This window comes from Chishuiella sp. (assembly GCF_032109125.1).
GTDB lineage: Bacteria > Bacteroidota > Bacteroidia > Flavobacteriales > Weeksellaceae > Empedobacter.
The window spans coordinates 230,686-288,356 of the sequence record NZ_DAMCLZ010000002.1; the positions used below are offsets into that span (position 1 = coordinate 230,686).

The following is a 57,671-nucleotide window of genomic DNA, read 5'->3' on the forward strand; positions in this document are numbered from 1 at the left end:
TTTATAAAAGTATTAAATTCTAATGATAAAATATTTTTCCATTTTAAAGAATCAAGAGAATTATTAAAAGTTGGTGATAAAGTGGAGTTTAAGAAAGCTATTAGCGAAAAAGGTTTTAGAGCAACACAAATAGTTAAAAAATAATTTAATTAAATATATACAAATGCAAGAAGGAATTGTAAAATTCTTTAATGAATCAAAAGGTTTTGGTTTCATTTCTGATGCTAACGGTGGGGAAGATGTTTTCGTACACGTTTCAGGATTAATTGATAATATCCAAGAAAATGATAAAGTTACTTTTGATTTAGAAAAAGGTAAAAAAGGTCTTATGGCCGTTAACGTAAAAAGAATATAGTTTTATTCATAGTTTTTATTAAAAGAAAGAGGTCGGTAATCGATCTCTTTTTTTGTTTATTAAATCTCATGAATATATTTTGTATATTTGGATAAAGAGATAAAAAATTTAAGAAATGAATTTATCAGATGATTCTAGAATTTGGATTTTTCAAGCAAATCGTAAATTTTCAGTAGAAGAAAAAGAAAATATAACGAATAAATTAAATAATTTTATAGGAGATTGGAATGCTCATGGAGCTGAACTTTTAGCTGGATTTGATTTACCATATGATCAGTTTATAGTTGTTGCAGTTGATGAAAATCAAGCAGCTGCTAGTGGATGTTCAATAGATAAATTAACTAAATTAGTAAGAGAAATTGACGCTGACTATTCTTTAGATTTATTAAATAGAATGTTAGTTTCTTATGAAACCAATGAGAAGATATTAATTGAAAAATTACCTACTTTTAAACAAAAGGTAAAAGAAGGAGCTATAAAAAATGTAAATGTTTTTAATAATGGAATTTCTAGTTTAAAAGATTTTAAACAAAACTGGTTAGTACCACTTGAAGATAGTTGGGCTAAAACATTATTAAATTAAAATAAAAATAATCTTGTCGAGTATGTTTTTTAACTCGGCGTTATTTTTGTTAATATATATTTTTAAATTAATTATTTTTATAAAATAAACTACTATGAAAAACAAAGGTTGTCTTTTTGGAGGTATAATACTTCTAATTTTAGCGGGAATAGTTTTTTGGGGAATTGGAATATCTAATTCAATTAAAACAACGGATCAAGCTGTGCAAAAACAATGGTCAAATGTAGAAAATACATATCAAAAAAGATCAGATTTAGTTCCTAATTTAGTAAATACTGTAAAAGGAGCTGCTAATATGGAAAAAGAAACATTAACAGCTGTTATTGATGCTCGAGCTAAAGCAACTTCAAATCAAATTAAAATTGACGATGCATCTCAATTAACAGATGAAAATATTGCAAAATTCCAAGCTGCACAAGATCAATTAGGATCTACATTAAGTAGATTATTAGTTTCAGTAGAAAAATATCCAGATATTAAATTCAATCAAAATTTTACTTCTTTACAAGCTGAATTGTCAAGTATTGAACAAGAAGTTTTGTTTGAAAGAAAAAAATATAATGATGAAGCTGAAAAATACAATTCTATGATTGTTACTTTTCCTAATAGTTTAATTGCTGGTTTTACGGGAGCCGCTAAAAAAGGTTATTTTAAAGCTGCTGCAGGAACTGAAAATGCTCCGAAAGTAGAATTTTAATAAGAATAAAATCATCAGTATGGGAAAAAAGAAAAATAAGTTTCTTTCTTCAAAAGATGAAAATAGAATAATCGAAGCAATTCAAAAAGCTGAGAAAAATACAAGTGGAGAGATTCGAATTCATATTGAATTCGAATCTTCATCTGATCATTTTCAGAAAGCTTTAGAAGTGTTTGAAACCTTAGAAATGCATAAAACAAAAGATCGAAATGGTGTTTTGTTTCATGTATCTCCTTCAGATCATTTTTTTACAATTATTGGAGATGAAGGAATTCATAATGTAACTCCAGATGATTTTTGGGACGAAATAAAAGAAGAAGTTATTTTATATTTCCGAAAAGAAGATTATGTAAAAGGACTTTGCCAAGGAGTAAAAAAAACAGGTAAAGCTTTAAAAAAATACTTTCCTTACCAAGAGGATGATGTAAACGAATTACCAGATGAAATTAGCTACAGCTAGATATTTTATAATAACTTTTTTATTTTCCATTTTTATTGCATTTGGCCAAACACCAGAGCAATTAGTGAATATGAAAAATCCTCCTAAAAGATTAGTGCAGGATTATGCTCAGATTTTTGATGCAAAACAGTTAAATGATTTAGAAAATAAATTAGTTGCTTACGATGATTCTACATCGACTCAGATATTGGTTCTAACAGTAAAATCATTAGATGGTTATCCGCTAGAATCTTTTGCAAATGAAATAGGAGAAAATTGGGGAGTAGGAACTAAAGGAAAAGATAATGGAGTTGTTATTGTTTTAAGTCTTGAAGATAGAAAAATTACAATAAGAACTGGCTATAGTGCCCAAATATATTTACCACCTACGATTAATAAATCTATTATAGACAATGTAATAATTCCTTATTTTAGAGAAGGTGATTATGCTGGAGGAATTAATGCTGGGGTAGATACTATTTTTAAGGCATTTGCTGGTAAATATAAAAATGATAAAAAAGATGGACCTGAAGCAGATATAGGAACTATAATTTTTGTCATTTTATTTTTAATCTTTTTATTTTTCATCATTGGTAAAGGTAGAGGAAACAATGGAGGGAATAATAGAGGTAGAAGAAGAGGATTTTTAGATGATGTTATCATAATGAATTCAGGCAGTTCTATCTTTGGAAGCGGAAGCGGTTTCGGAGGAAGTTCTTCTGGCGGAGGTTTTGGTGGCTTCGGCGGCGGAAGTTTTGGCGGAGGAGGAGCTTCAGGAAGTTGGTAAAATAATTAAAATACAGTAAAGCGAATGATTATCATTCGCTTTTTTTTGAATAAAAAACATTATTTGTATTTTAGTTTTTTAATAATTTTATGGATAACTTAAATCATATATATACCAATCAGAGGAGTAATACAAACGATACAAGTGATTCTAGATCTGAATTTCAAAGAGATTACGATAGAATAATTTTTTCATCTGCATTTCGTAGATTACAAAATAAAACTCAAGTTTTCCCTCTGCCTGGAAGTGTTTTTGTACACAATAGATTAACTCATTCATTGGAAGTTTCATCTGTTGGTCGATCAATGGGAAATTTAATAGGAAAGTTTATCACTTCAAATTATAATTTATCAGAAAAATCCTATGATTTTTATAATTATAGTATTCACGACGTAATTTCTGCAGCTTGTTTATGTCATGATATCGGAAATCCTGCTTTTGGTCATTCAGGTGAAGATGCAATAGCATCTTATTTTGATCGTAATGAAGCTGAGCTAAAACATTTTTTTACTGAAGCAGAATGGTCAGATTTAATTAATTTTGAAGGTAATGCAAATGCAATTCGAATCCTTACACAGCAACAGAATGGAAAATCCGAAGGAGGATTGCGTTTAACTTATTCTACGCTAGCAGCAATTGCAAAATATCCTTGTGAATCAATTGCAAAAGATAAATCACAGCTTCATCGTAAAAAATTTGGTTTTTTTCAAGCTCAAAAAGATGCATTTAAAACTATAGCTGAAAAAACTAATATGATTTTAGAACAAGATTCTCCAATCATCTATAAACGTCATCCTTTTGTATGGCTAGTAGAAGCAGCAGATGATATTTGTTATTCGATAATTGATGTTGAGGATTCACAACGTTTAGGAATTATAGATCATGATAAATGTAGAAAATTATTTTTGAATTTAGTAGAATCTTTGAGCCCTGAACAGATAGAAAAAACAAAATTGAATTTAAAATCTATTTCTGATAAAAATGATAGAATTGCTTATTTAAGAGCAAAATCAATTAATCTTTTAACTCAAAAATCTGTTGAAGTTTATCAAGAAAATTTTGAAAAAATTGTCAAAGGAGAATTTAATACAGCTTTATTAGATATTATAAAAGATGAGACAGTAAACGAAACGAAAAAAGTTTTAACTGAAATTCAACGTTTTTCTCGAGAAAATATATATAATCATCGTTCTGTTTTAGAAATAGAAAATGCAGGTTATAATGTAATGTCAGAATTGCTTTCACAATTTATTCCTCCTATATTAAAAGATGAGGGCGAAAGAAAAACATTTGAAAGAAAAGCATTACGATTAGTCCCAATACAATTTTTGTACGAGAAGGGAACAAAGTATCAAAAAGTAATGGGTATTTTGGATTATGTTTCTGGAATGACAGATAACTATGCTACAGAATTATATCGTCGTATTAAAGGGATTGAAATAGGAATGACCATATAATTATATAAAAACCACAAAAAAAAATAATAATTTAAAATGAAATTTAAAAAGATTAAAATTCTTTCATTAGCAATAATGTTATTTTCGACAATAACATATGCTCAAAAAACAAATCAATTTATAGATTTAAAAGTAACATCAACAAATAATAATATATATGAATTATTATCTAAAAAAGCTAAATTAGAAGTTTTATCTGATGAAAGTACTTGGGCTGAAGGTCCAATTGTTCTACCTAATGAGGAGGTAATCTGGAGTGATGTTGTTGGCAATAGGGTTTTTAAATGGACAGAAAAAGATGGTGCTAAGGAATGGTTGTCTCCTTCGCAATTTCATAATGGTCATACAATAGATAGCGAAGGTAGAATAATATCAGCTTCACATGGAAAAAGAGCTATAGAACGATTAGAAAAAGATGGTACTTGGACAGTTCTAGTCGATCTATATGGTGATAAGAAATTAAATAGTCCAAATGATTTAGTTGTTGATAAAGATGGTGAAATTTGGTTTACCGATCCTCTTTTTGGAATTGTAAAAGAAAATGAAGGTTATGGAGGTAACCCAGTTCAAGGAGGGGAACATGTCTTTAGATACAATCCTACAACAAAAAAAATAACAAAATTAAATACTTCAGAAGTTGTTACATCAAATGGGATTGCCCTTAGTAAAGATGAGAAACATTTATATGTAGCAGATTCACAAATAGAACATACTTCGCAACCATATAATACAAGAAATTTAGTTGTTTATGATATAGATAAAAATAAAGATGTTATAAATGGTCGAATTTTAGCTCAGTTTGAAGATGGAATTCCAGATGGAATAACTGTTGATGAAAAAGGTAATGTCTGGGTAGCAGCAGGTAATACTATTTATATTGTTTCTTCTGAAGGTAAAAGAATAGGTCATCTTTCTTTTCTAGATAAAGTAGCAAATCTAACATTTGGAAAATACAAGAATAAAGATGTTTTATATATTACAGGATCTAAACATCTTTTTAGATTGGATGTATTGGTTGGAGGAAGTTGATAAGTTATCATCATACATATTATTTGTTAATCCAATATTTTATGCGATAGGGATTGAAGCGACATCCTTTTATAAAAACAGAACTTATGTATACATAAGTTCTGTTTTTATAAAAGATATAGCGAAAAGCCTGCTCGATCGCCCAAAAAAGTTTTATTTCATAAATCCTTCGTACCATTTCCACAAAATAATTCCTGTACATACAGAAACATTTAGTGAATGTTTCGTACCAGATTGAGGGATTTCTATACATGTATCACATTGATCGATGATAGATTGTTGAACACCATCCACTTCATTTCCCATCACAATGGCATATTTTTGAGAATTGTCTACTTGAAATTCATTCAATAAAACAGAACCTTCTGTTTGTTCTATTGTTACAACTTGATAACCATCAGCTTTTAATTGAGCGACCAATTCATTAGAATCTTTTACATATTCCCAATCCACAGAATTTTCTGCACCAATAGCAGTTTTGTGAATTTCTTTGTGAGGAGGAGTTGCAGTAATTCCACACAAATAAATTTTGTCTATTAAAAAAGCATCAGAAGTACGGAAAACAGCACCAACATTGTGCATACTTCTTACGTTGTCTAAAACAACTACAATCGGATGTTTTTCAATTGCTTTATATTCATCAGCCGATACACGACCTAATTCGTCTAATTTTAGTTTTCTCATCACTTCGTTTTTAATTAACTTAGCTGTTTCAAAAGTTTAATAATTTGACAAAAGTAGTAAAGAATAAGGAAACTCCATTGATGAAGCAATATAATCAGATCAAGGCGAAATATCCTGATGCGATGTTATTGTTCCGTGTAGGAGATTTTTACGAAACATTTGGAGAAGATGCAGTGCGATGTTCTCGCATTTTAGATATTGTATTGACGAAGCGTGCAACGGGAGCAGAAAATAATGAATTAGCAGGTTTTCCACATCATTCACTAAATACGTATTTACCAAAATTAGTAAAAGCAGGCTTGCGTGTTGCAATTTGCGATCAGTTAGAAGATCCAAAAACAGTAAAAGGTATAGTGAAACGTGGTGTAACAGAATTGGTGACACCGGGAGTTGCATTGCAAGATGAGGTTTTATCTTCTAAATCGAATAATTTTTTGATGGCTGTTCATGAAGGAAGTAAATCTTTTGGAATTGCATTATTAGATGTTTCTACAGGAGAATTTTTAGTTTCTGAAGGACAAGAAGATCAAGTTGCTAAGATTATACAATCTTTTCGACCAAGTGAAGTTATTTATCAGAAAAGAGTAAAATATAATTTTTCTGACGTTAAGAGTAAATTTTTATTAGATGATTGGGCTTTTCAGTATGATTTTGCTGTAGATAAATTAACTAATTTATTTAAAACAAAAAATCTGAAAGGTTTTGGAATTGAAGATTTAAAGGAAGGAATAATTTCTGCAGGAGCTATTTTAGCTTATTTAGATGATACACATCATTTCGAGATACAACATATAACATCCATACAAAGGTTAAACCAAGATAGTTTTGTTTGGATGGATCCTTTCACAATTCGAAATCTAGAGTTAGTTTATTCGCCACATCCAAAGGGAATAACATTATTGAATATTTTAGATGATACCAAAACCCCAATGGGAGCTCGTTTGCTGAACCGTTGGATGGTAATGGTTCTGAAAGATTTGAAATCTATACAACGTAGACAAACAATAGTAGATTATTTTTATAAGAATGCTGATGTTCGTTTTGAATTAAGAGAAAAATTAGCTCAGTTAACAGATTTAGAACGTTTGGCAGGAAAAGTTTCTACAGGAAAAATAACTCCCCGTCAATTTTTGCAATTAGGTCAAAGTTTGACAATTTCTGAAGAAATAAAAACAATAGCAGAACAATCAAATCTTTCTGAATTAAAAGATTTATTTACCAAAATAGAAGCTATTTCTCATTTAGCAGATAAAATTTTTGCAACACTTTCGGACGAACCACCACATCAAATAGTAAAAGGAAATGTTATTCGTGAAGGTGTTTCTGAAGAATTGGATAAATTAAGAACTATACAGTTTTCTGGAAAAGATTATTTGGAACAAATGTGCCAAAGAGAAACAGAACGAACTGGGATATCTTCCTTGAAAATCGCTTTTAATAATGTTTTTGGTTATTACATAGAAGTAAGAAATACACACAAAGACAAAGTTCCGACAGAATGGATTCGTAAACAAACATTAGTAAATGCAGAACGATATATTACTGAAGAGTTAAAAGAATATGAAACGCAAATTCTAGGTGCAGAAGAAAAAATTCTTGCGATAGAAAATCAGTTATTTATTGATTTATTGCAGCAAATAATTACTAAATTATTAACAATTCAACAAACTGCAAAAGCAATAGCATTTATTGATGTGTTATCAACTTTTGGAGAAATAGCTGAGAAAAATTCTTACACGAAACCAATTTTAAACGATGGTTTTGATATTCATATTACTGATGGTCGACATGCCGTAATAGAACAACAATTACCAATTGGAGAACAATATGTTTCTAATAATGTTGAATTGAATCAAAAAGATCAACAAATTATTATGATTACTGGGCCTAATATGTCTGGTAAATCTGCATTATTAAGACAAACTGCTTTAATAACTTTAATGGCACAAATGGGAAGTTTTGTACCAGCAAAGAAAGCTGAATTAGGAATTATAGATAAAGTTTTTACTCGCGTAGGAGCTTCTGATAATATATCATCTGGTGAATCTACATTCATGGTTGAGATGAATGAAACGGCTAGTATTTTGAATAATATTTCGGAACGAAGTTTGATTTTATTAGATGAAATTGGTCGTGGTACATCGACTTATGATGGAATTTCAATTGCTTGGGCAATTGCTGAATTTTTACATCAAAGTAATCAGAAACCTAAAACATTGTTTGCAACACATTATCATGAATTAAATGAAATGTCGAAATCAATGGAACGAATTAAAAATTTTAATGTAAGTATCAAAGAAACAAAAGATACCATTCTATTTTTAAGAAAATTAGTTACTGGAGGAAGTGAGCATAGTTTTGGTATACATGTTGCTAAGATGGCTGGTATGCCTGTAAAGGTTGTTAATCGTGCGAATGATGTATTAAAAGTTTTAGAAGAATCTAAAAAAGAAGATGGAATAGCAAATAAGACGGAAAAAATAACGCAAGACAATATGCAATTGAGCTTTTTTCAGTTAGATGATCCTATCTTAGAATCGATTCGAGAAGAAATAATGAATACAGATATTAATACTTTAACTCCTGTAGAAGCATTAATGAAATTGAATGAAATTAAGAAAAAACTTGGTAAATAAAACTAGACTAAAAAATGAAAAAAATATTATTAACATTAGCAGGTGTATTAACACTAGCTTCATGTGCTACTAATCCAGTTACAGGAAGAAAATCATTATCATTAGTATCAAATACTGAATTAATGCCAACAGCTTTTTCACAGTATGATAAAGTGCTGAAAGAAGGAAAAATAATTACAGGAACTGCTGATGCAAAAATGATACAAACTGTTGGTACACGTTTGGAATATGCAGCAAAAGAATATTATAAAGAAAAAGGAATATTATCTCAATTAGATGGTTATAAATGGCAATTTACATTATTACAGTCTAATGAAGTTAATGCTTGGTGTATGCCAGGAGGAAAAGTTGCTGTTTATTCAGGAATTTTACCTGTAACAAAAGATGCAACAGGTTTAGCAGTTGTTTTAGGTCACGAAATTGGTCATGCATTAGCAGGTCATAGTGCTGAACAAGCATCTCAGCAAATGGTAGCACAATATGGAGGTCAAATCATAGGTAGTTCAATAGCTAATGCAAATTATGCTTCTATTTTTAATCAATTGTATCCAGCAGGTGCACAAATGGGGTTATTAAGTTATTCTCGTAAAATGGAATTAGATGCTGACAAAACGGGATTATATTTAATGGCTATGGCAGGATATGATCCATCTGCAGCAATTCCTTTTTGGGAGAGAATGGCAGCTAAAAGCGGAAATTCTAGTGCATCAGATTTTATGAGTACTCACCCTTCAGATGCAACTCGTATAGCAAGAATACGCGAAGCTTTACCAACAGCTCTTGCTTATTATAATGCAAGTCCATATAAAGGAAAATAAAATATTTAATAAAATCATTTAAATAGTAGCGAGTTAATTTGATAAATTAATTCGCTTTTTTTATATTGTATATTCAAAATCACAAAATAAAAAAGAAATGAGTAGTAACTTTAGAATAAATTCGTTTTCAGAATATAGAAAAGATTATAAAAGAAGTGTAAATGAACCTGAAGAATTTTGGAATGAAATCGCTGATAATTTCATTTGGAAGAAAAAATGGGATAAAACATTAGAGTATAATTTTGAAAACGCTGATTTTAAATGGTTTCAGGGTGCTAAATTAAATATTACAGAAAATTTACTTGATAGACACTTAGAAAAAAAAGGAAATAAAAGAGCAATTATATGGGAACCTAATAATCCGTTAGAAGAAACGCGTATTATTACATATCGTCAATTACATTCAAAAGTTTGTCGATTTGCTAATGTTTTAAAAAGAAATGGAATAGAAAAAGGTGATCGTGTATGTTTATATATGCCGATGATTCCAGAATTAACAGTTGCTATGCTAGCTTGTGCTAGGATAGGAGCAGTACATTCAATTGTATTTGCAGGTTTTTCATCTTCAGCTTTAGCTTCACGTATCAACGATGCACAATGTAAACTATTAGTTACTGCTAATGAAGTTTTTCGTGGTACAAAATCCATTAATCTTAAAGCAATTTGTGATGAAGCTCTTAAAGATTGTTCTTCTGTACAAACATGTATCGTTTATAGAAGAGCAATAGAACCAACTTCTATGGTTGGAGGGCGAGATAAATTTTGGATTGATGAAATGTATAAAGTCGATGATAATTGCCCAGCAGAAGAAATGGATGCAGAGGATCCTTTATTTATTCTTTATACTTCTGGATCTACAGGTAAACCCAAAGGAATGGTACATACTTGTGGTGGATATATGGTACAAACAGCCTATTCTTTTACCAATATTTTTCAAATGAAATCTCATGATATCTATTGGTGTACAGCAGATATTGGTTGGATTACAGGACATAGTTATATTGTTTATGGACCATTGGCTTGTGGTGTAACAACAGTAATGTTTGAAGGTATTCCTAGTTACCCAGATTTTGGAAGATTTTGGGAAATTGTAGAAAAATTACGTGTTACACATTTTTATACAGCCCCAACTGCTATTCGTTCTCTTGCTCGTGAGTCATTAGACTATGTAGAAAAATACGATTTATCTAGTTTAAAAGTTCTAGGATCGGTTGGTGAACCAATCAACGAGGAAGCATGGCACTGGTTAAATGATTATGTAGGAAAAGGAACTTGTCCTATTGTAGATACATGGTGGCAAACAGAAACAGGATCTATTCTTATTTCTCCTTTGGCAGGAATAACACCACTTCGTCCAACCTTTGCAACATTACCTTTACCAGGAGTTCAGGCGGTATTAATGGATGAAAATGGAAAAGAAGTAGAAGCAATCAATGAAAGATCTGAGGGGCGTTTAGCTGTTAAGTTTCCTTGGCCATCTATGGCACGAACAATCTACGGAGATCACAAGAGATTCATTGAAACATATTTCTCTACATTCCCAGGTTATTATTTTACTGGAGATGGAGGGTATAGAGATGCCATGGATAACTTCAGAATTACAGGGCGTGTAGATGATGTTGTTATTGTTTCTGGTCATAATTTGGGAACAGCACCAATAGAAAATGCAATTAATGAACACGAAGCTGTTGCAGAAAGTGCGGTTGTTGGTTATCCACACGATATTAAAGGAAATGCACTGTATGCATATGTTATTTTACAAGATGGATTTACTAAATCTCCTGAATTAGAAAAAGAGATTAAGAATACAGTTTCAAAATTGATTGGAGCAATTGCTAAACCTGAAAAAATACAATTTGTTACAGGTTTACCTAAGACAAGAAGTGGAAAAATTATGCGTCGTATCCTAAGAAAAATAGCAAGTAATGAAACTGATTTTGGAGATACATCAACATTATTAGATCCAGAAATTGTAGAAACTATTATGAAAGAAAAAGTATAAAACAACTTTTTTAATACAATAAAAAGATAATTCGTACTGAATTTTGGTTTAAATAGCCATTATTCAGTACGAATTTTTTATTTTTGTATACTTTTTTAAAGATATGATAAAAATTTCACCAGTTTTAGAATCGTATTTAGATCATCACACAGAACAAGAACCAGAGATATTGGGGCGTTTACGTGTTGAAACATTTCAGTCTACAACACAACCTCACATGATTTCCGGAGAATATCAAGGAAGATTATTAAGTATTTTGTCTAAGATTCTAGCACCAAAAACTATTTTAGAATTAGGAACTTTTACAGGATATGCTACATTGTGTTTAGCTGAAGGTCTTTCAGAAGATGGAAAAATAATTACGATTGATAAAAATGATGAATTAGAATATTTATGTCGTAAATATTTTGATGAATCAGAATTTTCATCAAAAATAGATTTTAGAGTTAATGATGCTAAAATAGAACTAGAAACAATTCAAGATAACACAATCGATTTAGCATTTATAGATGCTGATAAAGAAAGCTATCCCTATTATTTCGAAAAAGTATTGCAACTTTTAAGACCTGGTGGAGCTATGCTTGTAGATAATGTTTTGTGGTATGGAAAAGTAATGTTAGAGGAAGAAGATAAAAAAGATCCTTCAACACAAATACTGAAAGATTTTAATGAAATGATAACCCAAGATAATCGAGTAGAATCTATCATTCTTCCTATTAGAGATGGAATTACTTTAATCCGAAAAAAATGAGCATGAAATACGCAATTTGTCAAGTTAGTGTAGCCCCTTTGCGTTCCGAAGCAAGAGATTCTTCGGAAATGGTAAGTCAGATTCTATTCGGAGAAAAATTAATGATTACCGAAGAATTAGAAAAATGGACAAAAGTTCAGCTTGCTTTCGATAATTACGAAGGTTGGGTAGATCCTAAACAAATTGTTGAGGTTTCAGAAGAAGAATATAATCGTAATATTGCAGAAAAATTTGCAATCAATCCATACAATCATGCATTGGAAAATAATTTACCAATGACATTAACAATTGGAGCAGAAGTACGTTCATTATACGAAAGTAAAATAAAAATAGGACCAAAATGCTTTGAGTATTTTGGTGTATATACATCAGGTAAAAAATCAAAAGATCAATTGGTAGAAATAGCCAAAGCTTATCTTAACGTACCTTATTTATGGGGAGGTAAATCTTCATTTGGTATCGATTGTTCAGGCCTTACACAACAAGTATATAAAATAGGAGGTTATACAATACCCAGAGATGCTTACCAACAAGCAGAAATGGGAGAAGTACTTAGTTTTGTAGAAGAAGCAGAACCAGGAGATTTAGCTTTTTTTGACAATGCCGAAGGTAGAATAATTCACGTTGGAATTATGTGTGGAAATGGTAAAATTTTACACGCACATGGTAAAGTTCGCATAGATCCTATTGACTCAAATGGAATATTTAATACCGATTCTCAAAAATACTCTCATAAATTAAGATGCATTCGTAAATTAATTTAATACAATATTTTTTATTTGGGCAAACCCTTCGGGGCAGGCTTTCTTGTTCCCAATCTTTTTTGATTGGTAATAGCATTTCCACTTGCATCGAATTAGTAAAGGATTTCCACTTCAATCCTTTTTGCAAGAAGCATTTTTAATTAGTAGCTAATTTTATTTAAAAGTAATTGAAATAATGAAATATTGAGGAATTTTGAATTCTTTACCAAGTTTTTCAGGTTGAATAGTAGATTGAGCAACTTCACAATATGAACCAGTTCCATCCTCATGAATCGTTGGAGTTATTATAGCTAAAACAGCATTTTTTTTACCAATTTCTAAATCTAATTGTTTTTTATTTCCAAAAAAATCTTTAAGTGCATATGTATCAGAATTATTAGTTAAATTAAAATAAGATTTTTTACTTCCAAATTTTTTGCCTCTAATAAAAATTTTTAATTTATTTTCATTTAATTTAAAAAAGAATTTCAATGATTCTTCATTAGAGTTAATTTTAAATATATCAGCTTCATTTCCATCAAATAGAATAGATGAATTTTTAAGATTTCCATCTATATATTCTTCAATACTTATTTGATAAAACTTATTTTTAAGGTTTATTCCTTCAAAGTTTAATTGTTCAATGTAAATGTTTTCAAAATCAATTAAATCTTGAATGTCATTGTTTGTACTGCCGTAATTATTAGTCATTTTAATTGTGTTTTGTGAGAATACAACATTTGACATGATTATGGTAAGAGTAAAAAGTATATATTTTAATTTCATATTTGTTTTAGTGTTAGTTTTGTATTTATTAAATAAGATGTATATGTGATTGTTTTATATTTTATAATTTATAACCACTAATTCCTGTTGCACAACCAAAGAAATAAGTATCTAATTTTACATTTAAATTATTTTTTCTAAATATTTCGATGATTTTGTCACAGGTTTCAAAATTTTTGGTGTAAATCCATAACATCTTATAGTCATTAGGATTTCCAAGAAATAGTTTACCTAATATAGGAATTATTTTACTAAGATAGAATTGATAACAAATAAAAAGTAATTTATTTTTTGGTTTAGAAACTTCTACAAAACTGAATTTTCCGTTTGGTTTAAGTATTCTATTTATTTCTTTTGCTAGAATTTCTAATTGTTCGTTATTAAAGGTTTTTAGACCATAGGCACATGAAATTATATCGAAATGATTAGATTCTAATTGATTTTGAAGTATATTTTCACATAATAAATTTAGTTTTTTATCGAATATTTTATCTGCTTTTAATTTTGATTGATTAACCATTTCAGTTGAAAAATCTAATGCATAGAAATTGGAATTAGGGAATTTTCTTTTAAATATTTCCAATTTTCACCTAATCCAGATAATAAATCAATTATGTTTAATTTTTTATTAGATCGTCCTAGTTTGCTTAAAAATTGTTTTCTCCAACAAATAGAAAAACCAAAAGAAGTTATATAGTTCATATTTTCGTAAGAACTAGACATTTTATCGAATAAGTTTTTTACGAATTCTGGTTCATAAATATTTTTCATTATTTTTCTATCGTTTTATTAATTAAATCAATTAATAAAGGGAATTTATAAAAACCATCTCTATCAATAAAATGTTTTCCTTCTTTAAGTAAAATAAATTTAGCATCAATTTTTTCTGCCAAGTATTCTGAACAGCTATATGGAATAATATCATCGTCGATAGCAGATATTACGAACCTATTTTTTACATTATTATTTACTTTTGAATAATCTATAGTTTTCTCCATGAAGCCAGATAGTTTCTGAATAGGAGTTTTTTCTACAAATCCAGAGACAAGAAATAATGAATTTACATTTTCATAATTTTTTTCTTCTAGGAAGTTTAATAAAGTAACACATCCTAAACTATGACCAATAAAAATTGAATTTGAATGAATAGTATCTATTTTCTTTTTAAGAAATTCTATCCATTCTTCAAAAATTGGTGCTTGAGAATTAGGCATATCAAAAATATGAACTTTAATATTTTCTGATTCAAGATTTTCTTTTATATCAGGAAACCAATTTGCATTAGAGTTTGCTGTATATCCATGTATGATGTATATATTAATTGTACTCATATTGTGTGAAAATTATAATAGTATTCTATCTTATTTTAAAACTTCAGGATTTGCAATATTTGTGGGAGTATTATTGATGTAATTAATGACGTTTTCAAACGCTTTTTCAAAATATAATTCATATCCATCTTTTTCGACATAACCAATATGGGGAGTACAGATTACATTATCCATTTTTAATAAATCGTAGTTGGTATCATAAATAGGTTCATTTTCGTAGACATCAACACCAACAGAAATATTTTTTCCAGTTTTTAAAGTGTTTATTAAAGCATTTTTTTCTAAAAGTTCAGCTCTAGAAGTATTTATAAACACTGCGTTTTCTCTCATATTCATTAAGTCATTTTCTTTTACTATTCCAATAGTAGTTTCATTAAGTCGGATATGAAGTGTTATAATATCAGCATTCTTGAAAAAATAATCTTTAGTTTCAGCTTTGTAAAAACCATCTTCTACTGCAGCATTTCTTGAATTTTCGCTACCCCAAACTAATACATCTGCTCCAAAAACTTTAGCATATTGAGCAATTTTTTTTCCTATTTTTCCATAGCTCCAAATACCAATTGTTTTTCCATAAATTGAATCTCCTATATTTATTTGCCATTTTCCTTTTTTCATTCCTTCTATTGCTTGTGGAATTTTTCGAGTTGCGTTCATTATTAAAGCCCAAGTAAGTTCTGCTGGAGCAACAGGTGAACCTATTCCTTCTGCTACAGCGACATTATACTTTGTACAGGCTTTTAAATCGAGATGATTTGATATTTTACCAGTTTGACTAATTAATTTTAGATGAGGTAATAAATTTAATAATTCATCATTAATAATTGTTCTTTCTCGTGTAAGTATTTCTGTATCCTTTATTAATGAAGCAAGTATTTCAGGATTTTTTTCTGTAGTATGTAAAATGGTTACATCTAAATTTTCTAACGTTTTGAAGCATTTTAGTTGATTGATTACATGTTGGTAATCATCTAATATCGTAATTTTCATGTGTATTATTTTTTAGGATAGAGTAAATTTAGTTTTAATAGAATTATTTATTAATAGATATTGTTGAAACTATTTTGCAATGATCACATTTATAATCATAAAAATTATTTGATTTTTTTTCTAATGACCATTTTTTATTACAACTCGGGCAATCACTAGATGTTTTGTTATAATTATATAGATAATAATATGTAGGAATAGATGTTATTTTCTCAATCTTTTTACAAATTCCTAACCCTTGTTTTGATAACTGAGAGTCTATTTTCTGCATTTGATTTATAGACCAACGTTCTCCAACTTCACAATTCATCTGTAAATTATCACAAGATTTATAATTTGTTTCCCAACTTAAAATTGGAATATAACCATAATCTTCGTAAATAGGAATGTGGTATAATGGAATTGATTTATAACAATTTCCACATCTTAAAGGAGATTCTATGGTCAAATAATCTGTATATAGAATATAAAAATCTCTTTTTTTACATGTACAAGGAGTGCTATAATTTTTATAAGATTTACCAGCAATTTTAAATTTTAATGAAGAATTACATAAATTTTGAATTTTTTCAATTTGATTATTTATATAAACATTATTGTAGATGATATCTAAAGATTTTTTTTCAAGAGTATATGGTAAACAGTAAATTTTATTATTCTCTATATATTGTGATTCAATATTGCCCTGTGTTTGTCCATTTCCTCGATAAAAAGACATAAGTAAACCAAATTCATCAATAATTTCATTTACATTTATTATAGATTTTACTTCAATAGATATTTCATGGATATACATAATGTTAGTTTAAAAAGTAATGTGAAGTTAATATAATTCCATATATCCAAAAATTATATAGAATTGTATATACAAATGCATAAAAAACACTCAATATTAAATTATTATGAGTTTTAGTAGAATTTTTAAAAACTAATCTTAGAGCTCGAAAGAAAATCCAGTATAACATAGCTGTAAATATTAAAATCATTATCCATAATACAGCTCCTAAAAAAGTTATTAAAAAAATTAATACTACAGAAATAATAAACCATAAAATAAGTCCTAAAATAAGTCCACCAATACCTTCTCCTACATCAGGTATATGATTGGATGATAGATCTATTCCAGAAATATCAGGTATGTTATTCTTGTTTATTTTATCTGTTATTTTACCTAGATTATCTTTTAATTTTGTACCATTGTAGAGATTGATACTTAAGAATAAAAAAAAGGATATTGAAAGTAATGAAGTAGAAAGTAATGAATTTTCAAATAATGTTCTTTGTTTACCAATTCCTAATAACCAAATTCCTAAAATTGTTAAAATAGTAACTATAATAGAAATAATAAAGATATTTTTTGTAGTTAAGTACTTTTTAGACGGACTATTTTTAATCACCTTATGTTAAATATTTTTAATAAATAAATATAAATTTTTATAAATTTAAGTGTTTTATTTTTTCAATATCTTCAAAATTTGTATCAAAAACTATTTTTTTAGATATGTTAATAGGACTGTCTATTGCATATATAGTATTGTTTTCGAATGAGTAAAAATGTAGAACACGAAACTCTTTTTTATAAATTGTAATTGGAAAATTCTTAATATTTACTATTACTATTTTTTGATTTCTATTTTTTGTCCAAATAGGGAATGCAACTTTATCATTTGTTTTATTCCAAATTATAGGTCCAGCTGCCCAATTATCTAGTTTTACTTTTTTTTAATGAATTAATAAATGACATTCTCCTCCAATAGGAGCACCCATTGCAATTTCATTAAGATTATAAAATTCAATTTTATATTCTTGGTTAGGAGAGAACATTTCTTTGTCTGTATTCGAAAATTCCCATTGATTAGGATAATTGTTATTCATATATTTTTGCTCCTTTTAGAATATCGGCAAATGTGCTCCAATTTGCATCGTCAGCATTTATATTTAATTTCATATTGTCATAATAACCTTGTATATCTTCTGAATAAGAGGATATAGCATCTAGAAAATTATCAATAGTTTTATTTTCCCATTCATTAGGGTTGTCTAAAAAATCTTGTCTTAATAATTCAATAAATTTTATAAATGATTGTCTATTTGTAACATCAAAATTGTTTATTTCTTTTTTATTATTCATTTTTATTTAGTTTTATTCCAATTCGTTCCAATTCCAGAACATATAATGTCCTTCTCGTTCTTCAACTTTAAATCTCTTTTTGCATTTACAACATTCTACTAAATAATAATCAACCCATTTTTTATTAATATAACACGTTGTTATGAAAATAATATTTTCTTTTTCGACTTCTTTTTTAGGATTAAATCCATCATATTTTATTTCTTTTTTTAAAAGAGAATTTGATAAATGAAATTTTTCTATATATAAAAAACATGAACAATTTTCTTTATTTTTATGAAATTCTATTATTTTAATTGCAAAGTCGACAAATCGTTGGTTTGGCGCAAAAAAACCACCCATTTCTAATTTATTTGTTTTTTCTATTATGGTAGAAAGATGAGGAATGAAGTATTTTATAAACTCTTTGTTATGACTGTATTTTATGATTTCACATGCAGATTGCCACACTTTGTTACAATCTCTAGAAGTAATATAGTTGAATAATTCTTCTTGTTTCATAATATAAACGTACTAAATTATAAAAATAATAATTTTGAATTCAGTATGTATCATATTTTTAACTTAGTTTTGTAGAACAATAATCTTATTAAAATATGACTGTTTTAAGAGCATTTAATCAACATATTGTTCCTTAAGGGAAAAATTATGTTTACTTAAAAATTAATTTATCTGTATTCTTTCTTCTGAATATGGACAATGCTTTTATTAACTTAATATATCATATTTTTAAATGAAAAAATCATTTTTATTATTACATATTTCTGTATTCTTAGCTAGTATTACAGGGATATTTGGAAAATTAATATCCCTAAATGAAGTTCTAATAACTTTTTATAGAATGTTATTGGCTGGAATACTATTTATAATCATTAGTGTTTTTATTGATAAAACAGAAAAAAAATACACAATCTTGGAATATCTAAAAATAGCTAATGTAGGTTTTTTATTAGGTCTACATTGGATTTTCTTCTATGGAAGTATAAAATATTCGAATATTTCGGTTGGTGTTGTATGTTTTTGTTTAGCGGGATTTTTTACTGCTATTATAGAGCCATTTATAAATAATAAAAAACATTCTATAATAGAAATTTTGTTAAGCTGCTTAACATTAGTTGGAATTGCCCTCATATTTAGTTTTGATACAAAATATAGATTAGGAATTATTTTAGGAGTAATATCTTCATTATTTGTAGCAATTTATACTATATTGAATGAGGGATTAGTAAAAAAGTATGAGACAAAAGAGTTAACAAAAGTAGAAATGTTAGGAGGTACTATAGGAATAGTAATTTTATTGCCTATTCTATTGAAATTTTATTCAATAGGAACCTTTATTCCAACTATTAAGGATTTAATTTATTTGTTAATTTTATCTGGAATTTGTACTGTATTATTATATTGGATATTGAATATTGCAATGAAAAAAATATCTGCATTTACAGTTAATTTAAGTTTTAATTTAGAACCTATTTATTCTATTATAATCGCGGTACTATTTTTTAATGAATATAAAGAGCTTAATTTAAGTTTTTTTATAGGCTTATCTCTTATTATACTATCATTAATCTTACAAATGTTTAGAATATTTAAAATTAAATAAATTTTAGAGCGTTCAGTTAATCTTGAACGCTCTTTTATTATTCAATATCTTTTAAAACTCTGATTGCATTATCATTTTTTGGATTTAATTGTAATGATTTTTTATAATTTTTATGAGCTTCTTTTTTATGATTAAGTTTTAATAATAATTCACCATAGCTATCATAGGTATTCCAAGCTTGAGAATATAATTGAGTATTAAGTTTAAAAATTTCTAAAGCCTCATTATTTTTATTTTCACTTATTAGTTGATAACCAAAATTATTAATTTCATCTTCACTTACATTATATAAAGAATTTATCCCTTTTGTATGTTCAGATTTTATAATTGGAATGATTTGTTTAAAAGGTTTATTTTTTATTAATTCATCCAGAGAAAGAAGGTTCATTTTTCTTTCATTTTCGATTTGCTCTTCTAAAGTTTCAACATTATAATATTTTCTTTCTTCATCTGTAATTTTAGAAGGATCTATAGTATATAACTTCCATTTTCCTTCTGTCTTATCATTTTTTACATATTGTGTGCCATATATTTGAGGTTTATCTCTTCTCATTAAATCTCTATCTATTGCAGCTGCTAATAACCATTTGTTTATTGTAGAATCTAAATTTATAGCTTTTTTCATATGTTCTACAGCCATCTTTGAAGCAATAGTGTCATTTCCATGCTGAAAAATCATTGCAGAATTATAATAATCTTTACCTGTTTTTATTTCTCCTGCGTCAATCATCTCAAAAACTCTTTTTTCTCTTTCTTTATCTTTTTTAGAAAGTATAGTCCAATCAATATTTTTGACCATTCTTGCACTTTGATCGTCGTCATACATTTTTTGTAGTTCAGGATTATTTTGCGCTAGAATATAATTTGATAGTAAGAATAATAATGTTGTGAAATAAATATTTTTCATAATTTAATTTTTACATTAATTATAGATTCAATATAAATATAATGGATTTATATTTTATTTTTCAATAATATATATCCATTAATTTTTGTATGATTTTCTAATTCTATTGAATACCAATAACTGTCTGAAGGTAATGTGAAACCATTTAGTTTACCATTCCAAATGAATTCATTATCAAATTTTTTATCGATTATAATTTTTCCAAATCGATCATAAATTTGAATAGTATTATTTTTAAGTCCTAGGAGTTTTACTTTCCACGTGTCATTTATTCCATCGCCGTTCGGAGAAATAAAATTAGATAATTTATAGATTGTAAATTCTTTCTTTATTGGGATACAGTTTTCTAATGAACGAATATAAACAGTATAATTTCCATTCTTTAAATCATTGAATATATTTGAAGTTTGCCAATTAATTTTATCCAAAGAGAAAGAATAGGGAGGAGTTCCTCCTGTAACTTCAATAATAATTTTATCATCTTGTTGAATAATTGATTTTATAACTGGTATTTCAAATTCAGAAACATGAATAGAATGTTTATAAAAACAACCATTTTCTGATGTTAACTCAACCCAATAATCACCAGCACCAACTTCTATACTCGAAGTTGTTTCATTTGTATTCCATAAATAGTTGCGATAATGATTACCTGCATCTAATTTTACTTTAGATGAAGGACAAATTTGTATATCTTTTAATAATTCAGATTTTTCAGGATTTGTTTTATTAAGTGTTAATTTAGCTATTGATGGACAATATTTTGAATGATAAAATCGGATGTAAAATGATTGTGTATCATTAATTTTCTGTTGATTTAAAATTTTATTTTTGTTATTTAATGCATCTTCTCTGTTAAAAAAATAGTTAACTTCTAATGATGAGTCATCTGTATAATTAGAAAGATAATCATTTAGATTGATGATTTGGAAATCTTCAAAATTATTATTGCAAAAATTAGTAGAATATTCATCTATAAACAGATGTAATTCTTTACTGAATTTAAAATTAAGTTCTTCTATTAAAGGATTACAATCAAGGTTTAAATTTTCAATTCTGATATAAATACTTTTATTTTTTATTACTGTGTAGTGATGAGGTAGTGTATTCTCATTTCCTAATTTTGCATCCTGTTTATCATTGTAATATTTTACAACAAATAATTCGTGATTAAGTAAAATTTGTTTTGTGATGTCATCTAGATTCACAGTAGTTTCGGTTCCACAAAAAATTGTAGTTAATTGAGATAAATCCAATTGTGGTTCGGGATAAAAATCCAACTTAATTTCTGCAATCTGTTTACAATTACGCTCATTTTTAATTAAAACATAAATAATTTTATCTTTTTTAGATTCATATTTACTACTATTTTTTATTTCGTTGATTCCTCTCTCTGCATCTTCTTTAGTTTCATAATATTGTTTTGAATTATATTCTTCTTCTGTTACTCTTGCTTTCGTTAAATCAAATATTCCAATATTATTATTATTATTATTATTATTATTACAACTATATATTGTGGTGTTTTCGGCTTTTATATCTTCTATATTTATTGTAGCTGTAACAAATTCACAAGTCGATTGATTTTCATCACAAAATAGATATTGAAATTGATCTTTTTCCTTTGAATCTGAAATTCTAAAATATATTATTTTTCCTGTTTTAGTATCAATTTTAATTGTACCATATTTTGGTTCAGTAATTATTTTTATGCTTGATATATCAACTTTAAATTCTTTTTTAGAAAATGCTGGAGCTATAATAATTTCATTGTTTGAGCATTCTTTTATCTCTAACTCAGTTTTAGTTAAACATTCTTCGATATGAATAATTTCTGAAGAAATAGAATTGCATGTCGAAATTTTAACTTCGACACTATAATCACCTTCTTCTTTAGGTACATAAGTATTTTGTATAGCTCCATTTATAGGAAATCCATTCAAAAACCATTGGTAACTTTCGAAAATAGTTGGAGTGACTATTAATGTTGTATTTGGGTAACAACCTTCTTTTACAATTGTAGGTTTAGTAGGCAAACCTGCAAAAAATCCACCGTATCCGGCAGCATCAATTCCCGCAGTTATTCCAGCCATAACAGATTTATCAGATAGAATGGTTACATTTCCTCTTTGATTTGGAATTCCATAAGTTACCCAATTTTCGTTTCCTGTGACAGGATAAGGACCATCAATGTGATTTGGAAGTTGACTATTTACAGTTAAATTGGCATTTTTTTCTGTGATGATATTTAATTTAGTCGGTATATCATCTGTTCCTAATGGACTATTTTGATGATAAATTTTATTTTGGTTGATTAGTCCAATTTCATCAATTGATTTTGGTAAAAAACAACTGATCGGAGGAACAAAATTCATTCCTCCACTTGCAATTGGACTTGTGGAACTACCAGCAAGCAATTGATAAACATATACATTTTCGTTTGTTTTTATGTACATATTATAATGCTCATTTCCTTGATTGATATAATTATTATCAGGAACAATATAATATTCTCCTTCATTTAAATTGATAATTGAATTTGAACGATGATTAAGAAAAATAGATGTATTGTTTTTAGTAGCAACAATAATAGCTCCTTCAACTTTTTTACCAATATCACCATTTCCTTTTACGAGGATAAATTCTTTTCCTAAATGCTCAATAGGTACATTTTGATCCATTAAAATATCAGAAGTTGTTCTGTAATCACCAGCATATTGCCCATTAAAATTTCCGTTTGTAACAGAAATAGGATGATTTGAAGTAATTTTAGCTCCAATAAAATGTCCATTTTTATTTTTAGGATTTCCTTTTCCTTCAATAATATAAGATTCACCTTTATTGAGTTTGAATTGAAATTCTTTTCGAGAAATTCCGTCAGAAAAATCTAATTCAGGATTAAAATTTGTAATGTTTACCGTTGTATTATCTTCTGTAGCCAATATACTTGTTGTAAAATTTAATAAAGTATTGATGGTAGAAATAGGAGCCATAACGGTATAAAATGTAGTACCAATTCCAGCTTTTCCTTTTGAAGTTATAAATTCAGCATGATTATACGTCGAAAAACGAAGGTTAGCAAAAAAAGCATATTTTCCTTCTACATATAATCCCAGTTTTGTAGGTTTAAATAATTTATCGCTTATGTTTTTTTTAGAATTTGTAGTTATAATAAATTCTCTAGGAATATCAAATACGCTAGGATTCCCTTTACTTATTTTTACTTTCCCAATTACATTGTTATTGTTATAAATTGTTACTTCAAATGCAGTTGTTTGATTGGTTGAAAGATAAATTTGCTGAACATTTCTATAGTTTCCAACAGCATCAACCATTGGTGCAAACCAATGTTTTGTATCTAATTGTGCAGATATAGGAAATAAATATAAAAAGAATAGGAGAGTAAGTAGACGTTTTTTCATTTAATATTTGATTGGGTAGGTATTTTTTTACTAATCAAATATTTATCCAAAATTTATTTAATTTATTTTTAAGTGTTTAAAAATGAATATTTTAATTAATCGCAATCTATATGTAATCGATGTTGATTGCATTGAACACATTGAAATAAATAACCAACCAAATGACTATCTTTTGATAAATGATTTTTTATTAATTCAAGATCATAACCACTTTCTTCTATATCATCAATAACCTCATCAATGTATGGCTCGATCATTTTAGAATCTGCATAACCAATAAATGCACATGGTTCATTACAATGAGTTAACCAAACTTCTTGTTGCCAAGAATTATAACTCGGTGTTTTAGTTGTAACTTCTAATAAGTCTTCTTTTGAAATAGTATTATTTTTTTCTTCGCTTGGATCTGGAGAAATACCTTCTATTCCACAATAATCATTAAATTCTCCATCATACTTTTTAGATGCACTCCCATCTCCTATACACCAAGGACATATATATTCAGGATCATCAATACTATAAAAAGAACTTTCATATTTTAAATTTCTTTTCTCATCACATACAGAACATATTCCTTATACAGATTTAAAAATATCAATTTTATATGCATTAGGACTGTATTTAAATTTTGGTAATTCCATTGTTTGATTTTTTATAAATTAAAATACATTATCTATAGCCATAGATTATAAATGTTTTATTTTCTTCTTCAAAAAAGATGTTTAATTTTTTGAGAATTTCTCTAAGTTTATCAGTTTCATCAATTAATTTAGGATTAATTAATTGTCCTCTATATTCAGAATAACAAGCTCTAACTTTTATATATTCAATAGAATAAAATATAGACATACCTTCTTCATAAAAGGGAGACCAATCACCAAACCATCTAGGGTAATCTTCAATTTTTATATTTTCTTCGTTTTCATCTTCTGTAACTAATTTTTCTACATAAGGAGGAGGAAAAGATAGTTTAGTAAACTCACGTTGTAATTCTAACCATTTAGTATCATTCATAATAGAAGACAATCCTTTTTCTAAAATTATTTGATCTATTTTTTTCTTATAGATTAAATATTTAGGATTGTTTTCAATTAAGTATTTGTATTTTTCTCTTATTGTCATTTTAAAAAATAAAAAAAATCATCTTAATTAAATATGATGATTTTTTTAGTATCAATAATTTTACCATTCATTGATATTTTTTGATTTATCAACTATTTGATTTATTAGTGAATTGAAGTAGTCATTTAAACCTTTATCAGCTCCTTCAGCGACCAGTTTACCACTTTTATTATAAATACCACGTTTAGTATCATTATCTTTCATTAATCGCAGGTATATCCAACCAACATTATCGTACCATTTTCTACATTCAAAAGAAGGACTATTTATACGTATTTTGTCATCTTTAAAAAGGATAGAAAGAGAATATGAAATGTCATATTTGATAGTAGATTTACCAATTTGTAAATAATTTAGTTTTTCTTTTACGTCTAACTTTTTTTCTTCATATCCTTTTATTGTAATACTTTGCCCATCAACAACACTAAGAACTTCTTTTGGATCTGTGTAAATTGTATTTACAGCATTTAATACTTTTTTATAAATATCTATTTGTTTCTCTCCAGGAAAATCAATCACAACATAATCTTTATTTTCTTTTGAAATAAATCCATTTTGTGTTAATGAAAAATATTGTCCAAAACTTAATTGATTTAGAAATAGAACGATAATTATTAATATTTTTTTCATGATATTATCTTTTTTATTAACAGAATTGCATTTTCGAATAGAAAACGATGATTTTATTAACTAAATAATATTAATTTATTGGAATTAATATCAAAGTGGAATAAATTATTCAAAGAAAAATTTTTATTAGATTTATCTTTTTTACGATTCTTTATTTTCTTATTGTTTTTAATTTTAAAAGAAAATGGATCAGTACAAGGATCAACTTCTAAAGATAATTCATTTGCAACATTATAAGCTAATCCATCAGTTTTTATAAGATGTAAATAGGCTAAATCAACACCTTCAGAGAAAGGTTTATTAGCTGTAGAATTAAAACCATCTATTTTTATGTAATATAAATCTTCATTTTTATTGCTACTTTCCCATTTCTCAATTTTTACTTTTTGAATATCAATTTGTTCTTTAGGAGAGTTATCACAACATCCACAATATGAAATTACTTGAGATTGTTGATCTAATAAATTTTTAGCTTCAACAGCTTGTTGATAGTTTAGAACATACCATTGATCAGCATAAGCCTGAAGTGAGATAAACAATAAACTGAATAATAATATTTTTTTCATTTTTTGTAGTTTTATTAATTATTTTATTTAAACTAAAATAATTCAAAGTTTTTAAATAAACAATATTGTACTTAATGTGTTTTAAATAAAAGTAAATGAGTTGATTATAATTTATTAATTATTTATCTCTTTTGCTATTGTAAAAAGTTGTCTTGTAGTTTTAAGATTTCTTGTCGTTGAAGAAACTTTTAAAATTTTTTCTAAATAATTATTGGTTAATTTAGTTTTTCCATAACCATCAGGACAATATAGATAAATAGTTTTGTTTATGATTTTTATTTCTTCGTTTAGTGCTTTTTTATTATTAATTTCTTTTTCATAGGAAATAGTAGGTAAATCTTTTAAAAAAGTAAAATGAACGAACTTTTCATCTGAATTATTAGAAAAAGGATTTTTATTTAAAGATTGTTCTAATTCATCTATTGTTAATATGATAACAGGAACATTAAACCCAAATTTATTGAGAATTTTATTGAATATTAATTGTTCAAGTTTTTTTAAATTAGTTTCATTTGAATTGAAAATAATATTTCCAGATTGTATATAAGTTGTAACATTATAAAAACTAGATTCTTCAAATAATTTTCTCAAAGCATCCATTTTTATACTATTTTTTCCACTAACATTTATACCTCGCAATAATGAAATATATGTAATCATAGTATTAGACTTTTATAAAAAATTAAAAACCTTCTTCAAAGAAGAAAAAGGTTCTTAATAGTTATTTTTAATTGATATGATGTTGTTATTGTAAATATCATCTAATCCGAATAAATATTTATCATTAATCTTTAGTGTTGGTTGTATGATATTTTTCCCAATTCCTTGATTAATACATTTAGCTACAAATTCTGTACAATACATTTCAGAATCATCATTTGTATCAAAATTTAAGTCGAATTTAGTATGTTTATTAAGGTAATAATTTGATTTGGATATAATTTGATTTTTTTCCACTTGGCTAATATTCATCTTGAAAAAAGAATATGTTTGAATACCTTCTAAAAAAACGTCTATTGATTCTTTCTTAATTCCTCCAACTCCAGTAAATTCGCTTGCTTCAGAATGTATTACGTATGGTATATTTTTTTCTAAAACAATAATTCCTATATGGGAATATATTTTATCTTTTGAAGCATATTTTTTAAAAAAATCAGAAAAATACCCATTACCTAAACGACAAACTAAATCACCATTTTCTAAAAAATAATATTTATTAAATTTAGCAAGTGATTCTATTTTTTTAGGTTTAAAATCAGAATGAATAAAACTAAATATAAAAATATAGAATAATAAAAATTTTATTTTTTTGATTCCATATTTACCAACCATTTACCATCTATTTTCACTAACTCAATATCTTTTTTTTGTCCATTTGGAGTTTTATATGTAACCCAAGCTTTATTATCTACAATTGAATCTTTAACGCTTTCAAATTTAAAATTAGGATCAACAGGAAGAGCTCCAAAACCACCTGCAAAATCTAATAATTTACCAGTAGATTGAGTTGCATATTTTTTTGCTTCGTCAACTTTTCCTTTCGCTAAATTTTCAGTAAAATTTTTTGCTGCACTTTCAGGACCTTTAGAACAAGATATAATGAATGTTGATGCAATTGCTAGAAGTAATAATTTTTTCATTTTTAATATAATTTAAGTTGATTGTATAATACAACTAATTTATATTAAACTTTTTATATATCCAATAATATTGCTTTAAAAACAATACAGTATTAGTTTATAGATTGTTTCATTAAAAATAAAAATAATCAAATAGGAAATAAAGTCTTATTTTCGAAAAAAAATAGAAAAACAATGATAGAAATATTAAACAAATCAGATTTACAATTTTCTGAAGTTTTACAATACATAGAAGATAATTATAATTATACTGCATCTGCATTTACAAACGGTAATCAAGAAAATGTACAAGATCAAAACCAAGGAAGTGCAAAAGTTTTTGCTTTCGCACAATTAAATAATTTATCGCAAGAAGATACTTTGAAATTGTTTGCAGAACATTATAAATCTGTTTTAGAAAATCCAGAAGGAACAGACCATAATAACATAAGACAATTTATGCAAAACGGATGGGATGGAGTAAAATTTGAAAATACAGTTCTTATCAAAAAATAAAAAAAGCCTTACAATTGTAAGGCTTTTTTTTATGTTATCAACAGATTTTATCTTTCTAATGTAAAATTTTTAATTACCGTTGGACGATCTTTTTCATTGGCAGCTTTCCAAGAAGTTCTATACATCCATTCTGTCATTTTATAAAGTTTTTTAAAGTTTATGTTTTCTGACTCATCTTGTGGAGTATGATATTGGTCGTGAAGAACACTTGTAAAAAAGATTGCAGGAATTCCTTCTTTAGCATAAGGAAGATGATCACTACGGAAATAAAAGTATTCTGAATGATTTGGAGAATCCCAATCCTTAAGATAAGTAAATTTCGTACTTTCATTATTAGCATCTTCTGCCATTTTTACTAATTCTTCCGAATTTTTGTGAGGAGCATTTCCTCCTAATAATGCAGCTTCATTTGTATCATTTCTACCAATCATATCACCGTTTAGTACAGCAACTATATTTTCTTTTGGTACAACAGGATGTGCAGCATGCCATCTAGAACCTAAAAGCCCTCTTTCCTCAGCTCCATGAAAAACAAATAAGATACTTCTTTTAGAAGGTTGTGCTTTATAAGCTCTTGCCATAGCTAGCATAGCAACACAAGTACTTGCATTATCATCAGCACCATTGTATATTGTATCATTTTTAACAGGATGTCTTATTCCATCATGATCTTGATGTCCACTTATCAATACATATTCATTTTTCAATGTAGGGTCAGTACCTTCAATTTTCCCAATAATATTTACAGAAGGATATTTGTAAGATTCTGTAATTAAGTTTAAAGAAATTTTAGGACTATTTTTTACCCAAGCAGCATTTTCTCTTTTTATCCAAAGAACAGGAATATTGTTTGTTATTTTTTCTCTTAAACCTTCACCACCATAAGTTCCTCTAGTCATTTGGTGCCAAACCTCAATCCAGCTTTTTTCAGAAGTGTCATCCGTAATAAATATTATACCTTTTGCACCAAGTTTCACAGCTGTATCGTAGTATTTTGCACGTACAAAGCCAGGATAACGTCTTACAAAAAGAGTCATATCTTTTGATATGTTTTTATCAGATGCATTTACAGCCAAAACTTTTCCTTTTAAATCTAGTTTTGCTAAATCCTCAGGTTCGGAATTACCAGCATAAACAACATCACCATCTATTTGTGCATTTACAGGTTCAGCAACCAAAAAGTCTTTCCAAACTTTTAAAGATTGGTTTCCTAATTTCAGTGTACTTTGTGGAATTACCTGATGACGATACATATCAAAAAACTGAAAATAAGTTCCATTATCTCCAGCTGGTTTCATCCCAGCTTCTTCAGCTTTATTTGCAAGCCACATAGATACTTTTAGTTCATCCAAAGTTCCTGCTTCTCTTCCTAGGAATTGATCAGCCGCAAGCTCATACATATCGGTTTTTAAATCTTTTTCTTTAATAGCAGAAACCAAAGGTTTCTTATACGTCTGTGCATTTGCACCCAACATCATTACACCTAATGCAAGTAATAGATAATGTTTCATTGTTAATTTAATAAATTTTTAGAAAGTAAATGTAGCTAGAAAATAACAGTTTAGAAAGTATTAAAAATCTTACTGTTTTTAGTGTTAAATACAGTTGTTAATTAATTAAAACACGAAAAAAATGGATGTTTTTATTAGGTTTATATAGATTTATTGAAAATTATTAATGATAAAAAATAGATGTTTAAAAAATATATCTTTTAGTTTTGGGCAAATCCTTCGGAACACGCTTTCTGTTACAATCTTTTATAAAAACTGAAACAATTTTTATAAAAGGATTTTCACATCAATCGTTTTTGCAGAATACAAATTGATAATAGAAAATTTTTCTATTATCAATTTGTATTTTACTTAAAGAAGAGGATTTTGTTTAACCAATCTCCACAACTGTTCTTTTGTATTATTTAAAGGTTTTAAGACAATATCAGAATTAGTTTCTTCGGATGAAATACTTATATATAAATTGGTTTCTTTTTGTTTTATAAGATAAGTGTTCTCTGCTTGTTTTATAAATTCCCATTCTTGTGAATTATCATCCAATTGTATCTGATTAAGTTTCCCATTTAATTTTGCATCAACCTGAAAAGTTTTCTCTGTATACCTATTCTGAAGTTGATAAGTATTTTCTCCTGTTTCTTTTAAATCCCAAGTCATACATTTCCAACGATAACTATTATATAAAATCAAGCGATTACCATCTTGTTTGCCAGCAGCATAAGGGCGTATGTTTTTTCCAGTTTGAATGTTCTGTATAGCATATCTTTTTCCTTTGTATTGCATACGAGTAAATGATAAAATTGTAATTCCAATCATCACAAAAAGTAGTGAAGCAATAAGTAATTTTATCATAAATATTTTTTTGTTATTTCTATGCAGTAATCCCAAACTTTCTGTTCATTTATTTTCGAATAATATCTATCATCAGGTTTTTGGATATTATTTCTATTTCCAAAAAATTGACCTGTTACATTTTTTACATCAGGAGAAGACGCTAAATAAATACTTGTCATTGCTCCTTTTTCAGGTTTATCCATTACAAGTAATGCCACTTTAAAAATAAGATTAAAAAGAAATCCTTTGTCTGCATCTTGTCCAAAATTAGTTGCAGCAGCACCAGGATGGCATACATTAACAGTAACATTATTAATTCCTCTATCTTTTAAATAAGAAACCATATGTCTAGATATCCAAATAAGATATAATTTAGATAAACCATAAGCTTTATCAGGTTTGTAATCATTTTTCAATTGAAAATCTGAAAAATTAGGTTTCCCACCACGTTTATGCATTGCAGAAGATAGATTTATAATTCTTCCTTCATCACTTTTAGCAAGTAAATCAGCTAAAGACTTCATTAGAATAAAGGGAGCGAATAAATTAAGAGTAATTGTTTTTTCAAAACCTTCTTCAGTTTCTTCTCTATTTTTATTAAAAAATGCTCCAGCATTGTTAATCAAAATATCCAATTTATCATAATTTGTTATTATTTCATTGGACATTTTTACTGTATCTTCAAGTGATAAAAGGTCAGCTACAATAATATCTATATTATTATTTCCTGTAATCTGAATAATTTTATTTCGGACTTTCTCTAATTTATTTTTATTGCGACCATGTATAATAATTTGATGACCTTCTTTTGCTAATTCAGTCGCTGTAATTTTTCCTAATCCTTGTGTAGAACCGGTTATTAAGATTATTTTTTTTGTATTTTTCATTGTTTTATTTATAAATATTTTATGTATAACTTATCTTATAATTCATTAATGATTTAAGACAGAAATGTTTTTAATTAATTTACTCCAACCCACCAATGTTTAAATGTTTGTGTTGTATCATCAAGTTTAACTAATTCACCAATCATAGGTGTTACAAGAGGATAATTTGCTTTGTTAGCAAGCTCTGTTATTTTAATAAGAGGTTCATCCCATGGATGTCTAGATAAAACAAACTTGGATGAATGAACAGGAAATAATTTTTTTGCATTTAAATCTTTAGCAGCTTTTAGAGAGAATTTTGGAGGCATGTGTATTGATGAATACCAATCCTCAGAGTATTGACCATTATCTAAAATTGCTAAATCAAACGAACCATATTTTTTACCTATATCTGCAAAATGATTATTATAACCACTATCTCCACCAATATATATTTTTTGAGAAGGAGAATTTATTGTGTAAGACATCCATAGCGTATTATCATTTATGATAAATTTTCGCCCAGAACCATGTTGTGCTGTGGCTGTTTCAATTGTAAAATTCTTATCAATTTTTATAATTTCATTCCAGTCTTTTTCAATAATTTGTTTATTTTCAAAACCCCAATATTCAAAATTTTCTCCAACACCTAAACCACAAATCACATATTTTATTTTCGATTTTAGAGCCATTATAGTTCTATAATCAAGATGGTCAAAGTGGTCATGAGATATCAAAACATAATCTATATTTGGAAAATCATTTGCAGAATATATCTCTGTACCTTTAAAAGATTTTACACCAAAAGGAAGGGGAGAAGCAGAGCCCATAAGAACAGGATCAACAAGAATTTTTTTTCCATCGATTTGCAGGAAATAAGAAGAATGACCAAACCAAATTAAAAAGTTTTTATTATTAGGTAATTTTTTTAAATCTGTTTTAAAAGAAGGAATTTTATCAGTAGGGAATTTTCTAGGATTATTTCCAAAAAAAGTTCTCCATACTTCTCCAGCCATTGTATAACCTTCTGGTATCATAGAAAATGTTTTCAGATTCCTGAATTTCCCATCTCTATAATTTTGAGATTTTTTAACTTGTTCTAATCTTTTTCCAGTAGGTAACTTACCAAATTGTGGTTGCTGTAAATAAATAATTGTAGCAATACAAATTAGTAGTATTATACCTAAAGTGATTAATATCATTTGTTTAAATATTTTTTTTATTTTCATTATCTCTGTTTTTTTAGAGATTTAAAATTTTGATTAAGCAAATTTAATTTTTAGATTTGCATCTAACAAGTATAAACTATACTTTATACTTAGTTATTATTATGTTAAAATTTTAAATGATATGTTGATAAACGAATTATCAAAAAAAACAGGTGTCCTTATACACACAATACGTTATTATGAGAATTTAGGTTTAATAAAAGGAATATCCAATGATAAAATCAAATCAAATAATTACAAGAATTATGATGACAATGCTGTAGAACGTTTAATGATTATTGTAGATGCAAAAGAGGTAGGGTTTACCTTAGCTGAAATTAGGAATTTATTGGACAGTTGGTACTGTGAAACTTCATCAAAAGAAGAACAAATTGAGATGTTTAATAGTAAAATAGCTGAGATTGATGCGAAAATTAAACAATTCAGACAAATAAAGAAGAGACTAGAAAAGGTTCGTCAAGAGTTAAAAGATGGAGAATGTTAATTTTTTATTTGGGCAAATCCTTCGGAACACGCTTTTTCTTACAATCTTTTATACAAACTGAAATAGTTTTTATAAAAGGATTTTCACGTCAATCGTTTTTGCAGAAAGAATATTTATTTTAGATAATATTATTAAAATAAAAATTAATCTATTTCAACTTATTCAAAAAAAATAATTTAAATTGTAAAGTAAGTTTATATAATACAAAAAGAGTTTTATAAAGTAGATTTCAAATGAAAAATTCCATAAAAGATGTAAAAATAGAATTCAGAAAAACAATCTATCCAATTCAATCGAGTCTTTATGAGTATTTAGAAAAATACAATCGAATGACAAAAATAGAATTGCTTTATGATGATCTTTTACGCTTCAATGACTTTACAAGTATCGAAGATGAAAATGGGAAAGATACGTTATGGTTAAGTGTGTATTATTCTGATCATGAACAAAAAGAGATTAATGAAAACTTAAATAAAATTTATACTATTTTGCATTCGGATGGAGATGAGGAATCATTACCTTTTCTTACTGTAGATAGTATAGAATTTTGCACTTTTGGAAATTCTAAACCTTTCCGAATTAGGATTCGAAATATTCTTAATGATAATTATACCAATTATTATATAAAAAAAGCAGATGCATCGAGAGTTTATGGTTTAGAGTTTGAAGATTTATTATCTATAAATAGAATTAATTATTTAGTTTATAAAGACACGCTAATAGAAGAACATATTTTAGGGATTCCAGGAGATGTTTTTATAGAGAAACATTTACAACATTGTACAGAATTAGGAAAAGCACAAATAGCAAAAGAATTTGTAAAATTTAATGAACGTTGTTTTCTAGGATTATTAGGTGATATGCGTTCTTATAATTATGTGGTAATACCAATACACGATTATAATCAAGTGATTTATAGAATTAGATCGATTGATTTTGATCAGCAATGTTACGAAGGAAATATGAAAATTTATCGACCTCAATATTTTAAAGAAAATAAAAAAATGGTTGAATTGGTAAACGAAAAATTAAAGAAAAATTCGATAGAACAATATCAGCGAGAAACTAGATCGTTATTAACGAAACGATTGATAAAAGGACATAAAAATTTTCAGGATTTAATAGATGTTATGAAACAGGATTTTATAGCTCCACAAGATCATGTAGATCAATTGAAGAATGGGCTGTTAAAATTTACGTACGAACAGCGTTTTAAAAAATGCCAAAATATGGGAGAAATCATGGAGATGGGACTTAATTTTATGATTAAGAATTATAAAAAATAACTTTATCGTATGTAAACAAACTGTCTTATTATTTTTACTGATGAATTTGCAATAGTGATTGACGCGGCATCCTTTTTTTTATTGGTCATTGGGCGAAGTCGAAATTCAATGACCAATCAAAAAAAGATATAGCTGAAAGCACGATGCGAGGCAATTGCCCAAAAAATAAATATAAATTCTAAAAATAATTAAACAATTATCAATGATAAAGTTATTTTTTTGACTAGAATGGTTATTTTCTCTTTTTTAATTGAAATACATTTCCTTCTGGATCTGTTCCGTCACATAACCAATAATTATAATTTTCAAATGTTTTAATTTCTTTCATTTTTATTCCTTTAGAAATTAATTCTTCTCTGGCATCATTTATTGGCATAGTAACTTCAAATACAATTTTTACGTTATTATTCGTTTTATTTGAAGAGATTTTCTCTGCATATTCTTTCCCCATTTTATGTAATCCGATATTTATATTACCAGCATTCAATAAAACCCAAATATCGTCTTCTTCAATTATTTTTAAGTTAAAATTATCTCTGTAAAATATTTTTAGATTTTGAACATCTTTTACATAGAATATGATAGTATCTAATTTTACTTCCATAAATCTGTATTATAATAATTTCTATTTCTCAATCTTTCCTACTCTTAATAAAATAGGAAAATGTATTGCTTTTGTTGTTTCAGTTCCCCAAACTTTTTCAATTTCTATTTGTAATTGTTCAATAGGATTATAATTATTTTGTTTTATAAAATGTTTTACAGCAGACCATGTGTTTAGATAACCAATTAAATGTTCAAGACTCCATAGTTGAACATTTTCAAACTTAGGAGATTCAATTTCATTAAATGGAAAAGGAATTGTTTTATAATCTTCATCAATGTATTTTCTTTCTTTATCCCAGTATTTACCAATTATATTGACATAGAAATCTGAGATTAAATCATCAATTTCTTTGGAAATTTTTAATCTTCCGTAACCGATAACTGCTAGTAAAGCATCTTTTTGAGCTGTTCTTTTGACTTCTGTATAAAATTCATCAAAATTGAACCAATGAATAGCTTGTGCCACAACAATTAAATTGAAGAAATTTTCGTTGAAATTTGTTTTTTCTGCAGCTTGTACAGAATAAAAAATATTATCTGTCTTTGTAGCATTATCTATTTGAGATTGACTAATATCTGTAGCATAAACATTGTTATATGTTTTTGAGAGTATAGATGCAATTTGTCCATTTCCTGTTCCACAATCCCAAGCGTTATTTTTATTTGAAATAATATGATCTAAATAGTTAAATAATTCTTTTGGATAACTTGGTCTATATTTCGCATATTTATCTGATTGTGTTGAAAAATTATCTTTCATAGTTTTATTTTTTTACTTTTTTACTTTTTTACTTTTTTACTTCCATTTATTTACATGTTCTGTATTAGTAGTAAAGTTAGCAGAAAGAGATTTAATTCTATATTGAAGTAATAGTTTTCTTCCTTCAATTGTTCGCGTATAAATTAATTTACATGATCCAACAAATGATTCCCATTGATTTTCGAAATATTCTGCAGAGCGTTTATTTTGTCCCAGAATGTTAGGTACAGAATGATAATCTTTTTGTTTTATGAATTTCAAAAAATTATTTTTACGAATAATAATGTATCTAGGATTTTCTATTGGGTTTATGATTTCTTGTAAAGTATTGATAAATGTGGATTTATCGAATGTCGTACCACCTTCTAAATGACAAAATATAGCTCCGAAATTATCCACAGAAGTACTAATACTTAAGTGAGATCTTTCTGTTTTAATAATTTTTTCTTTGATGAGAGATGTTAAAAGAGCATTTGCAATTTGATGAATATCTTTAGAAATATCTCTGTACTTTAAATATAATCTTAACGTAAAATAAGTTTGTCGTCCATATTTTATAAAACCTATACAACCAAAAACAGCTAGAACAATATATAATTCTTGAAGATTTTTTATTTTTTTTGCATGTTTTAAGATGAGTTCTAAACTTTCGAATCCAAATCCCACAAAAAGAGAAATTAAAGTAGCTATAAGGTTTTTAATCGTATGATTAAAATACATTTTTTTTGTAGATTGATAATCTCTTTTTTCTTGGAATGGAATTTTAATTTCTTCGATTAGATTGACGCCTTGTTTTAATGAATCAGCCCAGTTTTGTTTCAGTTTATCTCTTTCTGATGCAAAAGAAAACATTTTTTCATTTATTTTTTCAATATCTATTTTATTAAAAGAATTTTCGGGAATATTTAATCGTCCAATACCATTTTCTATAGAAATTTCTCCTCTGAGTGAAAGACCAACAAAACTTTTGAAACGTCTTTTTAATAATTCTAAATCGTTTCCGCCATCATTTGTTGTAGGATCAATACATACTAAATGCCATATATTTCCTGCTTTTTTCTCGTTTCCATTTTGTGTTCTTATTGCTCTGCCTCTCATTTGATTCGATAAAACAAAAGAACCTACAAAGCTGGCCAATATTAAAGTATTAATAGCAGGAGCATCCCAACCTTCACCAAGTAATGATTTTGTTCCAATTAGAATTTCAATTTCTCCTTCTTGAAAAATATCTGTTATAATTTGTACAATATCATGTTTTATTTGCTCTGATTGCTGAATTAAAATATAATTATTATCATATGCAACATGGTTATAATTAATTTCTTTAATTCCATATTTTTCGGCTGTTTCTTTAAATGAAGGAAATGCATTTTTGGGAATTATAATAAGAGAACCAGTAAGAACACCGATTTTTTTATGTTCTATATTCTTTCGTCTTAGTTTTTCGAAAATAGGAATAACCCCCATTTTATTTAACTCAAGATTATTTTCCGATTCATTGATAAAATATTCTTTTCGAATATAATCGGAAAGAATAACTAACCTTAAATCTTTACCTAATTGATTGTATTCTAAATCTACAATCTCTTTTATACTATTTAATTTATTGATACTTGAAGTTAAAAGATTTGATATTTTTTTATTATAAAAAAAGTTAATCTTACGATTTTCTATAACACCATGTATTCTTAATTTATTTTCGATTGTTTTTTTATGTTCATCAAATTCAGAGAAATATTCTTTTTCTTTAAATAAATAAAAATCTAAAAGAATTTCCATCCATTCATAATTTATTTGGGGAATTTCTAATTCCTTATCTCCAACAATATCAAGATGAATTTTAGGAATATCAATATTATTTGAGTGGAGAAAAATAAGACAAGCAGAATAGAAAGATAAATTGGTATATATCCAATCTAAATTTTCTGTAGGATTTTTCCAAAGAGAATGTATTTGTAGAGCTTCTATAATGGTTTTATCAACTTTGATTTCTTGAAAAATATTTTCTATATTTTCTCTAAACTCAATGAAAGTTTTATGTTCTTGATTTGTTGGAACACTGAAATGGATATAATCTTGATGTGGACATAAATCTCCTTCTATAATTAGTTCTGGTACTGAAATTTCTGTATCTACAGGTCCATTTAAACTTATATATCGTTCCCATTCATTTACAGAGACATCATAGGGAGGTGTAGCAGTGAGTCCAACAATGATAGGATCTATTTTTTCTTTAACTTTAGTTAATGTTTGCCACCATTCATTTTTTAAATGATGGGCTTCATCGACTACAATTGTTTTTATACTTTGTGATTGTAGTTTTTTTATAATTTCTTTTAAGTTTTTATTTTTCTTTAATTGATTTTTTTCTTCATTTACCCCTTTTTCGTTTTCTTTTAGGTTATTACATGCTGCATGTAAGCCTTGATAGGTAACAACAGTCATAAATTTAGGATTTCTGATATCTTTTGAAATCCAATCTGGAATTTTATTTGTTTGTAGAAAAAGATCACAAAATCTATGAATCCATTGATTACGTATTGCAATGGTAGGAGCTAGAATTAAAGTTGGTTGATTAATCTGTATTGCTACTTCTAATCCCAAAACTGTTTTTCCTGAACCAGGTGGAGCAATAACATGTAAGTGTCTATCAGAAAGATGTGTTTGTAATTCATCAAGAACTCGCTGTTGATATTTTCTCCAAGTATATTTAAATTTTATGTTTTTCGGAAATTCTTTCAATTTTTAGATTATCTAAGTTGTTTAAAAGTACATTAATAAATTGTGTTTTTATTATTTTAGTTAAATTAAAATAAGCTCACTTAAATCAAGTGAGCTTATTAGGTTAATAATAATATACTTATTAATTATTTTTTTAAATTGATTGACTTAAAACATCAAGTCCTATTAAGGCATTTGCAACTTGCTCTGCAGTGAAATTAGGATTTAAATTGCGTAAAGTATCATTTTTATCGTTTGCTTTTTCACCTATTTTTACAAGTTCTTTGTAATCTACTTTGTCAAGGTGCATATCCTTTAATGTTGTAGGCATATTAATTGAACGATAAAATTTAATATACTTTATGATTTCTTCATCTGAACGACCTTCTAAGACCATTTGAGTAAGTGTACCATAAGCAACTTTTTCTCCATGTGACAATTCATGAATTTTTCCAGGAACAGCAGTGAAACCATTGTGAATGGCATGCGCTGCAGCTAAACCTGCATTTTCGAATCCTAATCCTGAAAGTAAAGTATTTGCTTCAATTACAGCTTCTACAGCAGGTGTTACAGTCTTTTTTTCAACAGCTTTGTAAGCACTATATCCGTATTTTAATAATGTTTCTTCACAAGCTTTAGCAATAGCTAAACCTGCTATACTTTGTTGTCCACCAACCATCGATTGTGAATTTGTACGAGCTACAGCCTGCGCTTCTACATATGTTGCTAACCCATCTGCGATACCTGAAGCAAAAAAGCGAACTGGAGCTTGTGCACAAATGTAACTATCTACAAATACTAAGTCAGGATTTTTTTTGTAGAAAAGATAATCTTCAAAAATACCTTTTTCAGAATAAATAACAGACAATCCACTAGAAGGAGCATCTGTAGATGCTACTGTAGGAACTATAATAACAGGTAATTTTAAACTATTAGCAATTGCTTTAGCAGAATCAAGAGTTTTTCCTCCACCAAGACCTATAATCATATCGACTTTTTTGTCTTTTGCGATACCTGAAAGTCTAGAAATTTCTTTTTTTGAAGATTCTCCACCAAATATTTCATAGTGATATGTTACTTTTTCTTTATCTAATGATGAAGAAATATCTTTTTTTACAAGTTTCCAAACTACTTCATCAGCGATTAAAAAAGCTTTTTTACCAAATGGAGCAATATGTTCACCTAATTCTTTAATAATGTGCATCCCTTGGATATATTTACCAGGAGAAGTAAAAATGATTTTGTTCATATTTTTATTTTATAGTTAAGGAAAAAAATCCTTTATTTTGGTTGTAGTAATAATAGATAAAATAATATTAATAGACAATTTTTAAATCATAAACTATTGTTAATCAATTTAAATGTTTTTTATTTTTAATCTATTATTCGTCTTTTATATGAATGTATTTACAAATTTTAATTAGCTCTATTTTGTTCTTTAAAATCAATATTTTTTCTTACTTCTTTTATTTTTTTATTTCCAAAATTATAAGTTAGACTCAATTTTAAACCTCTATAATCATTGTATTGATAAAATTCTGATTTATATCCGTCGTTTAATGAATAACCATCATTTTTTAAAGTTTTAAAGAGATCAGTAATTAGTAGATTTACTTGTAAATTTTTATTAAAGAAGGAACTTTTAATTCCAGGAGAAAATTCTAATTGATCTTTTAATTTTATATTAGAATAAGTGAATGGTAATGAATGCCAGAAGTTTAACATTAAAAACCATGTTTTGTTTTCATTTAATGTGATTGTATTGTAAAATGAATAAGATAATGAATAAATCTTTAGCTTTTCTAATTCAATAATTGTTGGTTTTGTTCTTGTATAAGAACCATTTGCATTAAATGAAGTTTCCCAAATTTTGAAGAATGTATCATAATACCCAAAGTTTAAACCTATTCTATTTTGATTGTATCCATTTCCTATGATGTTACTATATATTCCATTGGATATTCTTGCAATCTGTTATTGTAATATTGTTCTGTTTGTAAATAGCAAGACAAAGGTTTGTATTAGGAAATGTGGTATAAGAAATATTTTGAGATTTATCTGAATTGAAAATAATAAAATACTGAATAATATTTTTTTAGAGCAGGATGTTTAGGTTTTATTATTTCAGTCTTCATTTATTTTCATTTAGTTAGTGAAAATACAATTTATTAAAATATTTTGTATTTATATAAAATAGAATTATAATTCTATTATTTTTGGAAGGACATCTACATCATGATTTGCTATTACTTCTATACAATTAGGTTTTTCACTCATCATTTTTGTCCATTGTAAAGATTCTATAACTTCATTTTTATCAACTTGGACACCAGGAAGAATCATTTGTTCCCAAGATTTTTTAGCGTAACCTGTGTCACTTGCTAAAAGTAAAAATTTTCCATTATTTTGAATAATTATAGATGTTAATCCATGTGTATGACCAGGAGTATTAACAAAAACGATAGATTGATCACCGAATAAATCATAAGATAAATTTTGTGGTCCTAGGTTAGATTTTTCAAATTGATATGTTTCTATGTTTATATTTTCCCACATACTAGGAACATATCGATAAGGCATTTTTATAGCGTCTTCCATTTCTAGATTATTAACTATAATTTTTTTTGCATTTTTTACAAGTTTTAAACCACTTACATGATCAGAATGTAAATGACTAAGAACAAGATAATCTATATCAGTATCTTTATAGCCTAATTGTGCTAATTGTTCATTGATAGCTTGTCCTTCGGGTAAATCTGCTTTATTAATTAACCAATGAATAAATCCCATATGTTTTCTACCTTGGTCTCCAATTCTAACATCTGTATGCCATCCTGTATCTACTAGAATGAGTCCTTTAGGGTGTTCAATTAGATAAGCGGAAACAGGTAACCAAATTTGGTATTTATTACTTCTCAGAATACCTGTATAAGAAATTGGATTCCATGTTTTTTCGCTAAAAGGAAGTGATGAGTCTACACGAACTTTACCACAATGTAGAATATGTACTTTTATTGTTTCCATCTTTGTTTTTTATTTAATAACAAATTTAATATTGGTTTTTAAATAAAAATTTGATTGAAATCAAAAAAAGCTATTTACTATTTCGTAATCGACTCAAAGTCTCTTGTGTAATACCAAGATAAGATGCAATATATCCCAAAGGAATTGTATTGAATACAGAAGGATTTGATGTCATTAAATGTTCGAATCTTTCTTTTGGAGTTTTGAAATTTATAGCGTAAATATAATCTGTAAATCGTTTTATATTTTCTATCATAATTTTCTGATTTAGTTGTAGTAAATCTAAGTTATTGGAAGAAAGTTTTTCCCAAATCTTGTAATTAAATTTGCTAATAGTTGTATCAGTAACCGACTGTATACCAAATTTACATTCTTTGTTATAAAAAATACTGTCTACAGGAATACTAAATTGATTTTCATTACAAAAGTAAAGCGTTACTTCCTTTTCCTCTGTTCTATAAAATATTCTTGCAATACCTTTCTCTATAAAAAAAACATTTTTAGATAAACTATCAGGTTCTAAAATAATTTCTTTTTTAGAGAAATTAATGGTAGATATAGTATTGTTTAATTCTATAATAGACTTTTCTTCTAAATGTAATTGTTTTGATATGTATTCTAATAATTTCAAATCTTGATGTATTTCGTTCTAATTTAAAGTTTTTGATTCAATAAAATAAAAATTATTAGTATTTCTGTATTAAAATAGTAATTTTAAGAAAAAATATTACAATGAAATTAATTCGTCCGAAAATAATAGGAACGTTGAAAATTCAGAAAATGATGGCAGGAAATTTGGCAGTTATAAATGATATAAAAAATTCTCCAAATAAAATTATTATTCCTTGTCATTCAATTAAGGATGGAGAAGAAATTATTGATAAAATAAAAAAAGCTAAAGCTGGTGAATTATTACATTTGTAATAATCTATATTTATTTAAAAATATTATGAATTTTGTAGCATTTATATTTTAAGCTATCTAACCAATTATTTTTATATGGTAAATTGTGTGTATGCAAAAATTGATTAGCTTTTACTCTTATTAACCAATTATTATCCCTGCTTAAATATTTTACTTCTTGAATAATTTCAGTATAATTATTTATAGAATCAGAATCTATCCAATCATTAATTACATCGAATACAAGTAATTGACCTTGTATATTTTTTGTTTTTAGTTTATTAGATAAAAAATAAATGATTTCATCATTAGAAGAAATATCATCTGGAATTATAGATTCTAAAAGAGGTAAAAATTTATCAGATTCATTTTCTTCAATTGATAACTCAAAAATTCTTTTAAATTCAGAGATTAAAAACTCATTCCATTCTGCGTAATCTTCAGAAAGTAAATAATAAATAAGCTCAATTGTTTCTAAATCAGAATTTTTTGATTGACAGAAATATTTTAATTCTTCTTTGTTGTTTTTACATAAAGCAAGAATTTCATTTCCTATTTTTTTATCTTTTTTTATGTATTCTCTAAATGTAGGTAATTCATTAAAAATATTTTTATGAATTGATGTTTTTTGTTTTTTAAAAGAATAAAGTATAGCTGTCAACTTCTTTTTATTGGTTTTATATTCATCTATTTCTATCTCAATTTTTTGTTTATTATGTTTAAAAGTTAAATAATCACTATTATATTTTATACCATTCTGACTAGTATATTTTTCTTTAGATATAATGACAGGAAAAGTTATTTTACTCCAATTATAAAAAGTATTATTAACTGTTATACCATCTTTTGTAAAAATAATTTTATTATTAATATTTTTTAAATTAGATATTATTTTATTTATACCTACAACGATTAAGTATATAGAAAAAGCGAATAAAAAAACATATTTTTTATTAAAGTCTTTTATTTCATTATAATTTATTTCAACTAATAGAATATAAGTTCCTAGAATAAAGAAAAAAGCATAACTTAAAATTCTTATGAATAGTTTAATTGTAGAATATTTTACTTCTACATTTTCTGAATTGATGTATTCATCCATCGAATTAATAAAATTTATTCTGTAAAGTTACTTTATTGTAAGGCAATATAATCTCATACTATGATATTTTTCAGAATAAAATAAAAAAGTTAAGTTCTTTAAAAATTGTAATTTGGGAATTGTAAATAAAATTATGTTTTATGCAACATTCAATAAATTTCAAACAACTAATAAATAAATTAAATCCAATTGTACAAGCTCCAATGTTTGGTGTTACAACTCCAGAAATGGTTGCAGCAGCAAATAAAGCGAACTGTTTAGGTTCATTAGCGCTTGGAGATTTGAATGCCGAAAAATCTATCGAAGAAATTCTAAAAACAAAAAAACTTACAAATGATACTTTTGCGGTAAATATATTTGTTCATCAACTACCAAAAATAACAAAAGAATTAGAAGAAAAATATAACCTTTCGAAATCTTTTATAGAACAATTAGCACAAGTGAATCAACTCGATGTAGTTCTTCCGAAACTAGAAGAAATAAAAGTAAATAGCTACCAAGAGCAAGTAGATGCAATAATAGATGAAGATTGTAAAATACTAAGTTTCACTTTTGGGAATTTAGATGAAGTAAGTATACAAAAATTAAAAAGTAATGGAACTATTTTAATAGGAACTTGTACTTCTTTAGAAGAAGCATTAACATTAGAAAAAGCAGGAATAGATTGTATCTGTGTACAAGGCTGGGAAGCAGGAGGGCATAGAGGAAGTTTTGTTTCAGAGAATATTCCAGAGATAGGAGGATTATCTTTATTAGCTAAAATTTCTGAACAAGTTAATATTCCTATTATTTATGCTGGTGGAATTTATAATGCGAAAACATTTGTAGCAGTACAAAAATTAGGAGCAAGTGCAGTACAAGTGGGTAGTTTGCTATTGAACTCAAAAGAAAGTGGTTTACATGATTTTGAAAGGGAACGATTAAAACAAGTCAATGAAGATGAAATTATTTTAACAAAAAGTTTCTCTGGTCGATATGCAAGAGGAATAAAAAATATTTTTACATCAACAATAGATAATTCAGACTATATTTTACCTTATCCTTATCAAAATAAATTAACAGCAGCACTTCGTAAAATAGCAAAACAAAATAAAAATGCAGATTTTACAAATATCTGGGTAGGACAGTCTATTTCTCATTTTAGTGAAAAGTCAACAACAGATATTTTATTACAACTTGTTGAAGATATAAAATTAATGAAATTATAGAATAATTATTCTATAATTTCATTAACATGTGTGTTGATATTTTCAGCAATTTTTTCAATTGGTAAACTATCAGAATCATTTCCAAAAGGATCTTCTATAGATTCAGCAATTAATTCTAAAGAAGCTAAAACATAAAAAATAAATGGTACAGCTACAGCTACAAAATATCCAATAGAAAAAACGAATCCTATAGGAAGAGTAGCGACGTAAATAACAATAAATTTTTTGATGAATGAACTGTAAGAATAAGGAATAGGTGTATTTTTAATTCTTTCACATGCGCCACAAATATTTGTTAGCTCATTCAAATTATTATTCAAATTACTAAACTGAAAATCGTTGAGAGTATTTTCTTTATAAATTTTATTTACATGTTTTATAATTAGATTTGCAACCTGATTTGGACCATGTTTAGCTTTTAAATCAATGTCTTTATGTTCATTAATTTCATCAAGCATAAATGTTGTATAATCTGATTTTAAAAAGGAAGATAAAACTCTTGAATAAAGGGGAATTGTTTTTTTGAAAAAAGTTCTATTTTTTACATCCTCTTTTGGTAAATAAGCATTAAACTGTATAGCAAGATTACGAGACGTATTTGTTATGCTCCCCATTGTTTACGAGCTTCCCACCATCTGTCATACGCAGAATTAGTTCTAAATACAAGTAAAATAGATAATACAAATCCCAATAGATTATGAACAATCATAATATTTTTCACCCAACTTTTTTCAGAGAGTTTAATATATTCTAATTCATAATATGCAACACCCCAAGAAAAAAGTCCAATAGCGATAATATAAGGAATAAGTTTCCTAAATGTATCAGTTTTGTGCATATACAAAACTGATTTCCACCATTCTTTTGAATTATAAATGATCATAAACAAAAATAATTTTTTTTACTTATAAATCAACTATTCAGTCGTTTTTTATAATTTTTTGCAAAAACGATTGACGTGGAAATCCTTTGCTAATAGGATGCATTTCGACATTTACTTAATGACCAATTAGCAAAGATTGTAACAGAAAGCGTGGCCCGAAGGGTTTGCCCAAAGAATAAACATAAAAAAAGGGAAAGTTACCTTATGTAAATTTCCCTTTTATAGTTATCTAATTATTTTATTTTACTTGTAAAATAGAGCGTTGGTGACTAAAGTTTTCTAAACTAAATTTACCATGGTATTTTCCCATTCCAGATGTTCCTACTCCACCAAATGGTAAATAATGAGAACCAACATGGATTAATGTGCTATTTATTTCTGCATCTCCACTTGTTGTACGAGCAATAACATCATCAGCAAAATCTTGACTTTCTGTAAATACATACAATGCCAATGGTTTTGGACGATTGTTTATTTCATCTAAAACAACATCTATATCTGTATAAGTAAGAATAGGTAGAATAGGACCAAAAATTTCTTGCTGCATGATTTGGTCATCCCATGTTACATTATCCATTAAAGTAGCTTCGAAATGACGAGTTTCTAAATCATATTTTCCACCATAAGTTACTTTTTCTGGAGCAGCATCTAGGTAAGAAGCAAGATTTTTTATTTGTTGCTGACTTACTATTTTTCCAATTTTACCCAACGAACTAATTCCGTAAGTTTCTTTTAAGAAAACTTTGAATTTTTCTACAAATTGTTCTTTAATATCTTCGTGAATATAAATATAATCTGGCGCTACACAAGTTTGCCCGCAGTTTATCCATTTTCCCATAGATATGCGTTGTATAGTTTTGTCTAAATCAGCATCTTTGTGTACAATTGTAGGTGATTTCCCTCCAAGTTCTAATGTAAGAGGAATAAGCTGTTCTGCAGCAGCTTTCATCACTATTTTTCCAACGTTTGGACTTCCAGTAAAAAAGATATAATCGAATGGTAAACTAAGTAATAATGTATTTTCTTCTATTGCTCCTTGTACCACAGCAACATATTTTTCGTCGAATGCTTCTTTTACAATATCTTCAATTACTTGAGCAACATGTGGTGTGTTTTCCGATGGTTTTATAATAGCTGTATTACCAGACATCAAAGCACCAATTAGTGGACTAAAAGATAATTGAACAGGATAATTAAAAGGCCCAATAATATAATTTACACCATAAGGTTCATAAATAATTTTACTTGTCGTTTCAACTCCAGAAGGATGAGGTTTAGATTCTACAAAAGTAGGTTTCGTCCATTCGTCTAAATTCTCTAGAATATAATCCAGTTCACTTACTACAATTCCTATTTCTACGTATTTTGTTTCTTCCTCACTTTTTCCTAAATCTATATTTACTGCTTCACAAATAGCATCGGTATATTTTAAGAATACTTCTCGAAAATGTGTAAGTTGAGCTTTTCTGAATGCAATATCTTTTGTCTGATTTGTTTTGAAAAAAGCCTTTTGTAAGTCAAAAATCTTTTTTATTCTTTGTTCAATTTCTTTTTTCATTTTAATATATGTTTAGTGATTTTGTTCTTTCACATTTGCCAAAACCTTATCTGATAACAATTTTAATTGTTCCATATCTTCAATATCCAGATGCAAGGCTTGTAAAATTTTAAGTGGAACACAGCTTGCTTTTTCTTTTAAGTCTTCACCTTTTTTAGTCAAATTTATGCGAACAATACGTTCATCCTCTTTACTACGTTGGCGTTCTATAAGCTCTTTTCCTTCTAATCTTTTCAGTAAAGGTGTAAGTGTTCCGTTATCCAATTGTAATTTTTTACCAAGTTGATTCACAGTTTGGTCATCTGTTTCCCAAAGAGACATCATGGTAATATATTGTGGATAAGTAAGGTCCAATTCATCCAGAATAGGGCGATATTGTTGCATAATTTCTCGGTGCAAAACATAAACAGAGAAACATAACTGACGGTCTAACTTAAAATAATTTTCCATTTTTGTAATAATAAAAGTTCAATGAAAGCATCATCTTCATTCTTTCTCTCACACCATTCATTGAACTTATTTTTTATATTTAATTCTATTTTTTTGTAAAAATATGAATAAATAAATCTATTTTATTTTGGGCGTTCCTTTCAGGGCGGGCTTTTCGTTACAATCTTTTTTGATTGGTTCATTATATTTCGACTTGTTCATTAAGCGAAGTCGAAATGCAATAACCAAGTTGAAATGCATCTAATCAAAAAAGGATTTTCACTGCAATCCCTAACGCAAACATTTTTCTGTCACGTTGAGCTTGCCGAAACGTTATTTTTCGACAGGCTCAGAATGACATTGAGTTCTTTTCTGTCAATTCGAGTATTTTTCTTGGAAAAACGTATCTAGAATTAAGATAGAAAATAGAACTGTATTCTATTAACATTACAAATCTTTACCTATTTTTCGATACAAAATTCTCATCGAATTTCACTCAAAATGACAGATTTGTTTTTTGTCAATTTAACGATGTCACGTTGAGCTTGTCGAAACGTTATTTTTCGATAAGCTCAGAATGACATAGAGATATTACTTTGTAAGTAAAGCAATCATTTTTTCTGCAACAGCTTCAGAAGAAGCGGGATTTTGACCAGTAATCAATAAACCATCTTCAACAACATGTACTCCCCAATCGGCAGTTTTTGTATAATGTCCACCTAATTTTTCTAATTCAGTTTCTACTAAAAATGGAACAACATCTGTTAATTGAACTGCATCTTCTTCAGAATTTGAAAAACCAGTAACATTTTTACCTTTTACAAATGGTTCACCATTGCTAAATGTTACGTTTTTGAAAACTCCGGGAGCATGACAAACAGCACCAACTGGCTTACCAGCGTTATAGAAATCTAAAATTAATTGCTGAGAATTTTTGTCGTTTGCTAAATCCCAAAGTGGTCCATGACCTCCAGGGTAGAAAATAGCATCATAATCTTCAGCTTTTTCATTAGCTAATACTTTTGTATTAGCAATTAATTGCTGTACATTTTCATCTTTATTATAACGTTCAGTAGCTTCTGTTTGTGCAGCTTCTGTTTGACTATTTGGGTCAATGGGAGCTTGTCCTCCTTTTGGTGTAGCAATAGTAACTTGGTGTCCTGCATCAACAAATTTGTAATAAGGTGCAGCAAATTCTTCAACCCAAAAACCAGTTTTATGTCCTGTATTTCCCAATTCATCATGAGAAGTAACAACAAATAATATTTTCATTTTTTCTTTATTTATATTCAACAATAAATTCTTCTTTTGGTACTCTAACCTTTTTCATTGGAGCAATCCAGTCTAATTCTGGATTCGAAACACCAACATACATTAGAGAAACACTTCTAAGACCTAAGTTTTCTAATTTTAATACGCGGTCTACAACAGAATTATCAAAACCTTCTACAGGAGTAGTATCAACTTTTAATTCTGCTGCCTGAGCTAATGCAAGACCTAATGCTATATAAGTTTGGCGAGCAGTATGAGCAAAATTCTCTTCCTGAGGAGCATTCAAATAAATACTTTTTAATTTATCTGTATAACTTCCAAATCGTCCTCTTGGTAAACCTCTTTCATCAGTTGTAAAATCATAAACTTTATCTATTCTTTCTGCTGTGTAGTTATCCCAAGCTGCAAAAATGATAATATGAGAAGCATCTCTCATACATTCAGGATTCAAAGCTCCTTTTGATAATTCATTTTTTAATTCTTGATTTTCAACAACAAGAACTTTAAAAGGTTGTAAACCAGAAGAAGTAGGAGCTAATCTCGCAGCTTCTATAATTTTATCTATATTTTCTTGACTTACTTTTTGTGTAGGGTCATATGCTTTTACAGCATGTCTCCAATTTAAATCTTCTATTAATGACACGTTTTTTATTTTTTTTATTTGTTGTCTATTTTAGATAACTCTATTAAACTTTCTGATGTTATTTTGAATTTTCGAAATGTTTATTCTTCGTCAGGCTCAGAATGACATACAGTTCTTTTCTGTCAATTCGAGTATTTTTCTTAGAAAAATGTATCGAGAAATAAGATAGAAAATAGAACTGCATTCTATTAGTATTACAAATCTTTACCTATTTTTCGATACAAAATTCTCATCGAATTTCACTCAAAATGACAGATTTGTTTTCTGTCAATTCAACGCTATTATGTTGAGCTTGTCGAAACGTTTATTCTGCAAAAAACTCTGAATGACATAAAGTTATTTTAAAATTCACAACGTCTTAATTATTTAGCTAAAAACACAAATAGCATAGCAAGTAGAGCTGGAATGCCTTGTAAAAAAAATATTTTTTTACTAGCAGTTAATGCTCCAAAAATACCAGCAACAACAACACATCCTAGGAAAAACATACGAATATTAAAACTCCAATCAATATCTGTTATTAAGAAAGACCAGATAAGCCCAGCAACTAAAAATCCATTGTATAATCCTTGATTAGCGGCTAAACCTTTTGTGGGTTTAAATAGTTCTTTTGGAAGTGATTTTCCAAATGTTTTTTTTCCTGCAGTTTCCCATGCAAACATTTCCATCCAAAGAATGTAACAATGTTCTAATGCAACAAAAATTGTTAAAATAATTGCTATGCTATTCATGTAAATTAATCGTTAGAAACTGTTAATTTAACTTCTATATTTCCTCTTGTAGCATTTGAATAAGGACAAACTTGATGTGCTTTTTCAATTAAAGACTGTGCTTCTTCTAACGTTACATCAGGGATATTTGCATGTATTGTTGCTGCTAATCCAAAACCTCCGTTTTCTAATTGACCAATGCTTATATTTGTTGTAACTGTAGTTTCTCCAGTTTTTATTTTCTCTTGACGGATAATAAGGTTTAGTGCACTATCGAAACAAGCTGCATAACCTGCTGCAAAAAGCATTTCTGGATTTGCATAATCATCATTTGCTCCTCCTAATCCTTTTGGCATTCTTACTTCTAAGTCAAGAACTCCATTTTCGCTTTTTACAACACCATTTCTTCCACCTTTTGCTGTAGCTCCTATGCTATACAATGTTTTCATATTTTTTTATTTTAAGGTTACTAAATTTTACACTGCAAATATATTTTGTAAAATTATATTGTGCAAAATATAATTGTGAAAATTATTTTAATTTTTTGTTAATTGTTAAGACTTTAATGGTTTTATAATAGTGATTTGATCATATTATAATGATATTTGTCAGAATATCAAACCATATAATTTTAAATTAAAATAAATATTATATATCATTAAAGATATTAAATGATTGATTATAAAACAAATATATTTTTTAAATTAACGTTATTAATTCTATTTTTAGTTATTGATAGAAATACGAATGCGCAAATTTCTCCAACAGGAGTAGGAGATGCCCAAATAGCTGAATGGAGTGCTTTAGGTATTCAGCAAAAATTAAATTCAGCAAAAACATGGGAGTCTATGACGTATGTCGGATGGGCAAATAAAAGTATAAGAAACTATAATCCCCTTGATCGAAAGGATTCATGGGTATTAAATGAAGCAATAACTCATAAAATGAAAGTGAATAACTGGAGGTATGCACTTTCTTTTATTTATAAACATAAAACAAAGTATTCCTATACTGATGATAATATAAATCAATCTGTAAAACAAGAGTTTAGAACGTATGGATCAGTAAATTATCCTTTTAAATTAAATTATCTGACTATTGTCCCAACTTTTAGACAAGAAGTTAGAAGATTCTATACTTCAGATTTTGATTTACCTACTGAAGATTTAGAATTTAGAACACGTTTTCGTTTACAATTTATTTTTAATTTAGATAAACAAAATGAACATAGAATTATAGGTAGTTCAGAACAATTGTTTACGTTTGATCATGATCATAAAAATGAAGATTGGTCAAAGTATTCATACAACGAAAGTCGATTTATGTTGTACTATTCATATTCACCATCTACGATACCTATTCAATTAGATTTAGGCTATAAAAATGATTTATTAGGAACGATACATCCACATTCTGCAAATTATATTGCTTTTGATGTTATTATAAAGAATCCTTTTTTTTAATAAATGTTATTAAACCCTTTTAATTAGTGGATGATTTAAATCTCCAACTTCATTTTTGATAATTTCAAATTCATCTAAGTTGTCAAATAATTTTGTTAGGGAGTAAAAACCATAACTTCGAGTATCAAAACTAGGATCAATTTTACGAATGTTTGCACCAACATTAGAAACATAGGCAACATCATTATCATTCATAGAAATTTCAAATGCTTTAGATATAGTTTCATAATCGTCATCACTTAAAAAATGAGCTATTTTTTTAGTTGTTTTCTTTGGAGTGTTATTTTTTTCTTGTCTTTCTGGTTTTCTAGTTGCTTTTTCAACTTTCTTTGGTTTAGGAGAAATATTCTCGGTAAAAGTGAAAATATCACAAGATTTTACAAAAGCTTCAGGTGTTTTCTTTTCTCCAATACCCATTACAAATAAACCTTCTTCTCTTATTCTTTTAGCTAAACCCGTGTAATCACTATCACTAGAAACTATACAAAATCCTTCAACACTTTTACTATGTAAAATATCCATAGCATCAATTATTAAAGCACCATCTGTAGAATTTTTTCCAGTTGTGTAAGAAAATTTCTGAATAGGGTTAATGGAATATTGATTGATTAAATCTTTCCAAGAATTCATCACATTGGAAGTCCAATCTCCATAAATTCTTCGAATAGTTGCTTTTCCATATTTAGAAACTTCTTCTATCGTTTGTTTTAAGAGTTTAGCTTGAGCATTATCTCCATCAATTAAAATAGCAATATTAAATTTCTTGTCACTCATTTAAGTTGTTTTTATTATTTAAATATAAACAATTACTTATAAAGTATACTTTAATTGTTTGAAGCAATACAAAAAATAGTTTCATTTGGATTTACGGGAGGAGTACCAATTTTATATAAAATAATTCCAGAAGAATTGGATTTTATATCTCTTATTTTGTTTCCAAAAAAATCTGTAACATAACCAATAGTTTGACCTTCTATTACTTTATCTCCAGCTTTTAAATCGCTATAAAAAAATCCTTTTACATCAGTTTTTATATAAGATTGTTTTGTGAAATTATTTATTATAGAAGGCTGAACAAGCTTTTCTTTCTTATAAATGGCAAGATTGTTTAGCATTAAATAAACAGAATTTTTGATTTCCTTTACAGCTTCATCTTGTACGTTACCTAATTTTCCACTTTCTATACTTAGTGCAACTTTTCCATCTTGTACAGCTTGTTTAAATGCATAAAGTGCAGGTTCACTTTGTTTTAACGTATAAGGATAAGAAACTACATTTTCAAAGCCACCAAGTTCACTTAACCTTTTAGCTTCTGCGGTTTGTTTTGGGAAATTTTCTGCATTATAAAAACAAATAAATGATATTAAATCTTCGCTTGCATCACCAGCATGTATATCTAAAAAAACATCAGAAATTGGAATTATTTTGTTAGTAATTTGATAAGCAATCTGTTCAGTAATAGTTCCATTTTGTTTACCAGGAAAAGTGGTATTTAGATTTTTTCCATCAATAGGATTATAGAAAACAGAACGTCCACTAAAAGCCGCTGTATTTGCAATAGGTAAAATAACCAAAGTTCCTCTTAATTTTTTGTAATCAATTTCGTTCATTAATTGCTGTACAGCAATAATAGGCGGATATTCATAGCCATGTACTCCAGCAACAATTGTAAATACAGGACCTTTATTTTGTCCTTTTATAACACGTATAGGGAGAGTAGATTTTTCATTTTTATCAGAAAGCTGAATTGTGTAGTCGCTAATTCCAGGATTTAATTGATCAATTGATAAATCTAGATTCTGAGCAATCATAACTTGTGAAGCAAATAACATTATTAGTCCAGTAAAAAAAAATCTCATTGTGTGTAAAATTAAAAGTTTGTATTTTTTTGCAAGATAATAAGAGATTTAAGACAAATCTTGTTTATTATTATTTATTTCAATAAGACTTATTTATATTATATTTTGAATTTATTTAATAATAAATAAAGGTTTTGATAAAGCTTAATTTATAAAGAATAATTGAAAAATAATCATAATTTAGATAAATTTGTTTTAATGAATAATGTTATAAGAGAAAAACTTTTACTACCAAACCAAGGGAAAAATTTATTATTACATTCTTGCTGCGCACCATGTTCTGGAGAAGTTATGGAAGCTATTATTGCATCAGGGATTGATTTTTCTATCTTTTTTTATAATCCAAATATTCATCCGAAAAAGGAGTATGATTTAAGAAAAGAAGAAAATATTCGGTTTGCAGAAAAGCATAATATTCCATTTATTGACGCCGATTATGATGAAGATAATTGGTTTGCAAGAGCAAAAGGAATGGAAATGGAGCCCGAAAAAGGAATACGTTGCACAATGTGTTTTGATATGCGTTTCGAAAGAACAGCATTGTATGCTTATGAAAATGGATTTGATACTATTTGTAGTTCTTTAGGAATTTCTCGATGGAAAAATATGCAACAAATTAATGATAGTGGAATTCGAGCCGCTGAACCATATGAAGGAATTGAATATTGGACACACAATTGGAGAAAGAAAGGAGGTTCTGCAAGAATGTTAGATATTAGTAAAGAAGAGGAATTTTATATGCAGGAATATTGTGGTTGTGCTTATTCTTTGAGAGATACCAATAAATGGAGAATGGCAAATGGTCGCGAAAAAATAAAGCTTGGAGAAAAATATTATAGTAAAGATGATAAGTAATTTTAATAGAAAAGTTGTTTAAACTTTATATCTATTTTTTGGACAATTGCTTCGCACCGTGCTTTTTCTCTATGTCTTTTTCAATTTGTTATTTCGACTTGATTATTATATTTCGACTACGTTTAATAACAAAATCAAAAAAGGATGTCACTTCAATCACTATTGCAAATAAAAAACTAACAATTATATATTAAAAATCAATTAGTAGAAATTATTAAAAAAAAATACAAAAAAGCTATCTCAATATTGAGATAGCTTTTTGATTTATTTACTAGCTTCGTTTAATAAATTTAAATCTTCTTGATCTAATTTAAGTTGTGGAGCATCAAATAAAGTTTTTAATTGATTTTGACTTGTTGCACTTACAATAGGAGCAGTGATTAAAGGATTTGCTAATAACCATGCTAATGAAACTGTAGCAGGTGCAGAGTTGTGTTTATCTGCAATTGTTTCTAAAACAGTTAAAACATTTTTACCTTTTTGATCAAAATATTTTTTAATTCCTGCACCTCTAGGAGTTTTATCAAAATCAGCTTCAGTTTTATATTTTCCTGTAAGGAAACCAGCTGCTAAAGACCAATACGGGAAAACACTTAAATCATATTTTTCAACTAGAGAAGCATATTTATTTTCAAAGTTTTCACGTTCTACTAAATTATAATGAGGTTGTAGAGCAACATATTTAGGAAAATTATTTTTCTCAGCAACATCAAATGATTCAATTAAACGTTCAGGAGATACATTTGAAGCAGCAATATAACGAACTTTTCCTGCTTTTACAATTTCATCATAAGCAGAAAGAGTTTCTTCTATAGGAGTTACATTATCGTCAAAATGAGTATAATATAAGTCGATATAATCTGTACCTAAGCGTTGTAAAGATTCATCAATAGATTTTAGAATATGTTTTTTACTTACATCAAAACCATGTTCTTTTGTTTCTGAACCAACTTTGGTTGCTATAACTACGTTTTCTCTATTTTTACGTTCTTTTAACCATTTACCAATAATAGTTTCAGATTGTCCTCCAACACCATTAACCCACCAAGCATATGTATCTGCTGTATCAATAAAGTTAAATCCAGCTTCTGTGAATTGATCTAAAATATCAAATGATTGTTTTTCATCTAATGTCCATCCAAAAACGTTTCCTCCAAAATTAATAGGGGCAATTTCTAAGTCTGTGTTTTTTATAATTTTTTTTTCCATTGTATTTTAATTTTATGTTGTTTTAATTTTAAAAAGCTGTATCAACAACTCCTCCATCTACTCGTAATGCTGCACCTGTAGTTGCAGAAGATAGCGGACTTGCAGTATATACTACTAAGTTAGCAACTTCATCAGCATCTACAAATTTTCCTACGATAGAAGATGGCCTTTTTTCTTTTACAAACTCTACTCCAGCTTCTTCAACACTTATTTCTTTTTCGTCTGCAATTTTTTTCATGTTTTTATAATTCGAGGCAGACCAAGTTGGACCAGGAAGAATAGCATTTACAGTTACATTTGTTCCTTTTAAATGTTTTGCTAAACCTCTGCTTAATCCAAGATAAGCAGTTTTTGTAACACCATACAAAATCATATCATCTGGAATATTAATTGCAGATTCGCTAGATAAGAAAATAATTCTTCCCCAATTATTTTCTTTCATTTTAGGAGCATAATGTCTTGATAAACGAACTCCACTCATCACATTCACTTCAAAATCATGAAACCAAGTATCATCATTTGTTGTTTCGAATGGTTGATCTCCATAAATACCAACATTATTTACTAAGATATCTACTTCAGGAAGATTTTTTAGTAAATTATTCACTTCATTTACTTTTGAAAAATCAGCTACAATTCCTTCTACATTTGCATTTGGAACATCCTTTTTTAGTTGAATAATACTTTGATCAATTTTTTCTTGTGTTCTTCCGTTAATATATACTTTTGTCCCTTCTTTTAGTAAACCTTTTGCTATAGCGTAGCCAATTCCTTCTGTAGAACCAGTTACTAAAGCTGTTTTGTTTGTTAATTGTAAATCCATTTTTTTATGTTTTTTTATATTTTTTTCTTTTTTACACGAACATTAAGTCCATCATTTTTATTCAACTGGAAAAATTCGAATAAACAAAATATTCCAATAATAGCTGATAATTTTAATGCTAATTGAAAATCAACGACTTGATATGTTCCATGATTACCATGGTATAATGCAGAAAAATGTAATAAAATAGAACCTGTAGTAATTCCGACTGCAACAGATAATTGTTGTAGTGTATTATACAATGTATTTGCATTACTCATTTTATCTTTTGGAACATCAGAATAAGCTAGTGTAGTTAAGCTACTAAATTGCATTGATCGACTAAGTCCAGATATAAATAAAATTCCTGCGATTAAAGCATAAGGTGTTGTTGGTTCAAAATAACCTTGTATAAAAATTGAAACACTTAATATTAATCCATTAATAATAAGGACTTGTTTAAAATTGTATTTTCGTGTAATCCATATTGTTGCAGGTTTCATTGCAAGATTACCAACCATACTTGCCATATACAATAACCCTGCATTAAATGCAGAAAGTCCAAATCCTAATTGAAAAAATAAAGGTAAGAGATATGGAGCTGTATTAATAACAACTTTTGTAATGCTCCCCGAAATAGAAGTTATTTTATATGTTTTTATTTTAAATACCGAATAGTTAATTAATGGTAAATCAGTTTTAAAAGAGTGCCAGACAGATATTCCAAATGATAGAAATGCTAAACTTAAAATTCCTATGATTAAGTATATATTTCCGTGATTACCATTGATAATTTCTAATCCAATCATAAAAAGTAATAATCCAATTCCGCTTAAAAGAAAACCTTTCCAAT

General features: G+C 27.4%; 64 protein-coding genes and 1 pseudogene (2 of these 65 only partly in view). 21 read left to right on the forward strand and 44 right to left on the reverse strand.

Annotation, left to right across the window (positions count from 1 at the left end):
• The 8 genes from RT575_RS03955 to RT575_RS03990 form a co-directional block, all read left to right on the forward strand.
• On the forward strand, nt 1–144 hold the 3' portion of the coding sequence (locus RT575_RS03955; protein WP_313385395.1) for a cold shock domain-containing protein. The gene continues 276 nt to the left of window position 1, outside the view; the window shows 144 of its 420 coding nt (coding positions 277–420); its start codon lies beyond the left edge, outside the window; the stop codon is at nt 142–144.
• A gap of 19 nt (nt 145–163) precedes the next feature.
• Entirely contained in the window at nt 164–355 is a 192-nt protein-coding gene (locus tag RT575_RS03960) for a cold-shock protein (protein ID WP_313385397.1), read from the forward strand.
• A 115-nt stretch (nt 356–470) separates the two neighbouring features.
• The gene (locus tag RT575_RS03965; protein WP_313578971.1) at nt 471–938 is read left to right on the forward strand and encodes an ABC transporter ATPase; all 468 of its coding nucleotides are present in this window, start codon (nt 471–473) and stop codon (nt 936–938) included.
• Between the two features lie 94 nt (nt 939–1,032).
• Nucleotides 1,033–1,635 (forward strand): LemA family protein, encoded by a 603-nt coding sequence (locus RT575_RS03970; protein WP_313385400.1) that lies wholly within the window; start codon nt 1,033–1,035, stop codon nt 1,633–1,635.
• A 19-nt stretch (nt 1,636–1,654) separates the two neighbouring features.
• Entirely contained in the window at nt 1,655–2,095 is a 441-nt protein-coding gene (locus RT575_RS03975) for a TPM domain-containing protein (RefSeq protein ID WP_313385402.1), read from the forward strand.
• Nucleotides 2,076–2,861: a TPM domain-containing protein gene (locus RT575_RS03980; RefSeq protein WP_313578974.1), complete on the forward strand. Its 786-nt coding sequence runs from the start codon at nt 2,076–2,078 to the stop codon at nt 2,859–2,861. Before RT575_RS03975 ends, RT575_RS03980 begins: the two co-directional genes overlap by 20 nt.
• An 89-nt stretch (nt 2,862–2,950) precedes the next feature.
• Nucleotides 2,951–4,318, forward strand: coding sequence for a dGTP triphosphohydrolase (gene dgt, locus RT575_RS03985; protein WP_313385405.1), 1,368 nt, complete (start codon nt 2,951–2,953; stop codon nt 4,316–4,318).
• 36 nt (nt 4,319–4,354) lie between these two features.
• Nucleotides 4,355–5,347 carry an SMP-30/gluconolactonase/LRE family protein gene (locus RT575_RS03990; protein ID WP_313578976.1) on the forward strand — a complete coding sequence of 331 codons (993 nt, stop codon included), beginning with the start codon at nt 4,355–4,357 and terminating at the stop codon, nt 5,345–5,347.
• Nucleotides 5,348–5,500: 153 nt separating this feature from the next.
• Here RT575_RS03990 and RT575_RS03995 read toward each other — a convergent pair whose 3' ends face one another.
• On the reverse strand, nt 5,501–6,031 hold the full coding sequence (locus RT575_RS03995) for an RNA methyltransferase (RefSeq protein WP_313578978.1): 531 nt from the start codon (nt 6,029–6,031) through the stop codon (nt 5,501–5,503).
• Nucleotides 6,032–6,075: 44 nt separating this feature from the next.
• Between RT575_RS03995 and mutS the strand changes: the two genes are divergently transcribed.
• From mutS to RT575_RS04020, 5 genes are all read left to right on the forward strand, one after another.
• Nucleotides 6,076–8,667 carry a DNA mismatch repair protein MutS gene (gene mutS, locus RT575_RS04000; protein WP_409515944.1) on the forward strand — a complete coding sequence of 864 codons (2,592 nt, stop codon included), beginning with the start codon at nt 6,076–6,078 and terminating at the stop codon, nt 8,665–8,667.
• A 14-nt stretch (nt 8,668–8,681) separates the two neighbouring features.
• Nucleotides 8,682–9,485: a M48 family metallopeptidase gene (locus tag RT575_RS04005; RefSeq protein ID WP_313385411.1), complete on the forward strand. Its 804-nt coding sequence runs from the start codon at nt 8,682–8,684 to the stop codon at nt 9,483–9,485.
• A gap of 64 nt (nt 9,486–9,549) precedes the next feature.
• Nucleotides 9,550–11,487 carry an acetate--CoA ligase gene (gene acs / locus RT575_RS04010; protein ID WP_313579166.1) on the forward strand — a complete coding sequence of 646 codons (1,938 nt, stop codon included), beginning with the start codon at nt 9,550–9,552 and terminating at the stop codon, nt 11,485–11,487.
• A 103-nt stretch (nt 11,488–11,590) separates the two neighbouring features.
• Nucleotides 11,591–12,238 (forward strand): class I SAM-dependent methyltransferase, encoded by a 648-nt coding sequence (locus tag RT575_RS04015; protein ID WP_313578980.1) that lies wholly within the window; start codon nt 11,591–11,593, stop codon nt 12,236–12,238.
• A 2-nt stretch (nt 12,239–12,240) separates the two neighbouring features.
• Complete coding sequence (locus RT575_RS04020; protein ID WP_313578982.1) at nt 12,241–13,002, forward strand: C40 family peptidase; 762 nt, start codon at nt 12,241–12,243, stop codon at nt 13,000–13,002.
• Nucleotides 13,003–13,155: 153 nt separating this feature from the next.
• Here the strand turns inward: RT575_RS04020 and RT575_RS04025 are convergent, their stop codons facing one another.
• The 10 genes from RT575_RS04025 to RT575_RS04070 all read right to left on the reverse strand — a co-directional run bounded on the left by RT575_RS04025 (nt 13,156) and on the right by RT575_RS04070 (nt 18,720).
• Nucleotides 13,156–13,692 (reverse strand): hypothetical protein, encoded by a 537-nt coding sequence (locus RT575_RS04025; RefSeq protein WP_313578984.1) that lies wholly within the window; start codon nt 13,690–13,692, stop codon nt 13,156–13,158.
• A gap of 136 nt (nt 13,693–13,828) precedes the next feature.
• Entirely contained in the window at nt 13,829–14,350 is a 522-nt protein-coding gene (locus tag RT575_RS04030) for a class I SAM-dependent methyltransferase (RefSeq protein WP_313578985.1), read from the reverse strand.
• A complete protein-coding gene (locus RT575_RS04035; RefSeq protein ID WP_313578987.1) occupies nt 14,302–14,538 on the reverse strand; it encodes a class I SAM-dependent methyltransferase in 237 nt (78 codons plus the stop codon). Before RT575_RS04035 ends, RT575_RS04030 begins: the two co-directional genes overlap by 49 nt.
• Nucleotides 14,538–15,098: an alpha/beta fold hydrolase gene (locus RT575_RS04040; protein WP_313578989.1), complete on the reverse strand. Its 561-nt coding sequence runs from the start codon at nt 15,096–15,098 to the stop codon at nt 14,538–14,540. The genes RT575_RS04035 and RT575_RS04040 overlap by 1 nt, the downstream gene beginning before the upstream one ends.
• Before the next feature lie 30 nt (nt 15,099–15,128).
• Nucleotides 15,129–16,088 (reverse strand): D-2-hydroxyacid dehydrogenase family protein, encoded by a 960-nt coding sequence (locus RT575_RS04045; RefSeq protein ID WP_313578991.1) that lies wholly within the window; start codon nt 16,086–16,088, stop codon nt 15,129–15,131.
• 43 nt (nt 16,089–16,131) lie between these two features.
• Nucleotides 16,132–16,884 carry a DUF2310 family Zn-ribbon-containing protein gene (locus RT575_RS04050; RefSeq protein WP_313578993.1) on the reverse strand — a complete coding sequence of 251 codons (753 nt, stop codon included), beginning with the start codon at nt 16,882–16,884 and terminating at the stop codon, nt 16,132–16,134.
• 4 nt (nt 16,885–16,888) lie between these two features.
• Nucleotides 16,889–17,485, reverse strand: a complete 597-nt coding sequence (locus tag RT575_RS04055; protein ID WP_313578995.1) for a hypothetical protein — start codon at nt 17,483–17,485, stop codon at nt 16,889–16,891.
• Nucleotides 17,486–17,810: 325 nt separating this feature from the next.
• Nucleotides 17,811–17,963, reverse strand: a complete 153-nt coding sequence (locus RT575_RS04060; RefSeq protein ID WP_313578996.1) for a hypothetical protein — start codon at nt 17,961–17,963, stop codon at nt 17,811–17,813.
• The gene (locus RT575_RS04065) at nt 17,956–18,219 is read right to left on the reverse strand and encodes a hypothetical protein (RefSeq protein ID WP_313578997.1); all 264 of its coding nucleotides are present in this window, start codon (nt 18,217–18,219) and stop codon (nt 17,956–17,958) included. The genes RT575_RS04060 and RT575_RS04065 overlap by 8 nt, the downstream gene beginning before the upstream one ends.
• A gap of 12 nt (nt 18,220–18,231) precedes the next feature.
• Entirely contained in the window at nt 18,232–18,720 is a 489-nt protein-coding gene (locus RT575_RS04070) for a hypothetical protein (RefSeq protein ID WP_313578999.1), read from the reverse strand.
• Between the two features lie 232 nt (nt 18,721–18,952).
• On the opposite strand from RT575_RS04070, the gene RT575_RS04075 reads away from it, so the two are divergent.
• Complete coding sequence (locus RT575_RS04075; RefSeq protein ID WP_313579001.1) at nt 18,953–19,822, forward strand: DMT family transporter; 870 nt, start codon at nt 18,953–18,955, stop codon at nt 19,820–19,822.
• A gap of 37 nt (nt 19,823–19,859) precedes the next feature.
• Here RT575_RS04075 and RT575_RS04080 read toward each other — a convergent pair whose 3' ends face one another.
• From RT575_RS04080 to RT575_RS04120, 9 genes are all read right to left on the reverse strand, one after another.
• Nucleotides 19,860–20,729 carry a tetratricopeptide repeat protein gene (locus RT575_RS04080; RefSeq protein ID WP_313579003.1) on the reverse strand — a complete coding sequence of 290 codons (870 nt, stop codon included), beginning with the start codon at nt 20,727–20,729 and terminating at the stop codon, nt 19,860–19,862.
• Between the two features lie 47 nt (nt 20,730–20,776).
• Nucleotides 20,777–24,151: a T9SS type B sorting domain-containing protein gene (locus RT575_RS04085; RefSeq protein ID WP_313579005.1), complete on the reverse strand. Its 3,375-nt coding sequence runs from the start codon at nt 24,149–24,151 to the stop codon at nt 20,777–20,779.
• 95 nt (nt 24,152–24,246) lie between these two features.
• Nucleotides 24,247–24,723, reverse strand: a complete 477-nt coding sequence (locus tag RT575_RS04090; protein ID WP_313579168.1) for a CbrC family protein — start codon at nt 24,721–24,723, stop codon at nt 24,247–24,249.
• 97 nt (nt 24,724–24,820) lie between these two features.
• Complete coding sequence (locus tag RT575_RS04095) at nt 24,821–25,273, reverse strand: DUF6678 family protein (protein WP_313579006.1); 453 nt, start codon at nt 25,271–25,273, stop codon at nt 24,821–24,823.
• Nucleotides 25,274–25,333: 60 nt separating this feature from the next.
• Nucleotides 25,334–25,903 (reverse strand): hypothetical protein, encoded by a 570-nt coding sequence (locus RT575_RS04100; RefSeq protein ID WP_313579007.1) that lies wholly within the window; start codon nt 25,901–25,903, stop codon nt 25,334–25,336.
• Nucleotides 25,904–25,959: 56 nt separating this feature from the next.
• Complete coding sequence (locus RT575_RS04105) at nt 25,960–26,469, reverse strand: hypothetical protein (RefSeq protein ID WP_313579009.1); 510 nt, start codon at nt 26,467–26,469, stop codon at nt 25,960–25,962.
• 114 nt (nt 26,470–26,583) lie between these two features.
• Entirely contained in the window at nt 26,584–27,129 is a 546-nt protein-coding gene (locus RT575_RS04110; protein WP_313579010.1) for a DUF1697 domain-containing protein, read from the reverse strand.
• A gap of 54 nt (nt 27,130–27,183) precedes the next feature.
• Nucleotides 27,184–27,801 (reverse strand): YiiX/YebB-like N1pC/P60 family cysteine hydrolase, encoded by a 618-nt coding sequence (locus tag RT575_RS04115; protein WP_313579011.1) that lies wholly within the window; start codon nt 27,799–27,801, stop codon nt 27,184–27,186.
• Entirely contained in the window at nt 27,771–28,109 is a 339-nt protein-coding gene (locus RT575_RS04120) for a DUF4878 domain-containing protein (RefSeq protein ID WP_313579013.1), read from the reverse strand. Before RT575_RS04120 ends, RT575_RS04115 begins: the two co-directional genes overlap by 31 nt.
• A 174-nt stretch (nt 28,110–28,283) precedes the next feature.
• Here RT575_RS04120 and RT575_RS04125 point away from each other — a divergent pair, with 174 nt between their 5' ends.
• Nucleotides 28,284–28,604, forward strand: coding sequence for a HopJ type III effector protein (locus tag RT575_RS04125; RefSeq protein ID WP_313579015.1), 321 nt, complete (start codon nt 28,284–28,286; stop codon nt 28,602–28,604).
• 47 nt (nt 28,605–28,651) lie between these two features.
• Here the strand turns inward: RT575_RS04125 and RT575_RS04130 are convergent, their stop codons facing one another.
• The 4 genes from RT575_RS04130 to RT575_RS04145 all read right to left on the reverse strand — a co-directional run bounded on the left by RT575_RS04130 (nt 28,652) and on the right by RT575_RS04145 (nt 33,041).
• Entirely contained in the window at nt 28,652–30,115 is a 1,464-nt protein-coding gene (locus RT575_RS04130) for a M20/M25/M40 family metallo-hydrolase (RefSeq protein ID WP_313385454.1), read from the reverse strand.
• A gap of 351 nt (nt 30,116–30,466) precedes the next feature.
• A complete protein-coding gene (locus tag RT575_RS04135; protein WP_313579018.1) occupies nt 30,467–30,964 on the reverse strand; it encodes an RICIN domain-containing protein in 498 nt (165 codons plus the stop codon).
• Nucleotides 30,961–31,833: an SDR family NAD(P)-dependent oxidoreductase gene (locus RT575_RS04140; RefSeq protein ID WP_313579020.1), complete on the reverse strand. Its 873-nt coding sequence runs from the start codon at nt 31,831–31,833 to the stop codon at nt 30,961–30,963. Before RT575_RS04140 ends, RT575_RS04135 begins: the two co-directional genes overlap by 4 nt.
• Before the next feature lie 74 nt (nt 31,834–31,907).
• Nucleotides 31,908–33,041: an MBL fold metallo-hydrolase gene (locus tag RT575_RS04145; protein ID WP_313579022.1), complete on the reverse strand. Its 1,134-nt coding sequence runs from the start codon at nt 33,039–33,041 to the stop codon at nt 31,908–31,910.
• 121 nt (nt 33,042–33,162) lie between these two features.
• Here RT575_RS04145 and RT575_RS04150 point away from each other — a divergent pair, with 121 nt between their 5' ends.
• Complete coding sequence (locus RT575_RS04150; RefSeq protein WP_313579024.1) at nt 33,163–33,525, forward strand: MerR family transcriptional regulator; 363 nt, start codon at nt 33,163–33,165, stop codon at nt 33,523–33,525.
• Between the two features lie 245 nt (nt 33,526–33,770).
• Entirely contained in the window at nt 33,771–34,811 is a 1,041-nt protein-coding gene (locus RT575_RS04155; protein WP_313385624.1) for a hypothetical protein, read from the forward strand.
• A 232-nt stretch (nt 34,812–35,043) separates the two neighbouring features.
• Here the strand turns inward: RT575_RS04155 and RT575_RS04160 are convergent, their stop codons facing one another.
• The 7 genes from RT575_RS04160 to RT575_RS04190 form a co-directional block, all read right to left on the reverse strand.
• Complete coding sequence (locus tag RT575_RS04160; RefSeq protein WP_313579026.1) at nt 35,044–35,415, reverse strand: hypothetical protein; 372 nt, start codon at nt 35,413–35,415, stop codon at nt 35,044–35,046.
• 21 nt (nt 35,416–35,436) lie between these two features.
• The gene (locus RT575_RS04165) at nt 35,437–36,177 is read right to left on the reverse strand and encodes a class I SAM-dependent methyltransferase (protein ID WP_313579027.1); all 741 of its coding nucleotides are present in this window, start codon (nt 36,175–36,177) and stop codon (nt 35,437–35,439) included.
• Between the two features lie 36 nt (nt 36,178–36,213).
• On the reverse strand, nt 36,214–38,919 hold the full coding sequence (locus tag RT575_RS04170) for a DEAD/DEAH box helicase family protein (protein WP_313579029.1): 2,706 nt from the start codon (nt 38,917–38,919) through the stop codon (nt 36,214–36,216).
• Nucleotides 38,920–39,052: 133 nt separating this feature from the next.
• Nucleotides 39,053–40,147: a glycerol dehydrogenase gene (locus tag RT575_RS04175; protein ID WP_313385472.1), complete on the reverse strand. Its 1,095-nt coding sequence runs from the start codon at nt 40,145–40,147 to the stop codon at nt 39,053–39,055.
• A gap of 167 nt (nt 40,148–40,314) precedes the next feature.
• Nucleotides 40,315–40,869: an outer membrane beta-barrel protein gene (locus RT575_RS04180; RefSeq protein ID WP_313579170.1), complete on the reverse strand. Its 555-nt coding sequence runs from the start codon at nt 40,867–40,869 to the stop codon at nt 40,315–40,317.
• A gap of 228 nt (nt 40,870–41,097) precedes the next feature.
• A complete protein-coding gene (locus RT575_RS04185) occupies nt 41,098–41,922 on the reverse strand; it encodes an N-acyl homoserine lactonase family protein (protein WP_313579031.1) in 825 nt (274 codons plus the stop codon).
• 70 nt (nt 41,923–41,992) lie between these two features.
• On the reverse strand, nt 41,993–42,553 hold the full coding sequence (locus RT575_RS04190) for a Crp/Fnr family transcriptional regulator (protein WP_313579033.1): 561 nt from the start codon (nt 42,551–42,553) through the stop codon (nt 41,993–41,995).
• A 101-nt stretch (nt 42,554–42,654) separates the two neighbouring features.
• On the opposite strand from RT575_RS04190, the gene RT575_RS04195 reads away from it, so the two are divergent.
• The gene (locus tag RT575_RS04195) at nt 42,655–42,846 is read left to right on the forward strand and encodes a hypothetical protein (protein WP_313376079.1); all 192 of its coding nucleotides are present in this window, start codon (nt 42,655–42,657) and stop codon (nt 42,844–42,846) included.
• A 10-nt stretch (nt 42,847–42,856) separates the two neighbouring features.
• Here RT575_RS04195 and RT575_RS04200 read toward each other — a convergent pair whose 3' ends face one another.
• Nucleotides 42,857–43,927, reverse strand: coding sequence for a hypothetical protein (locus RT575_RS04200; RefSeq protein WP_313579035.1), 1,071 nt, complete (start codon nt 43,925–43,927; stop codon nt 42,857–42,859).
• 140 nt (nt 43,928–44,067) lie between these two features.
• Between RT575_RS04200 and RT575_RS04205 the strand changes: the two genes are divergently transcribed.
• A complete protein-coding gene (locus RT575_RS04205) occupies nt 44,068–45,135 on the forward strand; it encodes a nitronate monooxygenase (protein WP_313579036.1) in 1,068 nt (355 codons plus the stop codon).
• A gap of 5 nt (nt 45,136–45,140) precedes the next feature.
• Here the strand turns inward: RT575_RS04205 and RT575_RS04210 are convergent.
• The 7 genes and pseudogenes from RT575_RS04210 to RT575_RS04240 form a co-directional block, all read right to left on the reverse strand.
• Nucleotides 45,141–46,018 (reverse strand): annotated as a pseudogene (locus RT575_RS04210) (bestrophin family protein).
• A gap of 238 nt (nt 46,019–46,256) precedes the next feature.
• Nucleotides 46,257–47,576, reverse strand: coding sequence for an NAD(P)-dependent benzaldehyde dehydrogenase MdlD (mdlD, locus tag RT575_RS04215; protein ID WP_313579037.1), 1,320 nt, complete (start codon nt 47,574–47,576; stop codon nt 46,257–46,259).
• Nucleotides 47,577–47,588: 12 nt separating this feature from the next.
• Entirely contained in the window at nt 47,589–47,960 is a 372-nt protein-coding gene (locus tag RT575_RS04220) for a MarR family transcriptional regulator (RefSeq protein ID WP_313579039.1), read from the reverse strand.
• A gap of 636 nt (nt 47,961–48,596) precedes the next feature.
• A complete protein-coding gene (locus RT575_RS04225) occupies nt 48,597–49,277 on the reverse strand; it encodes a type 1 glutamine amidotransferase domain-containing protein (RefSeq protein ID WP_313579041.1) in 681 nt (226 codons plus the stop codon).
• 7 nt (nt 49,278–49,284) lie between these two features.
• Nucleotides 49,285–49,920 (reverse strand): nitroreductase family protein, encoded by a 636-nt coding sequence (locus tag RT575_RS04230; protein WP_313579043.1) that lies wholly within the window; start codon nt 49,918–49,920, stop codon nt 49,285–49,287.
• 362 nt (nt 49,921–50,282) lie between these two features.
• Nucleotides 50,283–50,651: a DUF1304 domain-containing protein gene (locus RT575_RS04235; RefSeq protein WP_313579045.1), complete on the reverse strand. Its 369-nt coding sequence runs from the start codon at nt 50,649–50,651 to the stop codon at nt 50,283–50,285.
• A 5-nt stretch (nt 50,652–50,656) separates the two neighbouring features.
• Nucleotides 50,657–51,079 (reverse strand): organic hydroperoxide resistance protein, encoded by a 423-nt coding sequence (locus RT575_RS04240; protein WP_313385488.1) that lies wholly within the window; start codon nt 51,077–51,079, stop codon nt 50,657–50,659.
• 222 nt (nt 51,080–51,301) lie between these two features.
• Between RT575_RS04240 and RT575_RS04245 the strand changes: the two genes are divergently transcribed.
• Nucleotides 51,302–52,093, forward strand: coding sequence for a hypothetical protein (locus RT575_RS04245; RefSeq protein ID WP_313579047.1), 792 nt, complete (start codon nt 51,302–51,304; stop codon nt 52,091–52,093).
• A 9-nt stretch (nt 52,094–52,102) separates the two neighbouring features.
• On the opposite strand, the gene RT575_RS04250 is transcribed toward RT575_RS04245, so the two are convergent.
• Both RT575_RS04250 and RT575_RS04255 read right to left on the reverse strand, forming a co-directional pair.
• Complete coding sequence (locus RT575_RS04250) at nt 52,103–52,867, reverse strand: NYN domain-containing protein (protein WP_313579049.1); 765 nt, start codon at nt 52,865–52,867, stop codon at nt 52,103–52,105.
• 50 nt (nt 52,868–52,917) lie between these two features.
• The gene (locus tag RT575_RS04255; RefSeq protein WP_313579051.1) at nt 52,918–53,952 is read right to left on the reverse strand and encodes a succinylglutamate desuccinylase/aspartoacylase family protein; all 1,035 of its coding nucleotides are present in this window, start codon (nt 53,950–53,952) and stop codon (nt 52,918–52,920) included.
• 198 nt (nt 53,953–54,150) lie between these two features.
• On the opposite strand from RT575_RS04255, the gene RT575_RS04260 reads away from it, so the two are divergent.
• On the forward strand, nt 54,151–54,807 hold the full coding sequence (locus RT575_RS04260; RefSeq protein WP_313579053.1) for an epoxyqueuosine reductase QueH: 657 nt from the start codon (nt 54,151–54,153) through the stop codon (nt 54,805–54,807).
• 264 nt (nt 54,808–55,071) lie between these two features.
• Here the strand turns inward: RT575_RS04260 and RT575_RS04265 are convergent, their stop codons facing one another.
• The 3 genes in view from RT575_RS04265 to RT575_RS04275 are tightly spaced (at most 28 nt apart) and all read right to left on the reverse strand, a layout consistent with a single transcriptional unit that may run on beyond the window.
• Complete coding sequence (locus tag RT575_RS04265; protein WP_313579055.1) at nt 55,072–56,016, reverse strand: aldo/keto reductase; 945 nt, start codon at nt 56,014–56,016, stop codon at nt 55,072–55,074.
• Between the two features lie 28 nt (nt 56,017–56,044).
• Nucleotides 56,045–56,839, reverse strand: a complete 795-nt coding sequence (locus RT575_RS04270; protein WP_313579057.1) for an SDR family oxidoreductase — start codon at nt 56,837–56,839, stop codon at nt 56,045–56,047.
• A gap of 14 nt (nt 56,840–56,853) precedes the next feature.
• A protein-coding gene (locus RT575_RS04275; RefSeq protein WP_313579059.1) for a DHA2 family efflux MFS transporter permease subunit crosses the window boundary here: on the reverse strand, nt 56,854–57,671 show its 3' portion. The gene runs 580 nt beyond the window's last position; only the last 818 of its 1,398 coding nucleotides appear in the window; its start codon lies off the right edge, out of view; it ends in the stop codon at nt 56,854–56,856.

Bases quoted from the DNA above. Each gene is read 5' to 3' on its own strand.
- RT575_RS04250 (WP_313579049.1), bottom strand. From the start codon at position 52,867: ATGAGTGACAAGAAATTTAATATTGCTATTTTAATTGATGGAGATAAT.
- RT575_RS04045 (WP_313578991.1), bottom strand. From the start codon at position 16,088: ATGAAAATTACGATATTAGATGATTACCAACATGTAATCAATCAACTA.
- RT575_RS04120 (WP_313579013.1), bottom strand. From the start codon at position 28,109: ATGAAAAAATTATTACTTCTAGCAATTGCATCAACATTCATTATATCT.
- RT575_RS04145 (WP_313579022.1), bottom strand. From the start codon at position 33,041: ATGAAAATAAAAAAAATATTTAAACAAATGATATTAATCACTTTAGGT.
- RT575_RS04140 (WP_313579020.1), bottom strand. From the start codon at position 31,833: ATGAAAAATACAAAAAAAATAATCTTAATAACCGGTTCTACACAAGGA.
- RT575_RS04245 (WP_313579047.1), top strand. From the start codon at position 51,302: ATGATTGATTATAAAACAAATATATTTTTTAAATTAACGTTATTAATT.
- RT575_RS04070 (WP_313578999.1), bottom strand. From the start codon at position 18,720: ATGAAACAAGAAGAATTATTCAACTATATTACTTCTAGAGATTGTAAC.
- RT575_RS04150 (WP_313579024.1), top strand. From the start codon at position 33,163: ATGTTGATAAACGAATTATCAAAAAAAACAGGTGTCCTTATACACACA.
- RT575_RS03975 (WP_313385402.1), top strand. From the start codon at position 1,655: ATGGGAAAAAAGAAAAATAAGTTTCTTTCTTCAAAAGATGAAAATAGA.
- RT575_RS04220 (WP_313579039.1), bottom strand. From the start codon at position 47,960: ATGCAACAATATCGCCCTATTCTGGATGAATTGGACCTTACTTATCCA.
- RT575_RS04080 (WP_313579003.1), bottom strand. From the start codon at position 20,729: ATGAAAAATATTTATTTCACAACATTATTATTCTTACTATCAAATTAT.
- RT575_RS04075 (WP_313579001.1), top strand. From the start codon at position 18,953: ATGAAAAAATCATTTTTATTATTACATATTTCTGTATTCTTAGCTAGT.
- RT575_RS04205 (WP_313579036.1), top strand. From the start codon at position 44,068: ATGCAACATTCAATAAATTTCAAACAACTAATAAATAAATTAAATCCA.
- mdlD (WP_313579037.1), bottom strand. From the start codon at position 47,576: ATGAAAAAAGAAATTGAACAAAGAATAAAAAAGATTTTTGACTTACAA.
- RT575_RS04085 (WP_313579005.1), bottom strand. From the start codon at position 24,151: ATGAAAAAACGTCTACTTACTCTCCTATTCTTTTTATATTTATTTCCT.
- RT575_RS04260 (WP_313579053.1), top strand. From the start codon at position 54,151: ATGAATAATGTTATAAGAGAAAAACTTTTACTACCAAACCAAGGGAAA.
- RT575_RS04165 (WP_313579027.1), bottom strand. From the start codon at position 36,177: ATGAAAGATAATTTTTCAACACAATCAGATAAATATGCGAAATATAGA.
- RT575_RS04265 (WP_313579055.1), bottom strand. From the start codon at position 56,016: ATGGAAAAAAAAATTATAAAAAACACAGACTTAGAAATTGCCCCTATT.
- RT575_RS04105 (WP_313579009.1), bottom strand. From the start codon at position 26,469: ATGAAAAAAATATTATTATTCAGTTTATTGTTTATCTCACTTCAGGCT.
- RT575_RS04195 (WP_313376079.1), top strand. From the start codon at position 42,655: ATGAAATTAATTCGTCCGAAAATAATAGGAACGTTGAAAATTCAGAAA.
- RT575_RS04235 (WP_313579045.1), bottom strand. From the start codon at position 50,651: ATGAATAGCATAGCAATTATTTTAACAATTTTTGTTGCATTAGAACAT.
- RT575_RS04200 (WP_313579035.1), bottom strand. From the start codon at position 43,927: ATGGATGAATACATCAATTCAGAAAATGTAGAAGTAAAATATTCTACA.
- dgt (WP_313385405.1), top strand. From the start codon at position 2,951: ATGGATAACTTAAATCATATATATACCAATCAGAGGAGTAATACAAAC.
- RT575_RS04175 (WP_313385472.1), bottom strand. From the start codon at position 40,147: ATGAACAAAATCATTTTTACTTCTCCTGGTAAATATATCCAAGGGATG.
- RT575_RS03980 (WP_313578974.1), top strand. From the start codon at position 2,076: ATGAAATTAGCTACAGCTAGATATTTTATAATAACTTTTTTATTTTCC.
- RT575_RS04050 (WP_313578993.1), bottom strand. From the start codon at position 16,884: ATGTATATCCATGAAATATCTATTGAAGTAAAATCTATAATAAATGTA.
- RT575_RS04160 (WP_313579026.1), bottom strand. From the start codon at position 35,415: ATGGAAGTAAAATTAGATACTATCATATTCTATGTAAAAGATGTTCAA.
- RT575_RS04040 (WP_313578989.1), bottom strand. From the start codon at position 15,098: ATGAGTACAATTAATATATACATCATACATGGATATACAGCAAACTCT.
- RT575_RS04125 (WP_313579015.1), top strand. From the start codon at position 28,284: ATGATAGAAATATTAAACAAATCAGATTTACAATTTTCTGAAGTTTTA.
- RT575_RS03990 (WP_313578976.1), top strand. From the start codon at position 4,355: ATGAAATTTAAAAAGATTAAAATTCTTTCATTAGCAATAATGTTATTT.
- RT575_RS04110 (WP_313579010.1), bottom strand. From the start codon at position 27,129: ATGATTACATATATTTCATTATTGCGAGGTATAAATGTTAGTGGAAAA.
- RT575_RS04270 (WP_313579057.1), bottom strand. From the start codon at position 56,839: ATGGATTTACAATTAACAAACAAAACAGCTTTAGTAACTGGTTCTACA.
- RT575_RS04035 (WP_313578987.1), bottom strand. From the start codon at position 14,538: ATGAAAAATATTTATGAACCAGAATTCGTAAAAAACTTATTCGATAAA.
- RT575_RS03965 (WP_313578971.1), top strand. From the start codon at position 471: ATGAATTTATCAGATGATTCTAGAATTTGGATTTTTCAAGCAAATCGT.
- RT575_RS04130 (WP_313385454.1), bottom strand. From the start codon at position 30,115: ATGAAACATTATCTATTACTTGCATTAGGTGTAATGATGTTGGGTGCA.
- RT575_RS03995 (WP_313578978.1), bottom strand. From the start codon at position 6,031: ATGAGAAAACTAAAATTAGACGAATTAGGTCGTGTATCGGCTGATGAA.
- RT575_RS04065 (WP_313578997.1), bottom strand. From the start codon at position 18,219: ATGAATAATAAAAAAGAAATAAACAATTTTGATGTTACAAATAGACAA.
- RT575_RS04185 (WP_313579031.1), bottom strand. From the start codon at position 41,922: ATGGAAACAATAAAAGTACATATTCTACATTGTGGTAAAGTTCGTGTA.
- RT575_RS04025 (WP_313578984.1), bottom strand. From the start codon at position 13,692: ATGACTAATAATTACGGCAGTACAAACAATGACATTCAAGATTTAATT.
- RT575_RS04100 (WP_313579007.1), bottom strand. From the start codon at position 25,903: ATGAAAAAAATATTAATAATTATCGTTCTATTTCTAAATCAATTAAGT.
- RT575_RS04240 (WP_313385488.1), bottom strand. From the start codon at position 51,079: ATGAAAACATTGTATAGCATAGGAGCTACAGCAAAAGGTGGAAGAAAT.
- RT575_RS04005 (WP_313385411.1), top strand. From the start codon at position 8,682: ATGAAAAAAATATTATTAACATTAGCAGGTGTATTAACACTAGCTTCA.
- RT575_RS04115 (WP_313579011.1), bottom strand. From the start codon at position 27,801: ATGGTTGGTAAATATGGAATCAAAAAAATAAAATTTTTATTATTCTAT.
- RT575_RS03970 (WP_313385400.1), top strand. From the start codon at position 1,033: ATGAAAAACAAAGGTTGTCTTTTTGGAGGTATAATACTTCTAATTTTA.
- RT575_RS04095 (WP_313579006.1), bottom strand. From the start codon at position 25,273: ATGACAATAAGAGAAAAATACAAATACTTAATTGAAAACAATCCTAAA.
- RT575_RS04225 (WP_313579041.1), bottom strand. From the start codon at position 49,277: ATGAAAATATTATTTGTTGTTACTTCTCATGATGAATTGGGAAATACA.
- RT575_RS04255 (WP_313579051.1), bottom strand. From the start codon at position 53,952: ATGAGATTTTTTTTTACTGGACTAATAATGTTATTTGCTTCACAAGTT.
- RT575_RS04020 (WP_313578982.1), top strand. From the start codon at position 12,241: ATGAAATACGCAATTTGTCAAGTTAGTGTAGCCCCTTTGCGTTCCGAA.
- RT575_RS03960 (WP_313385397.1), top strand. From the start codon at position 164: ATGCAAGAAGGAATTGTAAAATTCTTTAATGAATCAAAAGGTTTTGGT.
- RT575_RS04015 (WP_313578980.1), top strand. From the start codon at position 11,591: ATGATAAAAATTTCACCAGTTTTAGAATCGTATTTAGATCATCACACA.
- RT575_RS04135 (WP_313579018.1), bottom strand. From the start codon at position 30,964: ATGATAAAATTACTTATTGCTTCACTACTTTTTGTGATGATTGGAATT.
- RT575_RS04060 (WP_313578996.1), bottom strand. From the start codon at position 17,963: ATGAATAACAATTATCCTAATCAATGGGAATTTTCGAATACAGACAAA.